The 57,671-nt window shown below is 44.4% G+C and carries 58 protein-coding genes (2 of these 58 cut by a window edge); 5 read left to right on the top strand and 53 right to left on the bottom strand.

From position 1 onward, the window contains the following. The 14 genes from fliO to K6Y21_RS08585 all read right to left on the bottom strand — a co-directional run. Window positions 1-402, bottom strand: the 5' portion of a protein-coding gene (fliO, locus tag K6Y21_RS08520; RefSeq protein WP_233071417.1) for a flagellar biosynthetic protein FliO. Its footprint begins 6 nt before the window's first position; 402 of the gene's 408 nt are visible here — the first part of the coding sequence; the start codon lies at window positions 400-402; its stop codon lies off the left edge, out of view. Then, the gene (gene fliN, locus K6Y21_RS08525; protein WP_233071418.1) at window positions 402-788 is read right to left on the bottom strand and encodes a flagellar motor switch protein FliN; all 387 of its coding nucleotides are present in this window, start codon (window positions 786-788) and stop codon (window positions 402-404) included. Before fliN ends, fliO begins: the two co-directional genes overlap by 1 nt. Continuing rightward, window positions 781-1,845 (bottom strand): flagellar motor switch protein FliM, encoded by a 1,065-nt coding sequence (fliM, locus tag K6Y21_RS08530; protein ID WP_233071419.1) that lies wholly within the window; start codon window positions 1,843-1,845, stop codon window positions 781-783. The genes fliN and fliM overlap by 8 nt, the downstream gene beginning before the upstream one ends. 26 nt (window positions 1,846-1,871) lie before the next feature. Beyond that, a complete protein-coding gene (gene fliL, locus K6Y21_RS08535; protein WP_233071420.1) occupies window positions 1,872-2,390 on the bottom strand; it encodes a flagellar basal body-associated protein FliL in 519 nt (172 codons plus the stop codon). A 71-nt stretch (window positions 2,391-2,461) separates the two neighbouring features. Continuing rightward, window positions 2,462-4,840, bottom strand: coding sequence for a flagellar hook-length control protein FliK (locus K6Y21_RS08540; RefSeq protein ID WP_233071421.1), 2,379 nt, complete (start codon window positions 4,838-4,840; stop codon window positions 2,462-2,464). A gap of 344 nt (window positions 4,841-5,184) precedes the next feature. After that, entirely contained in the window at window positions 5,185-5,634 is a 450-nt protein-coding gene (gene fliJ / locus K6Y21_RS08545; protein ID WP_233071422.1) for a flagellar export protein FliJ, read from the bottom strand. A gap of 30 nt (window positions 5,635-5,664) precedes the next feature. Continuing rightward, entirely contained in the window at window positions 5,665-7,014 is a 1,350-nt protein-coding gene (gene fliI / locus K6Y21_RS08550) for a flagellar protein export ATPase FliI (protein WP_233071423.1), read from the bottom strand. Beyond that, entirely contained in the window at window positions 7,001-7,975 is a 975-nt protein-coding gene (fliH, locus tag K6Y21_RS08555; protein WP_233071424.1) for a flagellar assembly protein FliH, read from the bottom strand. Before fliH ends, fliI begins: the two co-directional genes overlap by 14 nt. Beyond that, window positions 7,975-9,009 (bottom strand): flagellar motor switch protein FliG, encoded by a 1,035-nt coding sequence (gene fliG / locus K6Y21_RS08560; RefSeq protein ID WP_233071425.1) that lies wholly within the window; start codon window positions 9,007-9,009, stop codon window positions 7,975-7,977. Before fliG ends, fliH begins: the two co-directional genes overlap by 1 nt. After that, window positions 9,002-10,714: a flagellar basal-body MS-ring/collar protein FliF gene (gene fliF, locus K6Y21_RS08565; RefSeq protein ID WP_432757984.1), complete on the bottom strand. Its 1,713-nt coding sequence runs from the start codon at window positions 10,712-10,714 to the stop codon at window positions 9,002-9,004. Before fliF ends, fliG begins: the two co-directional genes overlap by 8 nt. 16 nt (window positions 10,715-10,730) lie before the next feature. Beyond that, window positions 10,731-11,054 (bottom strand): flagellar hook-basal body complex protein FliE, encoded by a 324-nt coding sequence (gene fliE / locus K6Y21_RS08570; RefSeq protein ID WP_233071426.1) that lies wholly within the window; start codon window positions 11,052-11,054, stop codon window positions 10,731-10,733. Between the two features lie 148 nt (window positions 11,055-11,202). Further along, window positions 11,203-12,549, bottom strand: coding sequence for a sigma-54-dependent transcriptional regulator (locus tag K6Y21_RS08575; protein WP_233071427.1), 1,347 nt, complete (start codon window positions 12,547-12,549; stop codon window positions 11,203-11,205). A gap of 4 nt (window positions 12,550-12,553) precedes the next feature. Further along, complete coding sequence (locus K6Y21_RS08580) at window positions 12,554-13,630, bottom strand: sensor histidine kinase (RefSeq protein ID WP_285229732.1); 1,077 nt, start codon at window positions 13,628-13,630, stop codon at window positions 12,554-12,556. Between the two features lie 110 nt (window positions 13,631-13,740). Then, window positions 13,741-15,213: a sigma-54 dependent transcriptional regulator gene (locus K6Y21_RS08585; RefSeq protein WP_233071428.1), complete on the bottom strand. Its 1,473-nt coding sequence runs from the start codon at window positions 15,211-15,213 to the stop codon at window positions 13,741-13,743. A gap of 206 nt (window positions 15,214-15,419) precedes the next feature. On the opposite strand from K6Y21_RS08585, the gene K6Y21_RS08590 reads away from it, so the two are divergent. The 5 genes from K6Y21_RS08590 to pseF all read left to right on the top strand — a co-directional run bounded on the left by K6Y21_RS08590 (window position 15,420) and on the right by pseF (window position 19,922). Continuing rightward, entirely contained in the window at window positions 15,420-16,730 is a 1,311-nt protein-coding gene (locus tag K6Y21_RS08590) for a motility associated factor glycosyltransferase family protein (protein WP_233071429.1), read from the top strand. Next, window positions 16,723-16,962: a hypothetical protein gene (locus tag K6Y21_RS08595; protein ID WP_233071430.1), complete on the top strand. Its 240-nt coding sequence runs from the start codon at window positions 16,723-16,725 to the stop codon at window positions 16,960-16,962. Before K6Y21_RS08590 ends, K6Y21_RS08595 begins: the two co-directional genes overlap by 8 nt. Before the next feature lie 116 nt (window positions 16,963-17,078). Continuing rightward, window positions 17,079-18,074 (top strand): UDP-N-acetylglucosamine 4,6-dehydratase (inverting), encoded by a 996-nt coding sequence (gene pseB / locus K6Y21_RS08600; RefSeq protein WP_233071431.1) that lies wholly within the window; start codon window positions 17,079-17,081, stop codon window positions 18,072-18,074. Beyond that, complete coding sequence (pseC, locus tag K6Y21_RS08605; protein WP_233071432.1) at window positions 18,068-19,216, top strand: UDP-4-amino-4,6-dideoxy-N-acetyl-beta-L-altrosamine transaminase; 1,149 nt, start codon at window positions 18,068-18,070, stop codon at window positions 19,214-19,216. The genes pseB and pseC overlap by 7 nt, the downstream gene beginning before the upstream one ends. Next, the gene (pseF, locus tag K6Y21_RS08610; RefSeq protein ID WP_233071559.1) at window positions 19,212-19,922 is read left to right on the top strand and encodes a pseudaminic acid cytidylyltransferase; all 711 of its coding nucleotides are present in this window, start codon (window positions 19,212-19,214) and stop codon (window positions 19,920-19,922) included. The genes pseC and pseF overlap by 5 nt, the downstream gene beginning before the upstream one ends. On the opposite strand, the gene K6Y21_RS08615 is transcribed toward pseF, so the two are convergent. From K6Y21_RS08615 to K6Y21_RS08805, 39 genes are all read right to left on the bottom strand, one after another. Continuing rightward, window positions 19,903-20,625: a WbqC family protein gene (locus K6Y21_RS08615; protein WP_233071433.1), complete on the bottom strand. Its 723-nt coding sequence runs from the start codon at window positions 20,623-20,625 to the stop codon at window positions 19,903-19,905. The two genes, pseF and K6Y21_RS08615, sit on opposite strands and share 20 nt — an antisense overlap. Next, window positions 20,622-21,815 carry an aminotransferase class I/II-fold pyridoxal phosphate-dependent enzyme gene (locus tag K6Y21_RS08620; protein WP_233071434.1) on the bottom strand — a complete coding sequence of 398 codons (1,194 nt, stop codon included), beginning with the start codon at window positions 21,813-21,815 and terminating at the stop codon, window positions 20,622-20,624. Before K6Y21_RS08620 ends, K6Y21_RS08615 begins: the two co-directional genes overlap by 4 nt. Next, on the bottom strand, window positions 21,808-23,001 hold the full coding sequence (locus tag K6Y21_RS08625; RefSeq protein ID WP_233071435.1) for a DegT/DnrJ/EryC1/StrS family aminotransferase: 1,194 nt from the start codon (window positions 22,999-23,001) through the stop codon (window positions 21,808-21,810). Before K6Y21_RS08625 ends, K6Y21_RS08620 begins: the two co-directional genes overlap by 8 nt. A gap of 1 nt (window position 23,002) precedes the next feature. Next, window positions 23,003-23,851 (bottom strand): sulfotransferase family protein, encoded by an 849-nt coding sequence (locus K6Y21_RS08630; RefSeq protein WP_233071436.1) that lies wholly within the window; start codon window positions 23,849-23,851, stop codon window positions 23,003-23,005. Window positions 23,852-23,922: 71 nt separating this feature from the next. After that, window positions 23,923-24,618: a class I SAM-dependent methyltransferase gene (locus K6Y21_RS08635; RefSeq protein WP_233071437.1), complete on the bottom strand. Its 696-nt coding sequence runs from the start codon at window positions 24,616-24,618 to the stop codon at window positions 23,923-23,925. A gap of 56 nt (window positions 24,619-24,674) precedes the next feature. Continuing rightward, window positions 24,675-26,444, bottom strand: a complete 1,770-nt coding sequence (locus K6Y21_RS08640) for a glycosyltransferase family 2 protein (protein ID WP_233071438.1) — start codon at window positions 26,442-26,444, stop codon at window positions 24,675-24,677. After that, window positions 26,441-27,550 (bottom strand): DegT/DnrJ/EryC1/StrS family aminotransferase, encoded by a 1,110-nt coding sequence (locus tag K6Y21_RS08645; RefSeq protein ID WP_233071439.1) that lies wholly within the window; start codon window positions 27,548-27,550, stop codon window positions 26,441-26,443. The genes K6Y21_RS08640 and K6Y21_RS08645 overlap by 4 nt, the downstream gene beginning before the upstream one ends. After that, window positions 27,547-28,071, bottom strand: coding sequence for a GNAT family N-acetyltransferase (locus tag K6Y21_RS08650; protein ID WP_233071440.1), 525 nt, complete (start codon window positions 28,069-28,071; stop codon window positions 27,547-27,549). Before K6Y21_RS08650 ends, K6Y21_RS08645 begins: the two co-directional genes overlap by 4 nt. Before the next feature lie 238 nt (window positions 28,072-28,309). Then, on the bottom strand, window positions 28,310-28,726 hold the full coding sequence (locus K6Y21_RS08655) for a sugar 3,4-ketoisomerase (protein ID WP_233071441.1): 417 nt from the start codon (window positions 28,724-28,726) through the stop codon (window positions 28,310-28,312). Continuing rightward, window positions 28,717-29,601 (bottom strand): glucose-1-phosphate thymidylyltransferase RfbA, encoded by an 885-nt coding sequence (gene rfbA / locus K6Y21_RS08660; RefSeq protein WP_233071442.1) that lies wholly within the window; start codon window positions 29,599-29,601, stop codon window positions 28,717-28,719. The genes K6Y21_RS08655 and rfbA overlap by 10 nt, the downstream gene beginning before the upstream one ends. Further along, entirely contained in the window at window positions 29,598-30,686 is a 1,089-nt protein-coding gene (gene rfbB, locus K6Y21_RS08665; protein WP_233071443.1) for a dTDP-glucose 4,6-dehydratase, read from the bottom strand. Before rfbB ends, rfbA begins: the two co-directional genes overlap by 4 nt. A 1-nt stretch (window position 30,687) precedes the next feature. Continuing rightward, window positions 30,688-32,253, bottom strand: a complete 1,566-nt coding sequence (locus tag K6Y21_RS08670) for a glycosyltransferase family 61 protein (protein ID WP_233071444.1) — start codon at window positions 32,251-32,253, stop codon at window positions 30,688-30,690. Between the two features lie 92 nt (window positions 32,254-32,345). Further along, entirely contained in the window at window positions 32,346-33,482 is a 1,137-nt protein-coding gene (locus K6Y21_RS08675) for an acyl-CoA reductase (RefSeq protein WP_233071445.1), read from the bottom strand. Next, window positions 33,475-34,554 carry a LuxE/PaaK family acyltransferase gene (locus K6Y21_RS08680; RefSeq protein ID WP_233071446.1) on the bottom strand — a complete coding sequence of 360 codons (1,080 nt, stop codon included), beginning with the start codon at window positions 34,552-34,554 and terminating at the stop codon, window positions 33,475-33,477. The genes K6Y21_RS08675 and K6Y21_RS08680 overlap by 8 nt, the downstream gene beginning before the upstream one ends. Next, complete coding sequence (locus tag K6Y21_RS08685) at window positions 34,551-35,921, bottom strand: AMP-binding protein (protein WP_233071447.1); 1,371 nt, start codon at window positions 35,919-35,921, stop codon at window positions 34,551-34,553. Before K6Y21_RS08685 ends, K6Y21_RS08680 begins: the two co-directional genes overlap by 4 nt. After that, entirely contained in the window at window positions 35,918-36,643 is a 726-nt protein-coding gene (locus K6Y21_RS08690) for an SDR family NAD(P)-dependent oxidoreductase (protein WP_233071448.1), read from the bottom strand. Before K6Y21_RS08690 ends, K6Y21_RS08685 begins: the two co-directional genes overlap by 4 nt. A 1-nt stretch (window position 36,644) precedes the next feature. Next, window positions 36,645-36,884, bottom strand: a complete 240-nt coding sequence (locus K6Y21_RS08695; RefSeq protein ID WP_233071449.1) for an acyl carrier protein — start codon at window positions 36,882-36,884, stop codon at window positions 36,645-36,647. After that, window positions 36,884-37,426, bottom strand: a complete 543-nt coding sequence (locus K6Y21_RS08700; protein ID WP_233071450.1) for a GNAT family N-acetyltransferase — start codon at window positions 37,424-37,426, stop codon at window positions 36,884-36,886. Before K6Y21_RS08700 ends, K6Y21_RS08695 begins: the two co-directional genes overlap by 1 nt. A gap of 101 nt (window positions 37,427-37,527) precedes the next feature. Continuing rightward, complete coding sequence (locus K6Y21_RS08705) at window positions 37,528-38,538, bottom strand: PseG/SpsG family protein (protein ID WP_233071451.1); 1,011 nt, start codon at window positions 38,536-38,538, stop codon at window positions 37,528-37,530. A gap of 28 nt (window positions 38,539-38,566) precedes the next feature. Next, complete coding sequence (gene pseI / locus K6Y21_RS08710) at window positions 38,567-39,592, bottom strand: pseudaminic acid synthase (RefSeq protein WP_233071452.1); 1,026 nt, start codon at window positions 39,590-39,592, stop codon at window positions 38,567-38,569. Between the two features lie 109 nt (window positions 39,593-39,701). Continuing rightward, window positions 39,702-41,759, bottom strand: a complete 2,058-nt coding sequence (locus K6Y21_RS08715) for a motility associated factor glycosyltransferase family protein (RefSeq protein WP_233071453.1) — start codon at window positions 41,757-41,759, stop codon at window positions 39,702-39,704. Window positions 41,760-41,763: 4 nt separating this feature from the next. Continuing rightward, on the bottom strand, window positions 41,764-42,087 hold the full coding sequence (locus K6Y21_RS08720; RefSeq protein WP_233071454.1) for a hypothetical protein: 324 nt from the start codon (window positions 42,085-42,087) through the stop codon (window positions 41,764-41,766). Next, window positions 42,087-42,512, bottom strand: a complete 426-nt coding sequence (fliS, locus tag K6Y21_RS08725) for a flagellar export chaperone FliS (RefSeq protein WP_233071455.1) — start codon at window positions 42,510-42,512, stop codon at window positions 42,087-42,089. The genes K6Y21_RS08720 and fliS overlap by 1 nt, the downstream gene beginning before the upstream one ends. 13 nt (window positions 42,513-42,525) lie before the next feature. Next, window positions 42,526-43,914 carry a flagellar filament capping protein FliD gene (gene fliD, locus K6Y21_RS08730; protein WP_233071456.1) on the bottom strand — a complete coding sequence of 463 codons (1,389 nt, stop codon included), beginning with the start codon at window positions 43,912-43,914 and terminating at the stop codon, window positions 42,526-42,528. A gap of 24 nt (window positions 43,915-43,938) precedes the next feature. Next, complete coding sequence (locus K6Y21_RS08735; RefSeq protein WP_233071457.1) at window positions 43,939-44,397, bottom strand: flagellar protein FlaG; 459 nt, start codon at window positions 44,395-44,397, stop codon at window positions 43,939-43,941. 67 nt (window positions 44,398-44,464) lie between these two features. Further along, a complete protein-coding gene (locus tag K6Y21_RS08740; RefSeq protein WP_233071458.1) occupies window positions 44,465-45,280 on the bottom strand; it encodes a flagellin N-terminal helical domain-containing protein in 816 nt (271 codons plus the stop codon). A gap of 249 nt (window positions 45,281-45,529) precedes the next feature. Next, on the bottom strand, window positions 45,530-46,348 hold the full coding sequence (locus K6Y21_RS08745; RefSeq protein ID WP_233071459.1) for a flagellin N-terminal helical domain-containing protein: 819 nt from the start codon (window positions 46,346-46,348) through the stop codon (window positions 45,530-45,532). A 58-nt stretch (window positions 46,349-46,406) separates the two neighbouring features. Further along, window positions 46,407-47,630, bottom strand: a complete 1,224-nt coding sequence (flgL, locus tag K6Y21_RS08750; RefSeq protein ID WP_233071460.1) for a flagellar hook-associated protein FlgL — start codon at window positions 47,628-47,630, stop codon at window positions 46,407-46,409. A gap of 6 nt (window positions 47,631-47,636) precedes the next feature. Beyond that, window positions 47,637-49,637, bottom strand: coding sequence for a flagellar hook-associated protein FlgK (gene flgK / locus K6Y21_RS08755; RefSeq protein WP_233071461.1), 2,001 nt, complete (start codon window positions 49,635-49,637; stop codon window positions 47,637-47,639). Between the two features lie 136 nt (window positions 49,638-49,773). Further along, on the bottom strand, window positions 49,774-50,832 hold the full coding sequence (flgJ, locus tag K6Y21_RS08760) for a flagellar assembly peptidoglycan hydrolase FlgJ (protein WP_233071462.1): 1,059 nt from the start codon (window positions 50,830-50,832) through the stop codon (window positions 49,774-49,776). Window positions 50,833-50,842: 10 nt separating this feature from the next. After that, entirely contained in the window at window positions 50,843-51,940 is a 1,098-nt protein-coding gene (locus tag K6Y21_RS08765; protein ID WP_233071463.1) for a flagellar basal body P-ring protein FlgI, read from the bottom strand. A gap of 15 nt (window positions 51,941-51,955) precedes the next feature. Next, on the bottom strand, window positions 51,956-52,645 hold the full coding sequence (gene flgH, locus K6Y21_RS08770; protein WP_233071464.1) for a flagellar basal body L-ring protein FlgH: 690 nt from the start codon (window positions 52,643-52,645) through the stop codon (window positions 51,956-51,958). Window positions 52,646-52,655: 10 nt separating this feature from the next. Further along, on the bottom strand, window positions 52,656-53,444 hold the full coding sequence (gene flgG / locus K6Y21_RS08775; RefSeq protein WP_233071465.1) for a flagellar basal-body rod protein FlgG: 789 nt from the start codon (window positions 53,442-53,444) through the stop codon (window positions 52,656-52,658). Window positions 53,445-53,470: 26 nt separating this feature from the next. Continuing rightward, window positions 53,471-54,217, bottom strand: coding sequence for a flagellar basal-body rod protein FlgF (flgF, locus tag K6Y21_RS08780; protein ID WP_233071466.1), 747 nt, complete (start codon window positions 54,215-54,217; stop codon window positions 53,471-53,473). Between the two features lie 137 nt (window positions 54,218-54,354). Then, window positions 54,355-55,698, bottom strand: coding sequence for a flagellar hook protein FlgE (flgE, locus tag K6Y21_RS08785; RefSeq protein WP_233071467.1), 1,344 nt, complete (start codon window positions 55,696-55,698; stop codon window positions 54,355-54,357). A 40-nt stretch (window positions 55,699-55,738) separates the two neighbouring features. After that, window positions 55,739-56,527, bottom strand: a complete 789-nt coding sequence (locus tag K6Y21_RS08790; RefSeq protein WP_233071468.1) for a flagellar hook assembly protein FlgD — start codon at window positions 56,525-56,527, stop codon at window positions 55,739-55,741. A gap of 10 nt (window positions 56,528-56,537) precedes the next feature. After that, window positions 56,538-56,960: a flagellar basal body rod protein FlgC gene (flgC, locus tag K6Y21_RS08795; protein ID WP_233071469.1), complete on the bottom strand. Its 423-nt coding sequence runs from the start codon at window positions 56,958-56,960 to the stop codon at window positions 56,538-56,540. Window positions 56,961-56,962: 2 nt separating this feature from the next. Continuing rightward, the gene (gene flgB / locus K6Y21_RS08800) at window positions 56,963-57,358 is read right to left on the bottom strand and encodes a flagellar basal body rod protein FlgB (RefSeq protein WP_233071470.1); all 396 of its coding nucleotides are present in this window, start codon (window positions 57,356-57,358) and stop codon (window positions 56,963-56,965) included. 211 nt (window positions 57,359-57,569) lie between these two features. After that, window positions 57,570-57,671, bottom strand: partial view of a CheR family methyltransferase gene (locus tag K6Y21_RS08805; protein ID WP_432757985.1) — the final stretch only. Its footprint extends 753 nt past the window's final position; 102 of the gene's 855 nt are visible here — the last part of the coding sequence; its start codon lies off the right edge, out of view; its stop codon occupies window positions 57,570-57,572.

Genomic DNA, 57,671 nt, shown 5'->3' on the forward strand with positions numbered 1-57,671 from the left:
GTTTTTTTCATCTTTTTTTATTACCTTGGCTAATTGCTCAGCAAATGCGCCCGCCAAAGGTACGGGCGGCTCTGTTGGCTCGGCTAAAGGTTGTTCCAATTTGTCAATCAAATTGATCTGCTGCGCCGTTGCGGCAAGTAAGTATTGTTGCTCACCCAGTTGCACAACCATGAGCTTTTCTTTTCTGCCAAGGGGGGTAGTTGCCACCACTTTAATGCCATTTTGGCCAAAATAGCGACTAAACTTGGTTTGATGAAACAGCCAAGCTAGGCCCACTATCAGCAGTAAAACAAACACCAATACCGACAACACAGAGACAAAGTCGAGATCGGGCGGGCGCTGCTCTGACGACCAAGCGGGCAAAGACATCAGTAGCGGGAATAAGGCAAATCCATACTTCATTATTTTAGTTTCTTTATCCGCTCGGTTTGGCTGATAACATCGGTCAAGCGGATCCCAAACTTATCATTGACCACGACCACTTCACCGTGCGCAATTAAGGTACCGTTAACTAACACATCAAGAGGTTCACCGGCCACGCGATCAAGCTCTACCACCGAACCTTGGTTTAATTGTAATAGGTTACGAATGCTAATATGGCTACGTCCCACCTCCATTGAGATAGTGACAGGTATGTCCATAATGGCGTCTAAACGGCGTTTTTCTTCCGATGAGATAGACGGGCCATCATCACTATCAAATTGCTCAAGCTCCGCAGGTTGTGCTGCACCTTCCGCCTCTTCTAGCGCGGCAGCCCACTCATCTGCCATTTGTTGATCATCACTCATCGATTTCATCCTCTAATACTTCTAAACTCGCGGCGTCATTATTGATGCGCTTACCTTGGCGGGTGACTAACTCTAATTCACTCTTAACCGAATCAGGGCGTTTCAGTTTCTCAGTGATCTTAACCGCATAATTGTCTTTAGTGCGCCCCATCTTACCGCGGTAAGTCGGTAAGTCTTCAATAAACACGGTCATGGCTTCTGGCATTTCAACCGGGATCACATCCCCCGCCTTTAATTCCATGATTTGACGTAAACTCAATTCAGTCTCAAGCAACCGGGTGCTGAGTTCAACGGGCACATCCATGATCTCGTCTTTTAGTGCCTTACTCCAACGGAAATCGGTGTCTTCTTTATCACTTTGTACCCCCGCATCCAATAATTCACGAATGGGCTCAAGCATGGAGTAAGGCATGGCGATGTGAAAATCCCCGCCGCCACCATCAAGTTCAATATGAAAGGAATTGACCACGATCACTTCTGTTGGGCTCACGATATTAGCCATGGCCGGGTTAACTTCAGAGTCGAGGTATTCAAATTCCGCATCCATTACCGGCGCCCAGGCATCATGGTAGTCTTCAAATACAATTTTAAGTAGCATTTGAATGATGCGGCGCTCCGTTGGTGTAAACTCCCGCCCTTCAATCTTGGCATGGTAGCGGCCATCTCCACCAAAAAAGTTCTCCACTAAGATAAAAACTAAGCGGGCTTCCATGGTAATCAAACCTGTGCCCTTGAGCGGGCGAAAACGCACCATGTTAAGGCTGGTTGGTACAAATAGAGTGTGTACATACTCGCCAAATTTAAGCATTTGCACACCATTAATGGAGACCTCAGCGGTTCGTCTCATCATGTTGAACAAACTGATCCTCAAATGGCGGGCAAAACGTTCATTAACCAACTCCAAGGTTGGCATCCTACCGCGAACAATACGATCTTGAGAGGAGAAGTCATAATGCACCGCATTGCTATTTTCAACGGGGGAGGATTCTTCTTCCTCAACATCGTCAACCCCGTGAAGTAGCGCATCAATTTCGTCTTGTGATAAAAGATCGCTCATTATTAATCCATTAACCCTTTAGTGGACTACTGTAAAACAAAGCCGGTAAATAGCACAGCCTCAACCACGGGGGCCGATGCCACTTCGTTCATTGCTTTTTGTACGGCTTGTAGTGACTTCTTGCGTATTTCTGTTTTGCCCACTTCCGTGCGCAATTCTTCCTCGGTCGCTGAGCTAAATACACTCAACAAGGTTCCTTCAATCAAAGGGATATGCGCTTTGGCATGGTTCTCATTTTCTGTCCCACGCACCATTAACTGCACTTTAATTTGCACTAACCGGTCGCGTACGTCTCCGGCAACATTAAACACAAATGGCCTTGGCATCCCCACATAAACAGCCCTTAGGGTAGACGTGTCCACTTGAGGCTTAGCCTCTGCCTCAGTTGTTTCGCTTTGCGCTGGCTCATCTGAGCCCATCAGGAAAAAGGCAGCACCGCCACCACCAGCAAGTAAAACCACAACTGCCACAATGATAATAATGAGCTTGCCTTTGCCGCCTTTGTTTTCGTTTAACTCTAAATTCTCATTTTCCGCTTCAGCCATGACATCATCCGTTAAAAAAATTAAAAGCTGGGTTAATTATTACATAACAATGGCTTTAGGCCATAGTCAGTCTATGCATAATAATCAATTGCTGAGCTTGACTGCACATAATTTGGCACCGCCCGTAACTCAACTTCATTAGCGTTGCTCACTTGTTGTTCGCCTTGGCCATTGCGATGATCCTGTTGATGCGATTGCGCCGTTTCCTTAGACCCTGACTGCTGTTGCCCAACCTGGCTTTCACCTAAGTTAATGCCTTGCTGATTCAACATCTCACGCAACCTTGGCATATGCTGTTCAACTAATTCTTTACTTTGCGCCTGAGTGGTTTGAACCTGGATGCTAAGCTGATCATTTTGCATCGATAATTTCACGTGCATGCTGCCTAACTCAGCGGGGTCTAATTTGATCTCTGCTTGAGTAATGCCTTTATTCATCATCATGGTAATACGCTCACGCAGCACACTGGGCGCTTCTTTTGCTGCCAGTTCAAACTTTTGACTTATTTCAAAAGCACTGGCTGGATTAGCTGGCGCAGTGGTGGCTTGGCTCATCCCAAAGGTTTGCGCTACCCCGCCTAGTACCTGACTAAATTGAGCACTAGCATTTGGGGGTTGATGGGCACTTTGAGCTTGTTGTGTGATTGGCGCAGGAATAGGCTGGGCCATCGGCTCTCGACTCATCCCTTGCCCTTTTATCGACGTTTGGGTTTGCTCTTTTACTGACGCTTCACGTGAAAATGACTCTTCTTGATGAGCTTGAGCAGCCATTTCCTTACCTTGTTGCTTTAATGCTGCCCGCGTATCAAGCTTGTCACCTAATATCGTCTCTTTCCCATTCACATCTTTATTCGGTGACAGGGTGTCAACTGAATTGTCTGGACTAGTCTTACTCTGGTTCTGGGCCAGTTCAGGTAAACTCGATCCCGCCCCTACTTGCTCCCTTTGCGGAGTTGCTTTTGTGACATTAAAGCCATTGGCAATGTCTGGGTTACCCACCGCGCCTTTCTCTTGCTGCATTGTGGCGGCTTTGTTTGACTCCGAAACAACCCCTGTCAACTTAGGGGAATCAACGTCAGACTGATTCTTGGCCTGACTTTTGGACTGAGTAATGACATCTAAGTCAGCTGTATTTTTAGCTGAAGCAGGATTACCTGATACAGGATTACCTGAAACAGGGTTACCTGAAGAGCCAGTTTGTTGTGTTTCACCTACTTGGCTCGATGGTTGAGATAGCTTTTGCTGCACATTATTGTGAGTGGATGAAAGAGGTGAACCCGTTTGCATGTCTGATTTTGTCTCTTTGCTCGTCAGGCTAGCAGCATGTTGACTTTTGTCACCGTCCACCACATTGGCGCGAGAGAGCTTGATATCTTTAGACTCGCCTTGCTCACTGGGCTCATGCTGAGCCGCCGTTGAATCATCCTTCATTGCAGAGGTGACCGGTGCCGCCGTGCCGTTAGCGCTGCCTTGCCCCTGCCGCTCAGGTGTCTTTAAGTCAATGGTTTGCTGTTCTTTTCCCGCTCCCCCTTGAGACACAGCGGACTCATTTTTAGCCTGATTTAGGTCTGACTTAAGTTCAAGCTTTGGTTCATGCTGTGACTCAGTGGCCACCGCTTTGGAGGCGAGTTGAACACGCACTTCATCTTCACTTACCTGTTCACCCTCTTGAGCCGCTACTTTAGTCAGCGCAGAAACAGGGGCAGTGTCAGCTTGATGACCTGCCTGCTCCGGTTTGGCTTGCTCAGACAGAACAGCCACTAACTTCGCACTGGATTCTGCTTCTTTTGTTCCTCCCATTGGATCGACTAACTTCTCAGCGGCCTGGGTCGCGCCCCCTTCACTCACTTGTTTTGCCAAGATTTGACTAATGGGATTAAGAGGCGTGTTCAATGACGCTGAAGCATGCTCGCTTAATTTATCCTTAGAGGTGAGCTTGCTATCATCAACAGACGCCCTTGATGGCTCCTGAAAGCCAGACGTTGCATGGGAGTTTATTGCTTCGGTGGCGCCAATGCCCGAATCCGACCTCGGCCTTACCTGCTGCTCTGCCGCTTGGATTTGCGCCAAAATATCGTGGCTAAGGGGCTTATTGTCCCCCTCTTTGCTTTTTGCCTTGCCCGGCTCTGTTGTGTCTCCTTGCGCCTCTTGTGCACTTTTTAAACCATGCTGTGGTGTGCGCTGTTTTTCTTGCGCTTGGCTGTCAGCTTTTTGACGACTCGCTTTTGATGCTTCAACGTCATCTTGCCAAGCCCGTTTGACCGCTTGCTCCTGCACATCCATTTGTTGGTGCTCTGATTTTTTATTTTTAGCCGCTTCGTAAGTTTTTTTGAATTCAAGAGACTTTTCTTGCGCAAGGTTTGATTCGGCGATCACGCCGACCGACTCTTGGGCCGAGGCATTCCCCGAAGACGTCGCCTGACTGACATTAATTGGCACTGATTGCATCATACTTACATCCGTATTCTTGGTGGCAAAAGATTGCCGAAATGACCCACATGCATTGCTTTACTACTTGCCATCATGCATAAAGCTCCTCTCGCTAAAGCCCATATAACTCGCTATATCGACATCATTGCAGCCTATCGCAATACCCCAGCGAAAGGCTTAAGTCATATTTCTAGGTAATACTTCTAGGCTACATTCCTGAGCTATATTTCTAAGCAATTTTCGTTCCAAAACTAGAATGGATAGACCCAGTGTTTGCATGAAATTCACAGAGGTTGAGGGGGCTTCCATTTAATAACGCGGTGAGCATTAAGATCCCCCCTCTTGGCAACAAGAGGGGTAAAAGACTAAAAAGATTGATTTTGCTTTTGGTAGAACTGAAAGTTGGCAAATTCATCGAGCATGTTTTGCTCCCTTTTATTCGCTATTTTCTGCGCCGCTTGAGCGCGTTTAGCGAGTAGGGTTTCCACGGCCTTACGTTTACTTTGCATCTCAATCCAATGCTTTTTTTTCAACTCAACCTGATGCATCACTTTAGGCAGGGCGGCTTGTTGCTGTAACATGGCCTCTTCTAGCTTCACGATAAACTTTTGATAGTAAGAGTAGCTGTCTGCGTATAAGCCTGATGAGCCCTTGTCGTGCATTTGCTTAACATATTGATTTCGGTAGTTTTGTAAATTAGCAAATTGTTGACGAAACGCCACCAGCTGCTGCTGTGCCTGCGCTAATTCTTGCACCGCTTGCTGCTCATGTTGCTTATGCTGATCTAAAACCAACAACAATGCTTTATCAGACATCCCCACCCCAATCTAGCTTACACGGGTTATTTACGCTCTTTGCCCGCCATTAACAAACTCTTGCGCCAATCCCGCTAATTGGCTCAAGCTATTTTCGTAATTAACGGATTCTTTCATGGGCTGCTGCAAGAAGTGATCCAACCTAGGCTTGATATTAATCGCTTGATCGATTCGCGGATCGCTACCGCGTGAATACGCACCTATGGTGATCAGGTCTTTGTTTTCTTGATACAAAGAATAAGCCTGCTTGATCGCGCGTGCCAGCATTTGATGTTCATCACTGGTGACCATAGGCATCACCCGGCTGATGGATTTAGCCACATCTATTGCGGGGAAATGCCCCGCGTCAGCCAGCTCACGTGATAACACGATATGCCCATCAAGTATTGCCCGAGCGGCATCGGCAATGGGATCTTGTAAATCATCGCCTTCGGTCAATACCGTAAAAAACGCCGTGATCCCACCTTGGCCTTGGCCCTGATTACCATTACCAGCACGTTCAACTAAAGCGGGTAACTTAGCAAACACAGAAGGAGGATAGCCCTTGGTTGCGGGCGGCTCACCAATAGCCAGCGCAATTTCACGCTGTGCTTGAGCAAAACGTGTTAAGGAATCCATAAGCAAAAGGACATTTAGCCCTTGGTCTCGAAAATACTCCGCCACGGTTAACGCCGTTTCGCAACCTTTTAAACGCATCAAAGGCGAAGCATCAGCAGGCGCGGCAACCACAACCGAACGCGCACGCCCTTCATCACCTAAGATATCATCAATAAACTCTTTTACTTCACGGCCACGCTCACCGATTAACCCCACCACAACCACATCGGCACTACTGCCGCGGGTCATCATGCCCAGCAGCACACTTTTACCCACCCCCGAGCCTGCAAACAGCCCCATACGTTGACCCTTACCCACAGTTATCATGGCATTGATCGCTCTCACACCAACATCCATGGGGTGGCGAATAGGCTCCCTAGCGAGAGGGTTGATCCGCGCTGAGCCAAATTTAACGTGATCGGGACTCATAATATCGCCAAGGCCATCAAGGGGCTTGCCAACACCATCAATAACCCGGCCTAGTAATTCCATTCCCACCGGAATGCCTTGGGCCTGAGTCATTGGGATCACCCGCGCCCCGGGTAACACGCCTGACAGACGTTCACTGGGCATAAGGTATAACTTGTCACCAGAAAAGCCCACCACTTCCGCTTCAATCAAACCGTCTAGGGTTTCCACTTGGCATAAGCTGCCCACAGGGGCGCTACAACCAATGGCTTCAAGTGTTAACCCGACAACACGTGTCAATTTACCGGCAGCGATGGGTTTAGGTACTAACTCATCAGTCACGTAGTTGGCTAAGCGTTGGCTAAGGTAAGTCATGATTATCTTTTGTTAAATCACCTGTTACATCATTGGCATGATCATCAGGCTCATCAGCCACATTGACAGCATTCTCTTCATTGGCTTCATCCCTTGCATCAAAGGGGCTAACATCGGGTGTCTGTGTAGGGTGTTCGGGTGGTTTGGGCACTTGCGCTGCAACCTGTTGCTCTGCAGCGGCACGGGCCTCATTCATATGCTGATTATTGGCCGCTAAAAATTGCTTAAGCACCTGATTAATTCGCATCTCAAGTGGGTAATCAACACTCGACAACTCGGTTTTAATTTGGCAGTCGCCGCGTTGTAAGCTAGGCTCAGCAATCAGCACCCAACCCCGCTTATCACATTCCTCTGCGCTATAAACTTGATTGATCATGTCTACGTCATCAGGGTGAAAGTGCAGGTGCATGGTTTGATTGGCGAAGGGCAACACGTCAATGGCTTGTTTTAGTGCCGTTAATACCACTTGGGGATTGGTGGTCACTTCGGTACGCACTATCTGTTGGCTAAGTTGCAACGCGAGTTGCACCAGTTGTAGCTCTACATCTTGAGTCAGTTGGCTAAGGGGGTTAGCTAACTGAGCCATCAGTTGTTGCCAACGCAGCGTTTGCTCATTAATTTGCTGCTCACCTTGAACGAGCCCCTGCTCGATCCCTTGCGCGAGGCCTTCTTCATGGCCTCGTTCATAGCCTTCGCTGTGGCCACGTTGCTCACCTTGGGCAAACCCCTCAGTTTGGCCTTGTTCAAAGCCTTCCTGATAAGCAGCTTGGCGGATCGCTTCTATTTCTTCTAAAGAGGGGGGTGCTGGTGGCGCCTGCTCTTCTTCTGCCTCAACTTCTGGTTGATGAAACCAGTTATGAGGCATATTGAGGGCATTGGTTGTCTCTTCATCGCTTTCAACGTCGACTTCAGGGATTTGCCAAAGTTCCGGCTTAGCATCATGATCTGATTGGGTTGCCATTATAGGAATTCATCTCCACCGCCACCACCAAGCATAATTTCGCCCGAGTCAGCAAGGCGGCGCGCAACCGATAGGATCTCTTTTTGCGCCGCTTCCACTTCACTAACACGTACTGGGCCCATGGCTTCGAGATCATCAGCCAACATTTCCGCCGCACGTTTCGACATATTGCGCATGATCTTATCCTTGAGCTGGTCATCTGCACCTTTTAGTGCCCGCTGCAAGATATCTTGCTGTACATCACGCAATAGCGCTTGGATACCCCTGTCATCAACATCAATAAGGTTATCAAATACGAACATCAGATCTTGAATTTGTTGACTCATCTCTTCATCAGACTCACGAATAGAGTCCATTAATGGGCCTTCTATGCTGGTATCTAGGTAGTTCATAATATTGGCAGCCGCTTTCAAGCCGCCCATTTTCGCAGCTTGTGCCCCTGCTTGACCCGCAAATTGTTTTTCCATGATCTCGTTAAGCTCTTGCAGCGCCGCGGGTTGTACTTCCTCAAGATTGGCGATACGCATCATCAAATCCAGTCTGACTCGCTCAGGGAACTGACTCATGATTTCTGCCGACTGCTCAGGCTCAAGGTATGACAAAACGATCGTTTGAATTTGTGGATGCTCATTTTGGATAATGCTGGCCACTTGGCGTGCGTCCATCCATTTCAATGAATCTAAGCCGCGAGCACCACTGCCCATGACAATTTGTTCAACAAGGTTACCCGCTTTATCTTCACCTAAGGCTTGGGTTAAGGCATTACGAACAAAGTCTTCACTGCCGATACCGATATTGGTGAATTTCTGGATGTCCTCGACAAATCCCCGGTGCACCGCTGTCACTTTTTCTTGTGAAAAGTCTTTCATTGATGCCATTGCCATCCCTAAGCGTTGCACTTGCTTCGGCTCAAGGTGGCGAAAAATTTGCGCAGCATCTTCTTCGGTCAAACTCAACATCAGGATGGCGGATTTTTCCAATCCGGTCAGAGAGGAAATATCAAACTTTTCGGGGTCTTTCTTTTCGTCAGGCATCTTCGTTTAACCAATCTTTAATTACTTGGGCTGAAAGATCAGGCTCATTGGCCACCAGAGCGCGCACCGCTTTCACGAGATCTTCATCTTTATGTAGATCAGGTAGGATGAATTGGCCATCTTTTATGCCAAAATCAAGCTCATCCGAATCGGCTGCCACCAATTTCAAATCATCATCGCCCGCTAACGAGCCCACTGCACCGCCCATTTCAAAGTCTTCTTTCTCCACTGAGTCTGGGTAAAGCAATTTCTTCAGCATAGGTCGAATAATGGCAAAGACCACAATGAGGATAACCAGCATTGAGCCACCAAAACGCAGCATTTGATAAAACTGATCCGATTGCCAAAATGCCGGCGCTTCAATATTGTCAAGTTCAGGACGATTAAACGGAACGGTCACCACTTCAAGCATATCACCGCGATTAACGTCAAAACCTAGGCCACCTTGCAATAGCCGACGAATACTGGCTAACTGCTCAGGCGTTCTGGGCGTACGTGTGACAGTGCCTTCTTCATTGGTTTGCGCTTGGTAATCAATGGCGACCGATACCGTCAAGCGTCGAACAAAGCCTGATTGCTGGCGAGTATGGCTGATAGTGGTATCTAGCTCATAATTTCGAGTAGCTTCTTTGTGACTTGAGCCCACCGCACCGCCTGCGCCTCCTTCCGTTGCATCTTCAGGAATCTCGGCGTCCATCGGCGGCTGATTGGTTAACGCGCCTGGTACCTCGGCGCCGTCGCCCCCCATGGTTGAATTTTCAACGGTCATTTCGCTGCGTAGTGCGGGTAGATCTGGATTATAGCGCTTCTGGGTTTGCTCCACCGCGGTAAAATCCATGGTGACATCCACTTCGGCAGTGTAGCTATCAAAACCGACCACAGGAATTAAGATGGAATCGATTTTGTTTTTGTATTCTTCTTCGCGCTTACGCTCTAGCTCAAACTCTTTACGGCTTTTGGCGGCGAGTGGGTCTTGACTACCGGAATTGAGCAATCGGCCGCGTTGGTCGGTCACCGTTACCCTTGAGGGCGCGAGGTTTTGTACCGCCGATGATACCATATCGACAATGGAGTCGACTTCTTCTTGAGTTAAACTATTGGCGCGACTCACGGTCACCACCACAGTAGCACTGGCTTTTTGCTCGCGCCGTGTGAACACATTTTCTTTCGGGATAGCCAATAATACCTGTGCCTTTTGCACGTTTTTCATGGCTTGAATCGCAAGGGCTAATTGACGTTCACGGCTGAGTTTTAAACGTTCGCTTTCAAGGCGTTGACTGACACCAAATCCCATGTCTTGTAACAGGATTTCATCGCCTTGCTCATCCACAGGGGCAACGCCACTGCGCGTCATGCGTAATTTGATTTTTTGATAGTCTTCGGCAATCACCAACACGGTGTTACCTTCAAGCTGATAAGGTATTTTTTCTTGGTCGAGAAAATCGAGAGTCGTAATCAGTTGCTCTGTCTGGAAGGTGCCTAAAGGGCGATAATCAGGTGCTTTACCCCAAAGCCACAGGATCACCACAATGGCAAGAACAATGGCTAAACCGATAATAATGGTGACTTGTCGCAGCACATCAACATTGCCGAGCACAGACAGGGCTGAGCTTTTTTGCTCCCCTTGCTCAAGTTGATCGCCTTGACTCATGGCGGTGCTGTTATTGCCAACCATTAAGTCGGTATTTGGGTTTGTATCAGCCACGTAAAATATCCTTAAACTACACCGGCATACTCATGATTTCTTTGTATGCTTCTACTACTTTATTGCGCACTTGTACGGTCGCTTCAAAAGCCACACCTGATTTGCTCGATGCAATCATTACATCCCCTAAGCTTACATCACGATCACCCATTTCAAAGCGATTACGTAACTCACTGGTATTTTGCTGTAAGCTATTTACGTTGTCGATAGCTTGTTTCAGAAGTTGTGAGAACTCCCCATGTGTCGTTGACGTTGCAGGCAACTGAGATTCAAGCCCTTTTGCTTGCAACGACAAGGTTTGCATTTCATTAAATAATATCGATGAATCGGTCACGTTCATTTTGGCCTCCAAATACTGTCAACATCTTGACTATCTCCCTGTCATCTTCGAGATAGCCTCATGATAATTTGAATAAAGCAATTTGTAGGCCAAAAATAAAAAAGGCGGAAAATCCGCCTTTTTTACTGTCTGTGATGACAACAATTATCTAAACAGTTAACCCAGACTCTTTCATTCTAGCCAGTTTGTATCTGAGTGTTCTTGGGCTTATTCCTAACTTTTCGGCCACGTCTTTACGTTTTCCCCCACAGGCTTTTAGCGCATCTAATATGATTTGGTGCTCTTGCTGTTTTAACTCATCGCCTAAGTTGTCTTCGGCGGTTGGTTGGGGTCGGCTAGTTTGTTCATTGCCGACAGTCACGACTTGACCTGCAGCAATCAGTTCATCTTCTAAGATCAAATGATCTAATTCAATGCGGCTACCGCTGGCCAAGATCAGCGCGCGTTGTACCACGTTTTCAAGTTCACGCACATTACCCGGCCAAGGATAGTTAATGAGACGCCCCTTAGCCTCATCAGACAAAATAAGTGTCTGCTCACTGTGGCGTGTAATCAAATGCTCAGCTAACGGAATGATGTCCCCAGGTCGTTGTTGCAATGGTAACCACTGCAACGGGAATACGTTGAGACGATAGTACAAATCTTCCCTAAATTTACCTTCACTAACGGCTTGTTTTAAATCGCGGTTACTGGTCGCTAACACCCGTACATCTAATTTCACTGTTTTGCGACCGCCAAGGCGCTCCACTTCTTTTTCTTGCAACACCCGCAGTAATTTAGATTGTAAACTCAATGCCATCTCGGTGATTTCATCAAGTAAAATGGTGCCTCCCTGCGCTTGCTCAAACTTACCAGGGCAAGCTTGAACTGCGCCCGTGAAAGCGCCTTTTTCGTAACCGAACAAGGTGGCCTCAAGCATATTTTCAGGAATGGCCGCACAGTTAATGGCTACAAAGGGCTGCTCGCTACGCGGTGACATATCATGAATATAGCGCGCCATGATTTCTTTACCCGCTCCGCTGGGGCCCGTCACCATCACGGAGGCATCACTTTTGGCTACTTTAGCTGCCAAATTAAGTAAGGCTTCGGTACTGGGATCGCCATAAACAGGTTTACCCGATTCGCACTTTTGCGCTGGCGCATAGCGGCTTACCTGATTAAGCAACACCTCTGGAGCAAAGGGTTTGGCCAAATAATCAATCGCCCCTTCGCGCATGGCTTTCACCGCATCATCTATGGTGGCATAAGCCGTCATGAGCAGCACAGGAACCTCAGGATACTTAGCTTTGATATTTTGCAATAAGGTTAAGCCCGACATGCCGCCCATTTGGATATCACTGATCACCAAATCAAAACGACGACGACTTAACGACATTAAGGCGGCTTCACCACTGTCCGCTTCGCTGCATTCGTAATTGGCCAGCATTAACGTATCAACCAAGGCTTCACGTAGGCCAGCATCATCTTCGACCACTAAAATCTGAGCTGTAGACATAAGGTTAACCTCCTACTACTTGCGCTGGCATTGGTGCCACGGCATGTAATGGTAAACATAAGGTAAAACAGCTGCCCTTACCCACGACTGAATTGACGTGCATTTCACCCTCATGGGCCTTAGCCACCGACTGCACCACGGCTAAGCCTAATCCCGTTCCTTGAGGTTTGGTGGTATAAAAGGGCTGCACTATCTCAGGTAAAAGCGCGGCTGGGATCCCAGGGCCATTATCCAGCACACTGATTTCAACTTGCGATTGTGTATTACACGTTGCTCGCAAGTGGATTTTCGCGCCATCACCACACGCTTGTAATGCATTATGGATCAAGTTACCAATGGCACTGGCAAGGGCATTTTTATTCGCTAATAAAAACAAATCAGGATCAGGTAGTGCAATGGTTAAACTGGCATTGGCCCGCTGCATCATGGCATCGCTGCCTTGTTTCACTTCTTGCAATAAGCTTTGCAATGACACTTCGGCAACCACCTGTTTTTCACCACTGCGGGCAAACAACAACATGTCCGTCACTTGCGTTTCTAAATCTTGGAGCCGACTCATTAATTTAGCTTGAAAGCTGGTGCGTGAAGTTTCAGGAAGATTCACGCTACCAAGATTAGCGGCATATAACATGGCCGCGGAAAGGGGCGTGCGGATCTGATGCGCCAAGGATGCAACCATATTACCCAGTGCCGATAAGCGCTTCATCTGCGCCATTTTATCTTGCAACTCACGGGTATGAGTCAGATCCGTTAATGAAATCAACTGACCAGAAAAGCCTTCCAAAGGAGAAATAGACAATTGGATTTTTTTGCCATTAGCAAGGGACACTTCATGACCATCATCGGCTTGAGGCGCAAAGGCACGGCGGATGATATTAAACCACAACTCCCCCACGAGCGGATCGCCAAGTAGCTCAATGGCCACAGGATTGGCTTGGGTCACTCGACCATTGTTATCCAATAAGATAACACCCGATGGCAGCAAGTCGAACACACTCGCGAGCGAGCAATGCTGCGCTCTTAGCATGGCTAATTCACCGGCAAATTGTTCTTTTTCTAATGGCAGCTCAGTCACAGTCATAGACACAGTCAAAACCCTGGCACTTAATAACACATACTGGATTTATGCTATATCCGTGCCAATTTTTAACTTCTTTTACTGCAATAGGTTAGCGGGTGTTTTTGTGAGAACTACTCTTTTGACGAGAGTCCGTACTTTTTCATTTTTTCCACTAAGGTGGTGCGGCGCATGCCCAATTGGTCCGCGGCTCTGGCCACCACCCCGCCTTGCTGGTCGAGCGCTTGGCGGATCATGTCTACCTCAAACTCGGCCAGCATGTCTTTTAAGTTAACGCCCTCTTCGGGTAACGCAGAGCCCGCCGGCGCGCTAAAGGCATCTTGCAGCGCGGCTTGTTCATCAACGTCATCACCGGCGTCTGTTGCCCCGTCGGGATTGGCATAATCGTCGTTAAATATACTCAGCAGCGCCTCGCGCTCAGCAAATTCACTGGGCAATTCCATGCTGTCATCTTCGGTTTCAAGATGGCGATATTTAGCTGGCAGCTCACCGACATCGACTATCTTATTGGGATGTAGAATTAATAAACGCTCGACTAGATTAGATAACTCGCGCACGTTGCCGGGCCAAGCATGTAGCATTAAAGATTCAATGGCACGCTGGGTGAAGCGTAACGTGGCATTGTGTAAGGTTTCATGGCGCGCTAACAACTCTTGCAGCAATAGCGGTACATCATCTTGGCGTTCACGAAGCGCCGGGGTTTCAATCGGGAACACGTTTAAGCGATAGAATAAATCTTCCCGAAACTTACCTTGGGCGATCATGTCTTCGAGCCCTTGATGGGTCGCAGCGATAACGCGTACATTGGCTTTGAGTGATTTAGCACCGCCAACTCGTTCAAAGGTACGCTCTTGCAACACCCGCAATAATTTCACTTGCATCGGCATCGGCATATCCCCGATTTCATCCAAGAATAAGGTGCCTCCTTCGGCCAGTTCAAAGCGCCCCTTACGCGCGGCAAAGGCGCCAGTAAACGCGCCTTTTTCATGGCCGAACAGTTCACTTTCTAAAAGATCAGGCGGGATCGCCCCACAGTTCACAGGCACAAATGGCCCGTCTTTGCGATCAGAGATTTCATGAACAGCGCGCGCCACCACTTCTTTACCCGTGCCAGATTCCCCTAAAATCAATACACTGGCCGCGGTACCCGCCACTTGTTCAATTAAATGACGAACTTCTTGAATAGCATCGCCCTTACCCACTAACATTTTTAACAGGTAGGAGTTTTGGCTCTGCTCTTTAAACTGACCAATCCGGCTTAGGTAAGACTGACATTGATGTAATAAACGCGTTAAATCATCATAGCTAAATGGCTGGCTCAATTGACCAAGATAATTAGGCGCATCCACTTCCAAGCTTGAACAAACGCCAATAAACGGCAGCTGAGGATGCTGTTTAACGATATCCAGTGCTTTTGAGGGAGGGACTTCACCAAGGAGTACCCCTTTATACTGCTGTTCAATCTGAACATCCGCAATATCTTCAAGCTGCTGCGCATCTTCACCGATAAAAGATAAAATCGTTTGTAACAAACGTTGATTTTCTTCGCTGCTGTCAATTATCAGCACAGATAGGGGATTGGCCATTCGCGTTCCTCAATAAGCAAAACCGCTGGAAAATTGACAAAAGGCGGTTTATTGACGCTCCTCATTCTAGAGGATCTTAGCCAGACTACAAGTAAAGAACAAAACGAGTGTCACAAATTTGACGCGCCCGATTCATTTTACTTGCCAATAAATTGATTTAGATAACATTCTATTACACACTCGTTTTTATTTCGTTGGAGTCGGCCGTGACCGCCTTGTTTAACAGCAACCTCAGCACTGTCAGCCGCCGTTGGCCTGATTTGGCCAAAAAAATAGTGGCGCAGGGCAACTGTACAGAACTGACAGTTGCCCCCCTAAATGCCCAATGCCAAACCTTGCTCGTTAACGAACGTCAATTAACCAGCGCCTACGACCGGATTAAAGAAGCGCGTGTACAATGTGAAGCCGTCCCGTCAACGGCCAAACAAGCTTTTGTCTACGGTACCGCTCTAGGTGATATTCAACATGAGTTACTCAAACGTAGCCAACTTGAAACACTTCACGTTTGTATCCTTAACTACGCCATTTTTGCTACTAGCCTAGCTCATCAAACCCATGCTTGGTTAGCCGATCCTCGCGTCACTTTGCATGATTGGAACAGCTTAACGGACGTATACATGCCATTTGTGGCATCGCCACCTGAGCTGGAGTTAGCCCAAACTGAGGCAGTAAAGTTACGAGACCGCTTACTGTTAGAGCTAGATCACGACTATGTTATTTCGATGCATAGCCAGAATAATGAAAAGGTGATGAAGGCCATCGCAGCTAATCGAGATATCGTCGCCCAAGATCAGGGAATTGAGACACTTGCTTACCCCTGTGCCAACAGAATCACGTTGATCATTGCCGCGGGGCCAAGTCTTGAGGAACATTACGATACACTAACTCAACTGTCTCAGTCTCGCTGTCACCCTATTCTCATCGCGGTGGATGTCACCATTCCAGTACTGAATAAGCTAAACATCACCCCAGATTTCGTCGTTTACATTGATGCAGATAATAAAAATCATTTCCAAACCTATGATCTCAGCCGATTTGAGCACACCACGCTGGTTTACTTTCCGCGCATGGCAAAAGCTAACTTACTGAGGTGGCCAGGACGGCGCTGCTGTGCTTACTCCGAAGCCGCTATTTATGATGCGATTCGTGATGACTACCCGCGAGCGAGTTTGTTCAGTGGCGGTAGTGTTATCCATCCCGCCGTGGATCTTGCCGTCAAGCTAGGAGCAACCAACATAGGCTTGTTAGGGGCTGACTTTGGATTTATTAAAGACAAAACCCATGCCATGTGGCAAAACAACCAATTGATGGCCACGGGCATGCACGCGGCCGAAGCCAGTGTTCTAAATGGTTTTGGCGAGCCTATCCCGACTCACAGTAACTTTCGCGGTTATTTGCGCGAGTTAGAGCGCTACATAGAGCAACATCCTGATGTAAGCTTCTTTAATACCAGTCGTTCCGGCGCCCATATAGATGGCGCCCCTGTAAAGAATTTAATGGAGGCGGTTGATGAGTGATATTTTTTTACAAACCGCCCACCTGATGCGCCAAGGCAAGGTAGCAGCCAGTAACCAATCACTTGGGCAATTATTTCGCTACTTATCCGAGCTAAGTCCGACTTTATCACAAGAGAAGCTACAACTATTGAATAAAATATTAGTCGTCATGGAGCAAGCAAAGCAGCTTCATGATTGGCTCTATTTAGCCGACATTATTGAATATGAACTGCCTCAACTGATGAATGAGTAATTCTGGCTTTATATTTGCTTACAAAAGAGCATGAGCGTTAATGAAATGGCTCAAGCATTAACAGATAACGCCTAGGCAGACCATAACAGAGCCTAGTTAACATATTTGGGTAATCTATGTTTAATGACAAAAGTATATTAATCACAGGCGGAACGGGATCTTTTGGCAAACGCTTTGTTGCAACCTTACTGAAAAAATATTCGCCTAAAAAAGTCATTATCTATTCGCGTGATGAGCTCAAACAATTTGAAATGCAACAAGAGTTTAACGCTCCTTGCATGCGCTACTTTATCGGTGATGTCAGAGACAGTGAGCGCTTAAATCGCGCGATGAATAAGGTTGACTATGTGGTTCACGCAGCGGCACTAAAGCAAGTTCCTGCTGCCGAATACAACCCAATGGAGTGCATTAAAACTAATATCAATGGCGCTGAAAACGTCATTAATGCAGCGCTGGATAACAATGTCAAAAAAGTCATTGCTCTTTCAACCGACAAGGCTGCCAATCCCGTTAACCTTTATGGGGCCACCAAACTGGCGTCCGATAAACTATTTGTAGCAGCCAATAACATGGCTGGCGGTCACGATACCTATTTTTCGGTGGTACGTTACGGTAATGTCGTTGGCTCACGCGGCTCTGTGGTTCCCTTTTTTCAAAAACTAATTGATAGCCAATCGGATCATTTACCCATCACCCACCCTGATATGACGCGCTTTTGGTTGACGCTAGACCAAGGCATTGATTTTGTAATTCAAAGTTTCTACCGCATGAAGGGGGGTGAGTTATTTGTGCCTAAAATCCCGTCGGTAAATATTACCGATTTAGCGCGTGCTATGGCACCCGAGCTTGAACAAAAAATTATTGGTATTCGCCCTGGCGAAAAACTGCACGAAGTCATGTGCCCAGCCGATGACTCATACCATACCTATGAATTTGACGATCATTTTGTGATTGCACCATCAATTACCTTTAACAGCCGATCCAATACGTTTGACAAAAACAACTTGAATGAACAAGGCCAACTGGTAGAGCCAGGATTTGAGTATAACTCAGCCAACAATGCTGATTTCTTATCAATCGAACAATTAGTTGAGCTCAATAACGTATGTTAACGATCCCTTACGGTAAACAACAAATCACCCAAGCAGATATTGATGCCGTCGTTGCCGTATTGACATCACCGAATCTAACCCAAGGACCAAAGGTAACCGAGTTTGAACAAGCGGTTGCCCAGTATTGTCAAGCTGCTCATGCCATTGCGGTGAACTCTGGCACATCTGCCTTACATATTGCCTGTTTGAGCCTAGGCCTTACTAATGACGATCGAGTCTGGACATCTCCGTTTAGTTTTGTTGCGTCAGCAAATTGTGCTCTTTATTGCGGCGCGACCATAGATTTTGTCGATGTCGAGCTTGCAAGTGGTAACATGGACATGAAGGCTTTGGCCACTAAGTTAGAGCAAGCTAAACAAAGCAATCAATTGCCAAAAATTGTGATCCCAGTGCATTACGCAGGCCACCCCTGCGATCTGGCTCGCTTACACCAATTATCACAACAATACGGCTTTAGCGTTATTGAAGATGCCAGCCATGCCTTAGGCGCAAGCTACCAAGGTAAACCTATTGGCCATGGCCAATACAGTGATATCACCATATTTAGCTTTCATCCGGTAAAAAATATTACCTCTGGCGAAGGAGGCATGGCCTTAACCCAATGCCCAAAAATAGCAAAAAAGCTGCGCATGTATTCAACCCACGGCATCACCAAAACCGACTGCATCAACGAAGTACCCGGTGACTGGTATTATGAGCAGCAATTACTTGGCTTTAATTACCGAATGACGGATATCCAAGCCGCATTAGGCTGCTCGCAACTAAAGCGCCTTGACCAATTTATGGAGCGCAGAAAAGCCATCGTCGAACGGTATCAGCAATGGTTACCTGATAACATAGGCCGGCTAATTGGCACAACTGAGGGAAAAAGTGCGCATCACTTGTTTCCTATTCAAATCGACGCTAACAAACGAAAACGTATTTTTGATGGCATGCGTAAAGCTGGCATTATAGTGCAGCTTCATTACATCAATATCGCTCGCCAGCCTTATTATCAAGCCTTGGGATTTGATCCTTTGGACTTCCCCAATACTGAGCAATTAAGTCAAACCTCTTTCTCGTTACCTTTGTTTGTGGATTTGTCTGAGGAACAACAAGATTTTGTTATTGCCACTCTTCTGGAGCTGTTAGCCGATGATTAATCTTTGCGTTATTCCCGCTCGAGGCGGTAGCAAACGAATCCCACAAAAGAACATTAAGTTGTTTTGCGGTAAGCCTATCATAGCCTACTCCATTGAAGTGGCTAAGGCCTCAGGGCTGTTCGATAAAATCATCGTATCAACCGATGATCAAGACATCGCTAAAGTAGCGATACAATATGGCGCCGAAGTGCCCTTTATGCGCCCTGCTGAGCTGTCTGATGACTATACGGGGACAACACCTGTGGTTGCTAATGCTATTCGTTTTATGGAGCAACAAGGTTACCAAATAGATAAAGTGTGCTGTATCTATGCCACCGCCCCGTTACTACAAGTAGACTACTTAAATCAAGGCTTTGCCAAACTCTCAGAGCCGGGGTGTGAGTTTTGTTTTTCAGCTACTACCTTTGATTTCCCAATCCAACGCGCCATTAGGCTATTGCCACAAGGCGGCGTTGAGCCTATGTTCCCCGAGCATATCGGCAGTCGTAGCCAAGATTTAGAAGAAGCCTTTCATGATGCAGGGCAATTTTACTGGGGCACAGCTGAGTGTTTCAAAGAAGGTCGCAGTGGGTTTACTTCATTGTCTCGAATGGTGTTACTCCCTCCCTATTTAGTGCAAGATTTGGATACACTAAGTGATTGGAGGATCCTTGAAGCGCTAAATAGCCTCTACGGTAAACACGCAATTAGCTCACAAAATCAATAACTGTATTGGTAAAAATCATTTCACGGACCTCAGCGACAGAGTTCCACATCAATACATCTAATATTGACAAACCAGCTTCAAATTCAAAGCCTTTAACTGCATAGGATGGGTTATTAAAATCTAAAAAACCTAGTTCAATAGAGCTAGCTTTAAAAGTTTCAGGGGAAAACAACGACCTTCCACTGCTTGGGTTTATGTAGCGAGAGGCACCGCACTGTTTACTAATCTCTAGTGCCCAATCACCGGCCTCCATTCGTTTAGGGAAAGACAAGTTCATCTTTGAGCAAACTTGATAATTAAATGGGATATCCAAATACTGACAGATCACCCTTAATATTTGCGTGTTTAAATTGACCAAAAAAGGCTCTGAGTTTTCCTCAAAACACAACTTTACTAGATCAATAACTTGATGGTAATTTGGCGCCAGCTTTCGATAATGAGACAACTTCCCAAGCAATTGGGCTTGAGTGGCCTCTAAATCTTTGAGTAAAACCTCTTGCGTTTTTATACCTAAATAGGCGTTTGCTACCGGGGCCGAAATATATTGCCAACTTTGCTTAGGATGCAAAATTCGATTTCGATTCATCCAGCTTTTTCGAGTATACTGGCTAATATCAAATACAACCCACTGATCACAGTGGGCAATTAATGAGAAATGACCTAGGTAGGGAAAGAAGTACGGTTGCATAATGCCGAGCTTCATTTTTCAATCCGTTTTACGACTTCAACAGCTTGTTGCTGAGCCATCTTAATAATCGCAGATATTCTTCTGGCTTTTTCGATATCAACAAAAGCGCCTACTGGTAATTGCATGCATGTCTCACTTAGCTTCTCTGTGACGGGCAAAGGGTTACCCTGCGTTAACCAGATAGGATGAAACTCGATAGTGCGATGAATCCCTGGGTAAAAATATTTCCTCGCTTTAATATTTTCAGCCACCAGAACTTCTTGCAATTGATCTCGACTCAATCCAAATGCTTGCTCGTCAATATTTACCACAACATATTGATAATTTGAACGAGTAACATTTGTTGGAGCAACAAGTTCCACTCCTGGTATGTTAGCCAACTCTTGATGATATACTGCAAAAATGTTTTCGTTATGTTGTCGGTTTTTCTCAAAATCTTGCAGATTGAGTAGCCCAATCGCAGCTTGAGCTTCAGACATTCTAGCATTTAAGACTCTTACAACCTCAACAGATTGAGCTGCAGCATAACTAGGGCGCATAGCCACTAAACGTGCGGCCAAATCATCATCATTGGTTGTGATACAACCTCCCTCTGCAGAGCTAATCATTTTGGTTGCGTGAAAAGAAAAAACTTCTAATCGGCCAAAACTTCCAAGCCTTTTACCATCAACTTCACAGCCTGCGCCGTGAGCTGAATCAAATAATAGATTGAGATTGTACTTATCACATACCGCTTCAAGTTCTTTAGGTTTACACGCCCCCCCCCACAAATTCACAGCTAAAACAGCACTAACTTCGGGATCAATCAATCCTTCTAGCTGAGTAATATCTAACTGATGAGTTGTGGGATCAACATCACAAAATACTGGCGTTAACCCTGCCCAACGGATGGCTTGGACTGTCGCGATAAAGGTAAATGATGGAACAATGACCTTCCCAGTTAGCTGCAAAGCTTCAAGAGACATCATCAAGCCAAATGTGCCATTGTGTACACAAATAGCATGTTTTACATTAAAAAAAGAGGCTAGCTTTTGCTCAAGCTCTGTCAACAATGGGCCATTGTTGTTGTAATACTGGCGTTCAAAAATCCCCCTCATTGCCTTTTCATAACGGCTCCAGTCAGGGAAATACAACTGACCAACATGAATTGGTTCAGCAAAACTCGCAGCTCCACCTAATATGGCCAAACCAATCTTTTCATTCATTGCATCTCTCCCTAAGAGCAGCATTGATTTCCCTGTGGTTTTCAGAAACAAATTCCAGAAAGTCAATAATTTGACCAATGTCTTCTAAGGACACCTGCTGACCACAAGGCAGATTAACGAAGCGCTGTGATAACCGCTCTGAAATAGGCAGCGCTGCAGGGATATGAGGAAAAAGCATTCTTTTTTTATGTAATGGCGGATCATAATAAACACGCGCAAGGATATTTTCCGCATTAAGGAGCTTGATTGTATCGCTACGAGATAGCGGCCAATCATCTTCTATTTCGGCTACTATATTTTTAAAGCCACAACGCTGGGCATCATCAAACTCCAACAACCTAATGCCGCTTATATATGAAAGCCTTTCTTGGTAGCACCTATACCTAGCCTCATTCAACCTCACTTGTTCATCAACATCATCAAGGCTTGCAAGTGCCATCGCTGCATGCATTTCATTTAATTTGGCATTAAAGCCACCGCATACACCTATGGTATCTAAACCTGTAATGCCAAAAGTTCGCTGCGCAGCTAAGGTCTCCATCAATGTGGAGTCGTTCGTGGTTAAATACCCCCCACCAAAACCATTAATCAATTTACAAGCATGTAAAGAAAAGCATTCCGCGGCACCAAAGCCCCCCACTCGACCTTGGGGAAGATCTTCATAAACGGATTCAACGGAATCAAATAACAAAGGAAGGTTATAGCGTAAAGAAAGATCTTCTAGCGCTTGCGCGTCAGCACAGTTTACTATCGGATGAGCAGCTAGAATTAATGCGGTTTGAGAAGTAATGCAATCCTCAACAGATTGTGCTGTCATTGCTAACGTATCTTCATCTACTTCACAAAATTTTGGGGTAAGTCCAGCCCAAGCACAAATATCAGTCATTCTTCGATAAGTTAATGAAGGCATGATAACTTCTGTCTTGCCTTCGAGTTTCAAGTATTTCATGGCAAGAGCTAACGCCCAAAAACCACTGGAAAAAACCAAGCAATGTTTGACCTGATGAAACTCAGCTAAGCGTTGCTCAAGCGCTTTAACATTAGGACCATTATTCGTGTATTGATGCTCATGATAGAATGCCTTTGAATATGTGAGAAACTTTTCAACATCCGGTGTCAATAAATTAGAAGTTGACTTAGGTACCTCAAAAAGGGAAGGCCCACCAAAGTAGGCAAGCTCACTCATACTATTTTTTCTTAACACATTCCAACTCCGCCGTTCGGGTTTTATCAAGAAAGCCTTCAAGTTCCGTACCAACAATCTCAGCATGAATACTATTCACAATATCTTTATCAAGTAGATGGCTCCAATGTATGACCTGCTCAGGCTTTTTGAATACAGAACGCTTGTTGTCATCATGTTTACTTTGTGAACTCGCGATAAATTCAGCTGTTGTTTGGGAAAAGCTCAGATTGCAAAACTTAAATAAATCTTTAATTTCTGATATTGGGTGGGATATAACCTCTTCGTAAGAGACTATTTTAAAGCGTGTTGGGAATTGCTCAGCCAACGCTAAAGCCTCACGGCTAACTTGAACCCAATCATCAAATCCCCAATACTCACCCACCCCATCTTTACGGCATTCACCCGAGCGCCACTGCTTCATAGGATCCTCTGCAGATGGAAACTCATAGGGATTAGTTAGCCAAGAAGCAATACTGGCTCGAGGATCCCTAATCATATGGATAACTTTAACATTCGAGTTTAATTCTAGTAGTCTTCTTGTTAATTGATGATGTCTGGTCGACTTAATCACTAGGTGTGATGGGTCTTCTGCCTTATGAAACTTTGGTACTAAACCATTTTTACGCAAATATTCTTGGTCAAGATATTCAGACTTTGTGGTAAATGTCTGTTCAAACAACCACTGCCATTCTTCTACACTGCTGTTCTCATTAAGCATATTTTTGAACTCATATGAAAACAACGGACAGAATTTGAGCCTTACATCCGAAGAAGACGCAAAAATTTGCGACATCCAAGTTGTTCCAGAACGCGGCATACCATTAAGCCAGATGACTTGCTTATTTAGCATATTAGAATCCAATTTTAATCAATTAACGCTATTGCTAAGGTTACAGTTTTAAAATTAAAAAAATATCTTAGCTAGCGTCGTGTAAGAGTAACATCAAATCGGTAATGGTGTGCATAATACTCAACAGGCATAACAGTGAAAGCGGCAACCCATCCTGTTCTATTTGCAAGTTCTTTAAAATCTGATTGGCTTCGCCAAATACCAATAGCTGATTCAGGTTTTAATTCGATTCCAATTTCATAAGAATCGGGAGAAAAAAAACACCCCATACGGTCTTTATCTGGAACATTACCGATAAACACTGACTGAATATTTTCAAATTTACTATTTAACAAAACCAGAAGCTTTTCAGCTGCATCATAATCAAGGTATGAAAATGAGCCGTAACACACAGCTTTTGTAAATAAATATTTATTTGGATGTTTTTCGCAAAAATCAACAACGTCATCAAGTTGATACTCAAATTCAGGTAGGCGTTCGAAATATCTTTTTGCAACAGCAATTAAAACAGGAGAAAAATCAACACCTAAACCTGATTTACAATGAGAAAAGAAACGATCTGTAAGAGCACCATTACCACAACACAAATCCAAAAGCACATCGTCTTTATTTAAACACAACCCCTTCTCGACTGCATTAACGATCATTTCTATCTGTTGTTCCGAAACAGCTTTGCCATTAACGGTTCTTTTTACTTGCCCCCAAAAATCATCCTGCTTACAATTTTTAGGGTACTCTTTATAGAAACTGAATTTATCGTTTGACAAGGCTACACCATTCTTAAAAAATTAGTAATGCACTCATTTATTAAAATAAATAAATATTAATTTACCGGGCCAGGAATTATATTCCAAAAAAACTTCATCATTTTTCTTAGCGGTTGAAGTAAAACCAAAATTTTCGAACTAATTGGCGTTAACCTTTGTATTCCAATTTTAACTTTTCTCTGTGCCGCATTTTGCTCTGTTCTTGATAGAGATGACCACACCCCCTGTCCTGTGTAACGATAACAATTCATAACTCTTTCTAAGCGATGAATTTCTCCTCCCCGACTTAGCATCGCAAAAGCCAACATTACATCTCCATGAGCATATCCTCTCTCAAAATCAGGAGGAAGAAAAAAGCCTTTAGTATCCCGCCACACATTCCTCCACAAGAGACTGGAAGTGTGTGTGTATAAGTTCAACTTTTTTGGATTGATAATTAGATCAAACCGATTCCAACGTAATGCATCAGCAGCAATAATGCTTTCCCTCTGGGTGACGGGATCTAGCTGAATAGTATCACAACAGCAAGCTAATACTTTGGGATCATAGTCCAAATAAGTAGTCTGCAAATAGACTTTTTGCATATCAAGCCAATAGTCGTCTCCTGCAAGAAACGACCAGTATCGCCCCTTCACATCAGGGCGATGATAAAGGTAAGATTTTTTTCCCGAACCTTGATTAGTAGGACTAGTGTAAACCGTCATTCTATCTGAAAATTTTTGCTTATACAGATCCAATATATAACCACTATCATCTGTTGATGCATCATTAAAACAATAACTATGAATGCGATAGGGTGATAATTGCAGCAGTGCGCTATCTAAACTCTCAGCCAGCGTGGATTGATGGTTATACACCGCAGTGACCACACTGACATCTTCATCTCCCGCGAACAAGCCAGCTAGATCATCTGGCCAATTTGGAGAGTGTTCAAAAGCTTCCAATAAACCTCTATGACGGTAGTCAACTAATGATTTTTTGGCACTATTTGTCTGCCAATCATCGTAAAGAAAGTTAAGATAATCATCGAGCGCTTGAGGCGCGTTAAAGCTAAAATCACCAAAGGTGTGAGTAATAATGCAATTGTGAAAGTGGTTTGGTGAATAAAAAATACCTCGACTGGGTAAATCCACGGTTTTGTCTTGTTGACAAACATTTCCACGAAAAACAAAAGTAAACCGTCGACCATTGTTGCATTTTGGTGTAGCTTCCATAATTAAAGCGATAGGTGCATCCGAGTTCTTTTTCATTAAATTCAGCGAACAATCAAGTTGCAACTCATATCGATTAATTAACAATAAGAGTTTTTCTTTTAATGGTTCTATTTGTTTATATGGCAGAGAAAAGGAGAGAACAGAATCTTTAGCATCAAAGTTTTTGTTTACCCTTAAAGATAACAACGTGTCAAAATCAGCCATAATATCAAAGCTGGCGAGTTCATCTGCAATAAAAACATCATTGAACAGCCTTACCGCAATCTCAAAAGTATCCTTATGGACAAATGGTTTAAGTTGCTTAGTTATTTGGTTTTTTGGAACTACAATTTTATCCGACTCTATGTTTAACTCTTCTAGTAACTGCTCCCTTACTTCATTCACCCATGAAGTAGTAATGAGTATTTCATCATAATCATAGTTACTCAATTGTTGTGGTGAAATCACAGGCAAACTCAAATATTCCTTACCATGCAGTGCTGAATTATTATCTATCACCGCTATAAATTCACGCTGTGCTTGTTCTGTATTAAAAATGCTTTCTGCTAGCGGCCCTGCACCGAACAACAAAGTCCTTACTTTTCCGTCAACAGAGATTTTGTTTAGTGTCATGTCCTTACCTCAAATTCATTCACAGCAGTAATTACAGCTCTGACATCTCCCAAAGACATAATTGGAGAAATTGGCAATGAAAGGACCTCTTTATGTAAGCTTTCAGTAATAGGGAAATTCAAGTTAGAAATCTCAGGATAAGCTGCTTGCTTATGTGGTGGGATGGGATAATGAATCAAACTTTGTATGCCTTGCTGCTCTAACCAAGACTGTAAATTATCTCGATGACTTGTCCGCACAACAAATAAATGCCAAACATGTTGGTCACCATAAAATATGGGTAACTGTACTTCTGGATGCGTAATACCTTCAATGTAGGCTTTGGCAACCATACGGCGATGTTCAATTTCAGCTTTTAAATAGGGTAGCTTCACACGCAACATAGCTGCTTGGATTTCATCTAAGCGACTATTGATACCTTGATACAAATTTTCGTATTTCTTATGTGAACCATAATTACGCAGGGCTTTAATGGTTTTCGCTAAATCTTTATCATGTGTGGTAACAGCACCACCATCACCTAACGCACCAAGGTTTTTCCCAGGGTAAAAGCTAAAGCCAGCCGCATCTCCCCATGAGCCAGCCATGTTACTATCAATCTTGGCCCCGTGAGCTTGTGCGCAATCTTCTAATACAAGTAAGTTGTGATGTTTTGCAATTTTCATTAGCTCAGGCATTGGTGAAATGAGACCATAAAGGTGTACCGCCAATATTGCCTTCGATTTAGGTGTAATAGCCGATTCCACACCAGCAATAGAGAGATTGTATGTATTGATGTCTGGTTCAACGAGAACCGGAGTTAAACGGTTCGCTGTGATAGCCAAAATACTTGCAATATAAGTATTTGCAGGAACAATAACCTCATCACCTTCAGCAAGCTTTCCCATCTCTTTCCAAGCACGAAGGATGAGAATTAGTGCATCCAAGCCATTTGCAACACCGATGGCATATTTAGCGCCACAATAATCTGCAAATTCATTTTCAAAATGACTTAGCTCATCACCCATAACATACCAGCCAGAATCAATAACTCGGGCACAAGCTTGCTTTAATTCATCACTATACTGTTCGTTAATACGCTTAATATTAAGAAATTCGATCGTCATAATTTCTCAAATATTTTTTTGCATTTAATGATCATCTTATTTACATCCTCTGGATATATCACATATAAGTTATCAAGTTCTGTTTCACCTACCTGCTTCGCTCCAAACTTTTCATGAAAACTACAAACTGCATAATTCTCTTTTCTGACATCAAAGTGACTTTTAGCACAACCTAGTTCTTTAAAACCAAATTCATAAACCAACAAGGCACTTTCAATTGAAGCATATCGAGTTTTATCTTGATTTAATATCCAACTCCCCCAGCAGAACGAACCTTCTCTAAAGTCATACAATCTAACCGTGCCACACCTAGTTCCATCGAGTCTTTCTATGATGAAATAAAACTGCTCTTTGAGCTCTTCTTTTTCTTTATATTCTCTAATCCACAATTTTTGTGCATCAACATTCGTATCAGATTTGGAAAGGTGCTTGTTGTATTTTTTGTTACTTCGGAGTTCAGATATAAACTCTGCGTCATCTTCTTGAACAAGGCGGAGCTGAATCGTTTTACTTACAAGCATTCTACACCTCATTTAAAGTTTCATATAATTACGGATATAGTCCAGTTCATCGTTCTATTCTCTATCAGAATAAAATCATCAGAGTCATGGGATACTTTACGCCATCTAAGGAATTTGAGTCATTTAATACTCGTAGAAGATATGTTTACTTGTAGTGGTCAATTAAAACTTACCACCGCGAACAATCTTTTAAGTACTCAGCCTCACCCTTTTTGGCAATCATGTTCACCTTATTGGCTCATGCTTTGTTAGCAAGCGATAAAAACTCATCATAATTTCTAATGTAATCGGATTCGTCATAATGCTCACTAGCAAGTACTAATAAAACACAATCATCACTGAAATCATGCATTTCCCGCCAAACCATACTTTCTATTAATATACCACCTGTGCATGTATCTAAATAAAATTCTTGACGTTCAACGCCATCATCTAGCACGAATCGACATGAGCCCTTTACACAAATAGCTACTTGCTTAAGAGCTTTGTGAGCATGATAACCACGAGAAACATTTTCTTTGGTGGCAAAAATATAATAAACCCGCTGAATATCAAATGGGACGTCTTGATTAGACTCCAATGCAATTAGTGAACCTCGTTCATCGCCACGTACAGGGAAGTTTATATACTTGGCAAGTTGATTAATCATTGCCATTCTCTCTCTTTATCAGACAATAACTCCTCTAAGTATTGACCATAGGTATTTTTACCCATTTTCTGTGCGGCTAGTTTTACTTCTACCGCAGTGATCCAACCATTACGCCAAGCAATTTCTTCCAAGCAAGCAATTTTAAATCCTTGTCGAGCTTCAATGGTTGAAACGAAATTAGAAGCCTCTAATAAACTTTCATGCGTGCCACTGTCTAGCCATGCAGATCCTCGACCAAGTAACTCAACGTTGAGTAATCCTTTATCTAAATAAACTTGGTTAATTGCTGTTATTTCTAGCTCTCCTCGATTAGAGGGTAAAACATGTTTAGCAATTTCGATCACATCATTGTCATAGAAATACAAACCGGTCACTGCAAAATGTGATTTTGGCTCGCTTGGTTTCTCTTCAATAGAAAGCGCTAACTGATGGCTATCAAACTCAATCACACCAAAGCGTTCGGGATCTTGAACTTTGTATCCAAATATAGTGGCACCATGAGTTTGCTTAGCGGCATGGCGAAGTTTAGGAGAGAAGCCTTGTCCCCAGAATAAGTTGTCCCCCAAAATCAAACAAACCGTATCATCACCGATAAACGATTCACCAATAATAAATGCCTGAGCTATCCCCTCAGGATGAGGCTGAACGGCATAATTCAACTCTATACCAAATTGTTTTCCATCACCTAATAAACGCTTGAAACTAACTTGATCTTCTGGTGTTGTGATTATCAAAATTTCTCGGATACCCGCCAGCATCAGAACGGAAAGTGGATAGTAGATCATAGGCTTGTCGTAAACCGGAAGCAGCTGCTTGGACACCCCTAACGTCGTAGGGTAAAGGCGCGATCCTGTTCCGCCGGCAAGGATAATACCTTTCATACGCTCACCTTTTCACTATACTGCTTGGCATGAGATAGATAGGCACCGGTTTGAATATTTTCAATCCAGCTGCGGTGATTTAAGTACCATTGAACTGTTTTTCTAAGGCCTGTTCCGAAAGATTCATCAGGCGTCCATTCAAGTGCTTTATCTATTTTACTTGCATCGATAGCATAGCGACGATCATGCCCTAACCTATCATCAACATGAGTAATTAAATCTTGATACGACGTAGCTTTAGGTACTAACTCATCGAGTAAACCACATATATTTTTCACTACATCGATATTTTTTATTTCATTGTGACCACCAATATTGTATGTTTCACCAACATCGCCAGTCATTAACACCGTCAATAACGCCTTTGCGTGATCTTCCACATATAACCAATCTCGAATTTGATCGCCCTTGCCGTATATTGGCAGTGGCTTATTATCTAAAGCATTCATGATTATTAATGGAATTAATTTTTCTGGAAATTGGTAAGGGCCATAATTATTGGAACAGTTTGTAATCATCGTTGGCAAGCCATAGGTTTTACGCCATGCTCTGACCAAGTGGTCACTCGACGCTTTAGAGGCTGAATAAGGGCTACTTGGATTATAAGCACTTGACTCGGTGAAAAGTGGTAAGCTTGCGCCAATTTTAATATCACTCGGATGAGGCAAGTCACCATAAACTTCATCGGTAGAAACATGTAATAAGCGAAACCTTTGTCTCTTCATATCATCTAACTCAGACCAATATTTTCGAACGACTTCGAGTAAAGTATAGGTGCCGATGATATTGGTTTCGATAAACGTAGCAGGCCCAGTAATAGAACGATCGACATGACTTTCTGCGGCAAGGTGCATAACCGCATCGGGTTGGTATTGTGTAAATACTCTTTTTAATTCAATAGCATTACATACATCGACATATTCAAAATGGTATCGGTAATGATGCGAGATAGATTCAAGTGACTCTAAGTTACCCGCATAAGTAAGCTTATCAAGGTTGATAACCGTATGACTTGTATTTTCTAATAAGTATCTAACAACGGCTGAACCAATAAAACCAGCCCCGCCTGTAACCAGTATTTTCATATCACTCACTTAACTCATTACCACTTTTATTTAATTTAACTTTTTCTAACCACAAAGCAATTTTACTTAATTCGATTGTATAATGTTGGTAATACAACCTTCTCGAATCTTGTGTCATACCATCATAAAAAATATAATTAAGTTCAACACCAACTATTTTTGCAAGTTGAGAGTAGCAGGGAAAATCACCAATTTCTTTAGCCATCCAACACAGGGCTTTTGTGCCCTTTTTGGCAAAAATAACATTTGTCCATGCAGCCCCGGTGGGGCCAACTATATATTCTGCATTGGCTATATAAGAGATTTGCTGCTCGATTGTTAGATCTTCCATGTAGACTTCTTCAAAGCCATATTTGCATAGAAAACTAAACACATCTTTCTGGTTGTACTGCCTTAACACTGGCTTTCTTGCTAAGAATATTCGCTTTGGAGTTACAGTTTTTTCTATTTCTTCAACTAACTTAAATCCACTTTTTCTTAAATATAAGATTGATTCCTCACGATAGAAACAATCCCTTGGCAACCATTTTCTACGATGATATTTCGCGTTAACAACGATATTATTTGGCTGTGACATGACTAACAATTGTTCGATTTGATACTGTTTCCCCTCGCCCATAAGTATAAGCTTCCGGCCACACATAGCATTGACAAACTTTTCAACTGCAGACATGTTCTTATATGCTGAAGAAATGAGTATAGGATACGACTGATATTTTTTTGGTAACTGTTCAACATATTGAAGTTGAGTTAACACCTCAATGAGCCAATGATAATAATTTTTTTCATTGCCACCGGATATTAATATACCTTTAGATAATGCCTCACTATAACCACGTCTAACCAGTGAATTTTTATTACCGCAAAAAAATACGTTGCCACCGGCATAATCAGCCATATCATCGGTAGAGCTTTTTATCCTTTCAATGACGACTCTGCCATCCGACAAAATAATTGAACGAGTTGATGAGCGTACACAAGCATTCTCAAAAGAATACAGATTGACATCGGGGAGTGTTATTTTCTCTTTTAGACAATAATCATCCAAATGAGTTGGGCCAAAAGCAAAGTCTTCGCGCTTTCCTGCGAATTGATGAACACGATACTCCTCCAACATATCAAGCCAAAGATGCTTTACTAATGATAAATTACTATTTCTATAAGTTAACCAAAATAGCCAGTTTGAAATGCAAGGGTAACCACCGCAGATGATTTCATCCCTTATAAGTGAAAAACGTTTTTTGACATCAGCGAATAACGAGTTTTCAACACTACCAATATCAAAGAAGTTAACGATTTTTTCTTCGTCAATTTTTAGTGATTGAGTGAGCTGAATAAATATCTCTTTATAATAATCACTCGCTATGATTATTTTTTCAAAATCTATTGATAACGCTTGCTCTGGAGCATAAACAAGCCGGCCAAAGATTTTTTTGCCTTGTTTATCATTGTTATTATCGATAAAGCCAATAACATCAAACTTGCTTTGGTGTTCCTTGAAGAAGTTTACCCCACCAGCTCCAGTACCAAATATAAATACCTTGGGCTTTTTCTTTATGCTAATCATGACCTCATTCCCGTAGTGGGCTAGCTAAATGCATGCGACTCTTCATTAGAGAATAAGCGGAAAGCATTCGATACAAAAAAATGAAGCACATATCAAGCCAAGTTTTCCATACTAGAGAATTCTGTTAATAAATTCATACCATCCCATTGATGAGAAAACAGTAGGGCCTGACCCAGAGAGACAAAGCGTAATGCCTTGGTTGGCTTTACATAGTCGTGAGACACAAACGAGCTCATAGTTTGAAAGTTAATAGGAAGTAAATTATCTAACTCAGCAAGAGATGAGATTGAGAACTCGTAAAAAACACCTTGCCCTGGATGCCTTGGATATGAAGTTAAATTATCAGCAAGTTCTAGACATAAAAAAGGATCTGTGATCCTACCTTGTACTGCAATTTTTTGGGAGGCGAACTCTTGTATGAATGAACAACGCTCGGTTAGTATAAAATCAAAGTTGACACCTTTATCATCAAATATTTTTGCCACTTCACACCAAAAAAGCTGTTTTGCAGTCTCTACCTCAACGCTATTACCCAACCAAAATATCAACTTAGGTGATGAACACCCTTGCTGATTAAACCAATACACATCATTATAAAAGTTGTGCACCAAGGACTTTATGTCATCAAGCTCTAGGATAGCTTTCGCATCCAATAACGCGCCAGAAATTTTGTTGCCAAAGCTGACTTCGTGAGCATGGGCAGGCAACGGGATGCGTTGGATCCGCTCGATGGTTTCATCACCGCCCCAGATGATCCTTAAATCACACAAGCTGCTGAGCTCTGCGGTCAACTGGCTGCTATTGGGATATTCTACAAATATATTAGCCGCCGCAATGGTTTGATAAGCAGGTTGCGCTAGCGTTTCCTTGATAATACGTTCAAGTAAAAATGCCACTTCACCACGACGTTGGCTTAGCCTGACGACATTTTGATTGCCACATAGCAAAGACAAAGCCCATGAGTAAACAAATTGGGTATCCACATTCGCAGGGGTGATATGAAATGCTAACCCGCAAGCTTTGGCATTGCATGGCAAGTCTTTTGCCATTTGCATCACTTGTGCACGGCGCAGCCAAAAGCCTAAGCTCATTACCTCTGGCTTATCGCGCTGGTGTAATAAACGCTGGCTGAGGGTTTGCAAAAACTCGACCACTAAAGGGGAAAACGGGGCTAGCGTCGGCTGAGCTTTAAAAGCGATTGCCTGTTTTAAGATAGCGGCGTCAGTCATGGCTCACCTCTTGGTAGGTATCACTACAGCCTCGGTTTTCCGACTTTTTGATCCGCCCGAGCACTTCAAAATAGCGCCCTTTTCTGCCACAGGGACAAGTGTCTTCACCTAATATGCGCCCTAAATCCTCGGTTAAAATGCTATGACCGGGATAGCTGTGAGGTAATACCGATAACACTTGGATAATGCCTTGTTGGCCAAAGTCGTTAATCACAGAAAGATCTTGTTCGCTACGTAAAATAATGTCGGCGCAATTGGGAGCATGTAAGTGGCCGTGTTCGCATTCAACAAAGATGGAGCCGGTTTGCTCCACCATGCCATAAAAATTGTGTACCTTGGCGTGGCCAAATAACTGCTGCATAGCTTGATTAAACTGTGTTCTATCAACCGCTAAATGAGCCAGTTTTTTCCAGCCTCCGCCATGAAAAACAATAGCATCAAGTGGCGGCAAGGTTTTGCCACTGGCGTGAATGGCTTGGTAAAAGTATTGCCAGATCATAAAGGTAAAGCCAAATATAAGGACTGGTTGGCCTTGGTACTTAGTAAAGAATTGCTCCAGCTGCTGCCAATTAATTGACATATCAGGGTTCAAAGCATAATGATGATCGCGGCCTAATAATGCAAACCCTTGCACCCCAGCACCGCGCGCCGAAAAGCCACTGCGGTCGGCAATCAAGTTACTCGGCTCAATGAACAGCATAGGCAAACGCTGTTTACCGCTAAAGTACTGCATGATCTTAACTAAAGATTTAGCTTGCAGTTTCGCGGTATCGGCATCGAGATAAATTTTCGCCACCTTGGCAGAGGTCGTACCCGATGACGTTAAGGTTTTAATGATCTGCGATTTAGGCGCTGACACTAAATCTAATTCTTTAAACAACTGAGCACTTAAAAACGGTACTTTCTCTAAAGAGCTATTTGTTGGCACTAAGCCTAAGGTATCAATAATATTTTTATACAGCTGACATTTCTGATAATGAAATTCGGTTAACTGATTAAGCTGCGCTAACAAAATCGCGTTTTTTTGCTCCTTCGTCTGACTATAAATTGCATCAAAATCAAGCTCAATCATGCTCGGTTCACTTTGCTATTTAACAACAAGGTTTGATAATCTATTTTGCCATTGCTAAGCAAAGGCAAGTCGCTAATTTGTGTCACCTGAACCAAACTCGGGTGGATAGCAAAGGTTAAGCGCAAAAACTGTTTTATCTCTTGTTGGCTTACATCACCCACACTCACCACCAGCAGGTTTTCATCCTCGCCCAAAGCCACCAAGGTTGGATAGCAGCCTTGTTGCAGCCTCTGCTCTAACTCATCCAGACTAAAACGCACACCTTGTAATTTAATGATACGTTTAATTCGGCCGCTAATAACAAAATCACCGTCATCATCCAAATAAGCGAGATCGCCCGTATGCAGTTGCTTTATTGCGGGGAAATCACTCAACTGAGAAACACAGCTTGCATAGCCCAGCATCACATTGTCACCTTGATAAACCAGCTCGCCTTGTTGTTTGGTTGCGGTTATTAGCTCACCGCTTTCATTGAGTAAACTTAACTTGCCACCTGGGATCGCTTGGCCTATGCAACCCAATTTCGTGCCCGCTTTGGTCGGATGTAAATAGGCTATGCGCGCCGTCGCTTCGGTTTGGCCATACATAATAAAAAAGCGTTTTTGGCTTTGTTTGGCCCAAGTTGCAAAGTGGCTAGCTAATGAATCACTTAAACGTCCCCCCGCTTGGGTTAGCGTGGTCAGGTGTGGTAAGTCCATCTGCTCTAATCTTAGCCGAGCGAGCATTTGATATTGTGCGGGAACCGCCGCCAGATGAGATATGTGCTGCTCTTTCATTAACGCCCAAAAACCTTTGTTCATCACCGACTCGCTGGTTAACACCGTTTTTGCCCCCGCGAACAAATGGGAATGCAACACAGATAAACCGTAAGAGTAATGCAAGGGCAAGCTAGTGATCGCGCGATCTGCTGGCGATATCTCTAAGTATTCAATAATGGACTGGGCATTACTGATAATATTTTGTAGTGATAAACAAACGTATTTTACCGTCCCCGTTGAGCCGGAGGTAGCAAGCATCAAAGCGAGTTCATCGGCTAAGGTGTGGCTGAATTCACTTTGTAATGCCAGCTCTGTCGCACTTGAATACCAATAGTTGGCTTGAAAATGTCCAACCGTCGCCGCTTTTTGTCCATGAGCTTGTTTGGCATCAAGTAATAACGCAACATGGCCAGCATCAAGGCAAGCAAGATACATCAAGGTAGCCGCTAACGAGTTATCCATTTCAATGGCAATCAGCTGGCGGGGCTTGCCTTGCAGCGGCAAAAGACAATGAGCAAAATATTCGGCCAGCTCACTGAATGTCAGCTGCTGCTCATTATCAATCAAGGCAATACCTGAGTGATGCAAATAAGGAGCAAGATAGTTCATAGGCTCCAACCACCATCGATAGTGATCACTTGCCCAGTGATATATTGGCTTTCATCACTGGCCAGAAAGAGCGCCAATTGCGCGACTTCTTGAGGCAAACCCAAACGCTGCATAGGGATTTCGGCTAAGGTTTGCGCCAGAGCCTGCTCAGATAAGTTATCCAGTAACGAGGTGTCTATGCTCCCCGGTGCTATGGCGTTAACCCGCACTTTTTGACCTGCCAGCTCCAGGGCAAGATTTTTGGTTAGGGCTTCACCCCCTGCCTTACTCGCGCTGTAAACCGCTTGGCCTAAAGTGGCTTTTTGCGCCAGCACAGAGCTGACATTGATAATGCTACCGCCTTTTTTACTCATCAACCGAGCGGCAAATTGGCAAAGGGGAAATAAAGAAAATAGATTAGTGGTGAAGCTTTGCTGCAGATCCTCGCCTTTGATAAAGCCAAACCCCTTTGGCTCCATCATGCCCGCATTGTTAATCAGCACATCGAGACCGCCTTGTTTTTGCAGCCAAGCAAAAAACGGTTTTATATCTTGGGTTTGGGTAATATCCAGCGGATACGTTTCTAGCCTATCTAAGCACTTAGCCAGCTGTTCAAGTTTATCTTTGCTACGCGCCACCGCGATGACCCTAGCGCCTTCCCTTAGCATCAGCTCAGCCATGGCTGCGCCTATGCCTCGACTGGCCCCTATGATAACAACGGTTTTATTAACAAGGCGCTGCATCTTAGAAATCGATATCGTAACGCGCTAAAATTTCACGAGCCTTGGCTACCGAGCTCATGTCGATAATATCATCGGTATCGAGCATGATCTCAAACTCGGCCTCAAGCTGAGCTATCAGCACCATGTGCGCGGTTGAATCCCACTGCGGGATGGTGTTGTATTGCAATGAATCAACCACCAGCTCAGGCGCTATAGTTAACGCTTCACTGAATAAATGTATTAGTTTTTCGTTATTTGTCATTATCTAATAAACCGTGTTAATTTCGCTTTGCTGATCTCATAGTCAGCGAGCGCCAACATCATGGAGACCTGCTCATTATCTTGATTATCTATTACATAGCCCAACTGCTGATTGAAATTTAAAGCCGCCTGATTACTGGGTAACACAGTGGCGATCAGCTGCTTCGCCTTGAGTTCATCAAAACAATAATCCGTTAAGGCCAATGCCACACAAAAAGCAAGAAACGTGCCCCGATATTTTTTATCGCCTAGGTACAACCCCGTTTCTAAGGTTTGCTCTGCTTGTCGCAATGATTGCTTGGTCGGCGATTTGATATTGGCATAGCCAACCAGTTGCCCTTTGTATTCCAGCGCAAAATGTTGCTGTGTGTCCAATTGCCCTAAGCCTTTGAACCAAGCCAGCTGCTGTTGTGTGGTGATGATTTGCTGATCTAGCATTTGGCTACGAATATCGTCTTGATTGCGCCATTGTCGCAAGGTTTCGATATCGTCTTCTGTGATGGCGCGAAGCACCACCTTGTATGCTGAGATTGCTTGTTTCATAACCAGCTAATTCATTGATTTATCTATGCTAGCTATTGTGAGTGGTTTTCACTTATTTGTGAAGGTAAGGGAGCTTGCAATTTGCGCTAGCGCTAACGTTTTTAACTTTTAGCCGCCAAAATTTGTTCAATAAGCAAGGTTGCAACGCGCTTGGCGCCCAATCCATCAACAGCATCAGTGGCAACTTGGCTAAGTTGGCGCAGTTTTGCGGGATGCGATAATGTGCTATCTAGCCAAGATTGTAACTTGAGTGGATCGATTTGCTTTGCATCTTCCACCAGCTGAAAATCAAGCCAACCTTGCTCTTTACCTTGCTCTACGGCAGGCAATTGGTTAGGTGCAACAGCATAGGCAAAACAAGGAATTCCCGCTTTGGCCAGCTCAAATAAAGAGCCCCCCGCCGCAGTGATAGCAAAGTGACATTGCTGCATTCGCTGCGCCATATTCTCGACATTTTGAAAATACTGCACCTTATGCTGCTGACACCAATTGATTATTTCATCGGCATTGGCTACCGCTGGACCTATGATCACATCTAACAGCGGACCATAACCCCAAGCATGTAATAACTGACAAACAGGTAAGGTTAGACTGGCAACGTCGCTCGCCCCCATCATCACCAGCATACGTTCACGAGCGGCGATATCAGCAAACGGAGTTAAACAAAATTGCTGTCTTAATATCGCAAATGAAGAGCCAAGTAACTTAACCCCGACAAAATCTGGATAGGCTTTACCAGCAACGGGGTTCGTTAATATGCTTGCACTTAGAGGGCCACGGTTATCTTCATCATCGAGCAATAAACTCACCGACACTTGGTGATAAGCAGCTATCTGTTGCGCCGTTAATTGATAACTGTCTAAGATAACCCCATCGAATTGCTTGGCGCTTTCAATTGCCAGTGCTTCATTAGCAATAGCTTCGTTAGCAAATGGGATAACAGAATAAGATGCTAATAAACCTTTGGCTTTTTGGCAAAGTTGCCCCGTGAAGTAAATATTGACGCCTTGTTGCTCAAGGGCTTGCGCCAGTGCAAGACAGCGTATCAAGTGGCCAAAGCCAATCTCGGGATACGCATCTAGGCGAATTAAGATCTTGATTGAATTGGGCATGATTCGCTAAATCTATCCTGCGATATGGCTAAACCAATAGAGGCCAATCAAGTGGTGTGCCCGGCACAAGATCTTGCGCAGCAACGCGGCCAAGCACTTGCTGCCAATGCTTTGGCGCCAAGCCTAAGCCGGGACGCACGATGCGCACATTTTCTTCATTAAGGGTTTCGCCTTGCTTGATGGGCTTTGCCACATAAATAGAGCGGCGGTAACGTTTTGCCGCCTCTTCTTTTGCCGTGCCGCCATAGGTGACTTGACCTAAGGCATCCAGCGCCCGCTGGCTTTCTGCCACTAGCATAGCAAGTTCATTGGGCTCTAAGGAAAATTCGGCATCCACGCCACCTTGACTGCGATCGAGCACGAAGTGTTTTTCGATGATCCTAGCACCAAGAGCAACCGATGCCAGCGCAGCGCCTATACCTTGAGTATGATCCGACAGCCCCACTTGGCAAGCGAAAGCTTGCTGCATATGTGGGATGGTCAATAAGTTAGTGTCAGTGGGCGCGGCAGGATAAGTGCTGGTGCACTTTAACAAGGCGATTTCGCCTGCGCCATGAGCTCGAAGGCAGGTAACGGCTTCGTCTATTTCAGCAAGGCTTGCCATCCCCGTGGATAAAATAACCGGTTTACCTGTAGCAGCTACCTTCTTTAACAATGGGATATCTGTATTTTCAAAAGAAGCAATCTTGTAACAAGGTACATTTAGCGATTCAAGAAAATCAACGGCAGTGCTATCAAATGGAGAGCTAAAAGCCAGCATGCCGAGTTCATTGGCTCTATCAAACAATGCTTTATGCCACTCCCATGGGGTTGACGCTTTACCATACAAATCAAACAACGACTCGCCGGCCCAAAGGCTATCTTGCTCTTGAATGACAAACTCACCTTGGCGCAAGTCTAACGTCATGGTCTGGGCGGTATAGGTTTGTAATTTGATCGCATGGGCCCCCGCTTGCGCGGCCGCCTCTACCATTTGCATTGCAAGGTCAAAGTCTTGATTGTGATTGCCTGACAATTCGGCAATAACAAACAGGTCTTGGTTAAAAAAAGGCACAAATACTCCTGACGAAAAATTCTGATTCACGACTTTTTGGTTTATGTCGTAGCAAAAAGCCCCACAATAATGGGGGGCATAAGCCACAGAATAGCAACTCAATGCTATGTTATTTAGTTTTTAGGAATTGGAAAGGAAATTTAGTTTTGTCGGGCACGAGCAGCTGCTCTGAAAACTTCTGTTTCATCCCCTCTAAATAATCACGTAAAATCGCTAAACCTTCTTGATGAACAGCAAGCGTTTTCTCAACATCTACCTGGCTTTGTAATAATCTACTGAGTACCGTGTGAGTATATAACAAGCTACCTCTGACCATATCTTTCAAGAATAAACTGTTAATTTCTCCACCGCTTTCAGCAAATACATATTGCTGATATAAATTAGTGATCGCTTCTTGACGCGTAGTAAGAGGACGCAATGTGAACGCGATTAGTTGGTCTATATAATGGCAAAAATCTAGCTCAACCAGCTTTTCTTTAAACATAGTGGCAAAGGCCGATGCATCAAATTGATAGTATTCTAAGGTTGAGTTTATCACCTTTCCTTTATCAAGCTCTGTTCCAGATAACACAAGCTCATGGGGCTCTAATGGTTTTGCTCCTTCAATGAGGGCACCATCACTTAAATTAAAACAATTTAAGCTCACATTATCTGCAATCACGCGCTCTAGCGCTTTTAAAGAAAAACCAAAAATGTAGCTACTTCGTACCGTTCCGCCAAAATTTCCTTTGACCTCGATTTTATCCTGGCTTTTTTGGTGGAATACCTTCCGGTCCTCACCATTTTCATAATATACACTGTCAATGCTGTGGTGCTGACCATTTGGGAATCCTAGATCAATACCGATAAAATAGATGTTTTTAAATCCAAGTGCTTCAACGATACATAAAGCAGTATTGGCAACGGTTGGATTGCAATAAAGAATTCCTTTCATTTTCTTGGCCTCCTCACTCATGGAATAAGTGAGAGAGGTGGGTGGCTCATTCAGTTTGAGTCCCATTATTTTTCGATCAAATAATGCAAATGCTTCAGGGCTCACTGTATTCATTGACAAAAGCACCATTTCTTTAAGCACTTTTGGATCAACGGTGAGCAATCGTTCCGTTACCTGCCATGTCCGTTCTTGCTCAACATGCATATCGGGAACTATGCCATTTTTAAGCAAGCTGTCGATAGCTGTTCCGCAACTGATTACAATTGCCTTACTTTGCTGTGCTTTGATTAGGGCGATATTTTTATCTAAAGAGGGGCCATTACCACAGAGAAAAACGGGAATGTTAGCATTATTCTGAAATGCCGGCTTATCCTCAATAACAGGAATATCCTTGAGGTTATAGTAGTGATGGGCGGTTGCAATAAGACCATCATCAAAAAAACCAAAGCCAAATGCAAGTTCATAGGATCGTTGCTTATAGACTTCACACGCTTTGTTTATTACATCGCTATCGTAATGCTTATATAAGTAGCTTTTACCTATATCGTAACCACCTTTGTATGTCAGTTCTTTAGTAAGATCAGCAAAGAAAGCTTGCTCATTCGCACCTAAGCAAAAATGTAAAGAGCTGCCCATTTCATCGAGTTTTTCTAAAATCGACTTCCAATCTATCAGATGTAAAGAAGCATAAAAAAAGTCGTGATTAGGTTCGTATATATAAAGTCGATTAACCTGATGGTTGCTGATTAGATTTTCTAAATAAAAGCCGGTACCGAGGCCAAAACAAATCATTAAGCCAAGTGACTCAGGAAAAAAGCTTTCTGCAAACTCCAGTTCTCTATTTTGTAATTCAACTAACTTATTCAGATACTCATAATGTAAGAAGCCGGACGTTTGAAATGATTTGTTAACTAGCATATTACTGCTGTCAGGTTGGCGTTTGTATAACTCAAAATCAAAAAGGCAGCTGCGATAAGCATCGCCACCAAAGGTTAAAACATCTGACCCTTTTTGCACCAAATCAACACTTGCTTCAGTGGCGACTAGTTCAAAGCTTTCCGGTTCATAATACTTAAAGGCTTGCGCAATATCTGGAATATAGTCTTCAAAAGCGCTGATGTTGATGGCAAATTGGGTTTGATAATCTTTATGGTGATAAGGTAACTGGGAGACGGCTTGTAAAATATCCTGTTTTATCGTTTCTATTTTAGAAGCTGCAGGTAAATCACTCATTAAATCACCTAAATCTTTTTATATTAGTATATTGATTAACAGCCTTATGGCCCTTTCGAAAAGATTGCTGTATCTCTTTTAGTCGCTGCTGCTCTATTTTCATAGCGCTGACGCTTTTTTCATCTAGTGTCATTAACATCGTAAGAAAATCGGCAACCTCCGCCTCATGCTTAGTCCCATTAGAGCATTGCCAAAGCTGCTTAATTAACACCAAACGCTGTGCTAAAAGAGGAGCAAGATCGTCTAAGCTCTCAAATTCATCATTAAGATTTCGTTGACGAACACGAGTTGATAGATCTTCAATCTGGGCTTTAAGCTCATCTATCATTATGAGGTTTTAGCCATATTGGTGCGCATAGCTTGGGCTTTTAATTTGTCTTCCTGCGAAATGGCTTCCCATGCCTCTTTTATTGGTGTCATAAGGCCTATAACTTCATCAATACTCGCAATGGTTTCCTCGCTGGATGCCTCAGCTAAACGTCTCACCATATAATCATATAGTTGATAAAAGTTTTCTCCAATTTCAGGGTTGACTTTCAAATCAATCCCATCTTGCAGACCGCCAATAATGCCAATCGCTTTGTTGAAAGCTTTCGCCTTAGCCTCATAATCTTTGCGCTCAAAACTTCCTTTAGCTACAGCAAGTGTGTCTATCAAACCTTGCATAAGCATCAAGATAACACGATGGGGATCCGCAGCCACTAAAGAGGATTCTTTACTAACTGTTTGGTATTTTCTTAGATTTGCACGCATCACTTACTCCAGATTAATCTTTTTTCTCAACTGGCTTTAACACACTTTGGATGTAAGAAGAAGTCGCATTATATTGAGCTATGGTCACATCTAAAGCCGTATACCTTTGGCGTAACGTAGCTTCGTAGTTTTCCATATATCGATCTAAAGATTCGCGATCGCTATCAACTTTTTTTAATGACTCTTTCAATGCTGCTTCTCGTTCAGTCACAACACCATCACTAGCTAAGTATGTTTCAGTATAATCATTTAATTGCTTGGCAATACCATCTGCACCTGCAAATATCTTGCCAACATCTTCAAGATTGTTTTTGATCGCGTTTTCTAGTCGCTCAGCCCCACTAGGCTGGCCATTTTTACCAATACTACTAATTTCTAGCTTGCCTTCAGCATTCATCGTGATACCCATGTCATACAGCATCGACATAGCACCTGACGTATCTGAAACTTGAGACCCTGTGATGGATCTTAATTGCGACTCGTAACTGCGTACACTCGAGTCAAACGCTAGAGGACCACTAACCGGGTTTGAAAGTGAAGAAAGGGTTGACTGCAACTCGTTATATCCATCAACAAAATCATTCACTAGTTTAGTCACATTTTCAGTATCAACGCCTACCGTTAAGGTAAGGGGTTGCCCTGCATCAGTCAAATTATTGACGTTTAATTCAATGCCATTAATTGCATTTGTGAAGGTATTGCTAGCAGACGAAACCGTTTGGCCATCGATAGAAATCATCGCATCTTTTGCCGTTTTTGCTGTCGCCATTGAAGTAGAGATTGCATCTAAGCTAGTGTTGTCATTACTGACTGTCAAGGTGTTACCGTCACCAGTCACTTCAGAGGTGTAGGTCAATATTGGTCCATTATCTGAGTTTATAATGTTAGCTTTTACGCCAAAGTTCCCTTCTGCACTGTTAATTTTACTTTGAATATCTTCAAGTGTATCTGTCGCCTCTATTGCTACCTCAAAAGTGTCACTTCCCGCACCAAATGACAGTTTTCCTGAGCCGACCGTATCTGTTGAAGATGAAAACGCCCCAGCAGCACTGTCAAGTCGCGAGCCTTGTGCTAATTGAGAAACCTCAATATTGAAAGTACCACCAGTCACGACACCGGCAGTCGATGCAGACAATATATTACTGGTGTCACCAGAGCTGCCTTGGTAGGAGTAAGTAGATTTATTCTGATAAAATGTCGTTGGGTCTGAAAGCTTTTCTAGTACTGTTTGAAATTTTGATAACGAGGCTTTTAAGGTACCAACCCCAGAAAGCTCTGCGGTATAATCAAGCTCGCGAGTATTTATAGAGGACTCTCGAGTTGATCTTTCCGCTTTAACGAAGGTTGAAATAATACTTTCTAAATCAAGACCGGAGCCAACTCCAGCGATGGGCGTAGCCATAAGCCACCTCCGATTAATTCATTGTCATACTTCACTATCAAGAAATATGCCAACTTTATCTGTTAATTCTTTCTCTAACTCCATGATCTTATTTGCAATCCTTAGCAGCTCTTCACTAGGAAATTGTTTAACTAGCTCTTTATTCTTAGTATCCATGACTTTAATTATCGTTCTATCAGTAGAGGCATCCAGAGAAAAACTAACGCCACGTTGATTCTTGTCCAAATACTCTTGTACTAAGCTAATCGCCTCTTCAACAGTAGGAGGCTCTTTTTTTTGGTTAACGTTGCCTTGAGTTTCAACTCCACTGTCTTTTGCTGCTTTTCTTGCTTCAGCGCTAACACTCAAGCGATCAGCATTTTCATTCGTTGAGGATTGAGTGGCGGCTGCAGGTAAATCATCCTTCACCCCAAGGCTTGAAGAATAAGCTTGTGGCAATGTTTCTTTATTATAGTTGCTGGATACTAATTCTGTCGTTTTCATCAGTAACCTCCAAAAACAGTTAAGCGCCTAGTCCATAGGCGCTTATGATAGCTTACCCTATTTTTGATTAACCAATCAAAGATAGTGCAATTTGAGGCTGCTGGTTAGCTTGCGCTAACATTGAACTAGCAGCTTGTTGCATTACCGTGTTTCGTGCCATTGCAGCAGATTCAGCTGCAAAGTCAGCATCCATGATACGGGATTTAGATGCTGCCACGTTCTCTGAAATATTGGTTAAGTTACGAATAGTTGACGAGAAACGGTTTTGCTTGGCACCTAAGTCTGCACGTGTGTCGTTTAATGTCGCCAGCGCCGCATCGAGCTCTCCAACCGCTGTTTGCGCATTAGCCGCTGTAGAAATACCGGTTGAGACCGCTAACCCTGTGGTATTCATTGCCGTTGAAACTGAAATTTCAATTGTTTGGTTTGCATCTGCTCCCACTTGGAAAGCAGCAGTGTAAGTGCCATCCAGTAATGTTACACCACCAAATGTGGTGTCTGATGCTACACGGTCAATTTCGGTTTTTAGCTCTGAGTATTCTTTGTTCAATGCTGCACGGTCAGCAGTGGTGTTCGAACCGTTTGCAGATTGTAGTGCCAATACACGCATACGTTGTAACATGTTAGTGGTTTCGTCTAGCGCGCCTTCAGCAGTTTGCGCAAGAGAAATACCATCGTTAGCGTTACGTGCGCCTTGATTTAGACCATTAACCTGCGCTTGTAAACGAGAGCCGATTTGTAAGCCCGCCGCATCATCTGCTGCACTGTTTACACGTAGGCCAGAAGATAAACGTTGAAACGACTTAGATAGGCCGTCTGTAGCGTTAGTTAGGTTACGTTGTGAGTTTAGAGACTGAACGTTAGTATTTACGTATAAAGCCATGGTATTTCTCCTTTAAAGCTATGATATCCAGGGTCAGCATTTTGATTAGATGCCACAGCCCCTTTTGTATTATTTGCACCTTAATTTCCGTGCTCATAATATGTATCGGCTAGGAGAAAAAAACCTTGAACATTTTTTTTGAAAATATTGCAAACCAAATTTAAGCAAATGTTTTTTCAAGGATAAAAAGATAGAGACATGGGGAAATAGAAAGGGAAAAGCCCCAAAAATGGGGCTGAGGATCGCTCCTCACCCATTTAGAAGTGATAATGCAATTTGTGGCTGCTGATTAGCTTGAGAAAGCATGGTACTCGCAGCTTGCTGCATTACCGTATTGCGTGCCATATTTGCCGATTCAGCTGCAAAGTCCGCATCCATGATTCGTGATTTAGACGCAGATACATTTTCAGATATGTTAGTTAAGTTGCGAATGGTTGATGAAAAACGGTTTTGTTTCGCACCTAAATCAGCCCTAACATCATTTACCGTTGCCAACGCTGCATCCAATTCAGAAATGGATGCCTGTGCGCCCGAAGCGGTGGTGACATCAGCAGTTAATCCCAATCCGGTTGATCCCATTGAGACATTAATCTCAAGCTGAATGGTTTGGTTAGCATCTGCCCCTACTTGGAAAGCAGCCGAGTAGGTACCGTCCAACAAATTTACACCACCAAAAGTGGTATCAGTAGCGACGCGATCTATTTCAACTTGCAGTTCTTGATATTCTTTATTTAGGGCTGCACGGTCAGCGGTGGTGTTTGAGCCATTTGCCGATTGCAAGGCTAGAACACGCATACGTTGAAGCATGTTTGTGGTTTCGTTAAGCGCACCTTCGGCTGTCTGAGCAAGTGAGATACCGTCGTTGGCATTACGAGCGCCCTGGTTCAAACCATTAACCTGCGTTTGTAAGCGGGTACCGATTTGTAAACCTGCTGCATCATCTGCCGCGCTATTTACACGTAAACCTGATGATAGACGCGTAAATGAAGTGCTTAATTCATTCGTCGCTTGAGTAAGATTACGTTGCGAATTAAGGGACGCAACGTTGGTATTTACATATAGTGCCATTTTTTTATCTCCATAATTGCTAACACTTTGAACACTGCAACATGCATGCCAAAAACATTTAGATGTATTCAAAAAGTGACAAGTTAGTCACCTTATTAAAGGTTGAGTAAGCGACTTGCATCGCCATCTCTTGCTGAGCTAGCTTTGCAGACGCCTCTGCATAGTCCGTTTCAGATAGCCTCGCTCTTGCCTCTTGGTTCAATATGTCAAACGATGAGTTTGATGCTTCAACCCGTTTCATTGTGTTAATCCTTGAGCCAATTTCGCCTATGACACCTAGCACTGAATCAGCCGTATTTTTAAGACCCACTGCCACATCTTTTAGAATGGGCTGGAGGTCTCCTTGGCTCAGGGTAGGATCAAGCAATGCGGTTTTAAAATCTTCCAAATGATTGAGTACATTTTCATTTGAGGGGGCATCAAGATCTATCTGTGCTGTCGTACCCGCTGCACCATCAAGTGTTATTGCCATACCGGCAAACTCAATTGCCTCCCCCGGCACATAATTGCCAGTTACCGGAGGCGATAGCGGCAAACCGCCCGCATCACGAATTTCATAAGTGTCTGGTGTGCCGGCCGTGGTGATAATGTTGAGTTGACTGGATGCTGGGTTGGCAAAGTCATAATTGGCTTTGTGGTAATTATCGAATTGCTCTTGAGCCGTGATATCAACGGTCATATTCCCTGCCGATGGCACCCCACTGGCGGTATAACGCGCTGGCACTTTTTCAAAAATATTTAATCCAGAGTCCCCTTGTTGCACAAATACACTGGGTGAAATCTGGATTTGATTGGTCAGGCCATCACCTTGGAACACATAACGGCCGGTGGCGGGATCTTTGGCAAAGGATTGCGTGCTGGACTGACTACCTGAAAAGATAAAGTCACCACTGGCGTTGCGCGCATTCATTAAGTCATAAATTTCGTTTTGTAAGCCTTCTACCTCGGTCGCAATAGATGCCCGCTCTTGGCTCGAAAGAGTACCGTTGTTAACCGAAATGGCTAAAGTACGCGCTCTATCAATGGCAATTTGAATCTTATCCAGTGTCGATTCTTCGACACTTAATGCACCTGTCACTAAGGTGGAATTTTTTAAGTATTGTTTATTTGACTCTATCACCTCAGATAATCGGTTGGTTTTGGCAAACCCCGTCGGATCTTCTGATGCCAACTGATAACGCTGGCCACTGGTGAGTTGGTTTTGAGTTTTAACAATATTGGCCGTGCTGCTGGCCATGTTGGCCGTGCTGGCATTAAAAATCTGATTAGTTGAGATACGCATTGGTTACTACCTCACCGAATTTAATAAGGTATCGAACGTGCTACGAGCCGCGCTCACTATTTGTGCTGCAGCGCTGTAAGACTGTTGAAACTTAAGCAAATTTGACGCTTCTTCATCGAGGTTGACACCCGATACACTCTCGTGCCAATTGGTACTCTGGTCTAACTTAGCCTGAGAAGCTTGCGCGGCGACGATCGCATTGCCCGTACGCTCACCTATGCTGGATTGCATGCGCGAGAAACCTTCATGAAACGTCATTAAATTGTCGCCAGTGGCTATGACGTTTTTACGCATCAAGCTTTGGTTTTGTAAATCAGCCATTTTTAGACCGTTACTGTTATCAGCAAAGCCATTATTGTTAAATGCGATGGAAAACGTTTCGCCGTGCAGTGGTACGCCCGCAACACTGATTTCATACCCGGGATCAGCAATGGCCGGCGTTGCATTGGCCAATAAATTTTCTCCGGTTCCCGGCGGGCTGGTCACACTCCCCAATAAATTTGGCGGCGAGTTGCCGTCGTATATTTCATAAACCGTATTGCCTGAAGAAGTATTGATCACGACTTGTTGTGGCGCCGCAGGGAGTAACCCAGTGCCTGCAACCGTATCAAAAGCGTAGGTGTCGGTGGCAGTGATCCCTTCTAGCTCAATTTTGGCTTTACTGGTATTGGTTGCGCTGGCATCAACACGGATCGGCGAAGCCAGTGCCAACTCTTCTGGACGAACCATGCTAATGTCAATTAAGTCTGCGGCATCCAAAGTGGGTTGAATTAAAAACTTGTCTCCGGCGACATAGGGCGGCGGATCAAAGTCAAACTTCAAGCCATGACTTTCAATCTCAATGTTAGGAAAGGTTCCCGTGATCTCCGACGCTGGAATTTGCGTGCGTTGGTTATTCTCTAAGGCATACACTTCAAAAGTATTCGCCCCCGTCATGATCACTTCGTAATCACCCGCGGTGACCGAGCTGCCAAAGCCCGCTAAAAAGCTACTGGTTATCCCTTTTGCTGGATCGGAATTATTGGCGTAGTTATGTGACGTAGTGATGGGCAACTTAAAAATATCACCACCAATATTGCCGTCGAGATCCATGCCCAATCGGTTTTGGGTGTTAAACGCATCGGTAATGGCAACGGCCAACTGCCCCATGCTGTTTCGCACCTTGCTAATTTCATCATCACGAAAATCAAATAAGGCCCCAAGCTTGCCGCCCGCGGTGGTGCCATTAATGCCCACACTGACCCCCGCAATGCTGTACTGCAGATCACTTTTTCTGCCGTCTGGATTACCAGGCACAAGACTGAACTGTGAATACTCGATACCAGTGACCAAAGGATCGCCATTGCGTAACATCACTTGCACCGAGCCACTCTCGCCATCAATCACGGTGATATCGACTTTTTCCGCTAATAACCGCACGGCTTCGTCACGATGATCTAGCAAGGCTCCAGAAGCACCGCCAGGTAAGTTATTGGCTTGCATAACTTCTTTGTTAAGCTCTCCCAAGTTTCTGACTAACGCATTAATTTCAGAGACTTCAGTGCCAATTTCATTGTTAACGGTTTTTTGTTGTTCACTGTAGTTTTTCGCCAGCATGTTGTACGTGCTAACTAGGGCTTTTAGCTCCCCGAGCATGAGCTGGCGAGTATCAAGAGACGTAGGATCATCGTTAGCGGTATGAACCGATTGAAAGGTTGCATCAAATGCACTGCCTAAATTATTGGCTTTATCGCTCATCATGGCATCAGTGCGCTGCAGTTCGAAGCTCATGGCTTGAGCGTAGGCATTAACGCTGGTATCACGGCGCATTTCAGCTTGAGCAAACTGATCAAGAACGCGGCGATCAACCACACGCGCCACACCCGCGTTAAATTGCTCTGACACCGCAATATTGCGTTGACGGGTATAGCCTTCCGTATTTATGTTTGAAATGTTATTACCTGTGGTCGCCAGCATGCGCTGAAACGCATTAATGCCGGATGTACCAATTTGTAATAAATCTGCCATAACAACCTCAATCTTCTATTGCTGGCGAAGGGAGTGTCGGATTCCCCTCACTGCTCGCTGACTATTGAAGTTAATGCACGAAGTGTGCCAAAAATTTATTCAACACAAGACGACCCATTACAGGCAGTTAGCTGATTTAAATATGTGACTCTACCCGTTTTAGTACGCTCATGACTTTGTCAGCGTAGCGCGGGTCGGTGGCATAACCGGCTTTTTGCAGTTGGCGCATAAACCGCTCAGGATCCGCAGTGGTTTTTAAGGCATGCTGATAGCGGGGGTTTTGTTGTAGGAAGTTGACGTAATCGGAAAAACTCTGTTCAAAATCTTGATAGACACGAAATCTGGCTCGCTCAGTCACCGCAACACCATCGTAATACTCTAGGGTATCCTTATTCGTGTGCGCCCCCTGCCAACGTCTGTCCGCCTTGATATTAAACAAATTGAAGCTGGAATCTTGATTGGTGGTTTGAATGACTTTTTTACCCCAACCCGTTTCGAGTGCCGCTTGCGCGACTAAAATGGCAGGATTAACACCGAGGGTTTTTGCCGCTTTTTTAGCGAACGGCATTAAAGATTGTACAAACGAAGCTGGGCCGTCAAATTGCACAGCTTTACTTTGTATTCGCTTACTTAAATCCGCCTCAGATAGCGCAGCATTAAGGGCCGCGCTCGTGCCTGCTTGGCTTTCATTAGCCAGCTCTGCCACGCGAGGTTTAGGAAAGCTGCGTCTAAGGGGGACACTAAAGGTGGTGGTCTGCCCTACTTGGTCAGTTATTTGACGCTCAGACTCGGGTTGTTGGCCAGCAAAAGTCTGCAGCATATCCAGGCCACTGGGCATCTTCAAGGGGCTCCCCTCTTCACGACGACTATGACCATAAGTAGGGTCTAGCTGGCGGGTTAACACCTCAGCTAGCCCCATGGTACCCGATTGACTCAACTCTAAAGAGAGTTGCTGATCTTGCATTTGGCGATAAAACTTAGTGTGGCGATTATTAAATGGGCTATCCGTCTCAAACGCTTCGTTTGCTTCGCGCATACTCTTTATCAGCATCCCTGTAAACATAGCCTCAAATTGTTTGGCTACAGCTGAGAGGGTCCCTTTCTCGTCTTTTTGCGCAGCTTCACGCAACGAGTTCAGGCTTTGCACATCATAATATGCACTGGCTTGTAAATGAGTTGGCAATGACTTATCCATGATCTCACCACTAAATAATAATTAGCTCACCTTGTAGCGCACCCGCTTGTTTTAGCGCTTCTAGAATCGCCATTAAATCACCCGGTGCTAGGCCTACTTGGTTAACTGCTCTGACCAATTGATCTAAGCTGACGCCTGGATCAAACTTAAACATGCGACTGTCTTCTTGGGTAATGTTAATCGTACTGTTGTCAGTCACGACGGTATCACCACCAGCCAATGCATTAGGCTGCGAAACCGTTTGTGCTTCGGCAATGGTCACTGAAATACCACCATGGGTAATGGCCGTCGGCAGTAATTTCACATCTTTACCAACAACGATGGTCCCGGTTCTTGAGTTAACAATCACTTTGGCGTTTTCAGATGCTGGCTCAAAATCAAGGTTTTCCAAGGTCGCTAAATAAGACACCCGCTGCGATATATCCCTTGGCGCATAAACCCGAACCGAGGTCGCATCCATTGGCTTTGCAGTATTTGGGCCAACCAGCTCATTAATACGATCTGCCATGCGTTTCGCGGTGCTAAAGTCAGGACGATTAAGGTTAAAGGTGAGGTAGTCACCTTGGCCAAAAGGTGATGCAATCGCCCGCTCCACAATAGCGCCATTGGATATGCGCCCTACGGTTGGCGTATTAATAACCACTTTCGAGCCATCGGCCCCTTCTGCACCTAAACCGCCCACGACTAGGCTGCCTTGTGCTAATGCGTAAACGTTACCGTCTACCCCCTTTAAAAAGGTTTGCAGCAATTCCCCGCCGCGCAAACTTTTAGCTTCACCGATAGCAGACACAGTGACGTCAATTTTTTGACCAGGCTTAGTAAACGCAGGCAGCTCAGCCGTGATAGCAACGGGAGCCACATTCTTGATCTTGAGCTTCACGCCCGCAGGCACATTAATGCCAAAATTACGCAACATGGTGGCAAAAGACTGCTCTGAAAACGCACTGCTCTTCTCACCTGTGCCGGGTAACCCCACCACAAGGCCGTACCCCACTAGCTGGTTTGAGCGCACACCTTCAACAGAAGACACATCTTTAATTCGGACACTGTGCGCACTAATGCTAAATAACAAAGCGCTGCAAGTAATCAAAGCAAGTAAGCGTTTCATAATGCGGTCCTTAGTTTAAAGTGGCCAGTATGGGCCATTAAAGAATTTGGTTAACCAACCTTGGCGCTGTGTATTAGCAAAGTCGCCAGTGCCACCATATTGAATGCGGGCATTAGCAATGCGCATCGATGATACTGTGTTGTCGCTGGACACATCTTGTGCGCGCACTATCCCAGTTAAGCGAATAAATTCATCACCGTTATTGAGCATCAGCCATTTTTCACCGCGCACGACCAAGTTACCATTGCTCAGTACATCGACCACGCTGACCGAAATATTGCCGTTCAGACTGTTGCTTTGGTCCGCTTGACCTTGACCACTAAAGTCACTGGTTTGTGCAAGTCCTAACTCAATCGGGTTGCCACCAATTTTCGCGACACCGCCAGGAATGGTGACCTGATCCAAATTAAAGTTATTGCTTTTATCCAAATCAGACTTGGCTTTCTTTTTCGCCGATGTTTTCTCTTCTAGGTAAACGGTAATAATATCGCCAACCCGGTGAGCCTTAATATCGGAGTACAAGTTATTGGCATATTGTTCTTGGAAAAGTGACCCCGTTTGTACCACTTGAGTTTCAGGATCAGGTGGGATCACGGGCGCGAAAGCGGGATCATTCTTAACCGGATCCGTGGGTAGCGATGTACAAGCGGCAAGGGACAAAATGGCCAATGACAAACTTACTTGTTTAAATGCGTACTTATTCATAATCATCTCCTTACAGCTGCTGACTCACGAACGACAACATTTCATCAACGGACTTAATCACCTTAGAGTTCATTTCATAGACGCGTTGACTCTCAATTAAATTAACCAGCTCTTCGGTTACGTTGACATTAGACGTTTCCAGGGCGCCTTGAACCAAGGAGCCAATACCATCATTACCTGGCACGCCTTGTAATGGCGCACCACTTGAGCCTGTTTCTAAGTATAAATTTTGCCCGATGGGCTCAAGGCCTGAAGGGTTAACAAAGTCCGACAGGTTTAACTGACCTATCACTTGTGCTTCTGCTTGCCCTGGCACTTGCACCGACACCTCACCGTCTTGTGAAATAGTGATGGATTGTGCATCTTGAGGGACCTGAATTTCTGGCTGTAATGGGTAGCCTGCACCTGGGGTCACTATGGTGCCCTCATCGTTCAGCATAAACTGCCCATTACGCGTGTAGGATGTGGTGCCATCTGGCATCAAAATTTCAAAAAAGCCACGGCCATCGATCATGATATCCAAGGAGTTATCCGTTGTTAGGATATTGCCTTGATCAAAGTTTTTCTGTGTCGCAACCACTTTTGAGCCTGAGCCAACCATCAACCCAGAAGGTAAACGCGTATCTTGTGAAGAGCGGCCACCCGGCTGATTAATGGTCTGATAAAGCAGGTCTTCAAAAATCGCTCTGCTTTTCTTAAACCCGACCGTGCTTGCGTTTGCTAAGTTATTGGATATGGTGGCAACATTAACTTGTTGCGAATCCAGTCCTGTTTTACTTATCCATAGAGCGGGATGCATAAGCGCCTCCGTTAAATTATCTGCGATTAAATGATGCGAAGCAGGCTATCTGACGCGCGGTCAATATCTTCTGCGGTTTTCATCATTTTGATTTGCATTTCAAATTGACGCTGTAACGTCATCATATGCGTCATCTCTGAAGCCGCGTTCACATTGGAGCCCTCTAAAGCACCTTGAACCAGCTCTACCCCAAAAGCGGCCGCTTCTGGCTGTCCGTCTGTGCGGCGAAAATAGCCATCTTCACCACGCATCAAATTTTTGACATCTGGGTTCACCGTTTTAATGGTGGCAAGCTCTTCCATTGCGTTAGGCGGCGCACCCTCCGGACGAATTTCAACCATGCCATCACGGCTGATTTCAATCTTCTCAACGGGCAAAGGAAAAATAATGGGCGTGCCATTGATGCCCAGCACCGAGTTCCCTTTCATGTCCTTAAGCTCACCAGTCACATCGATAGTTAACTTGCCATTGCGGGTAAACATTTCTTCACCAGATGGACTTTGCACGGCAATCCAACCTTGACCATCGACGGCTAAATCCAAGTTGTTACCGGTGCGTTGCAACGGACCTGCTTCAAAATTCTGCGACGCTGTTTCGGTTAACGAGAACACCCGAGTGGGCAAACCCGGGCCAAACGCTTGCATTGATCGCGCTTGCTCTAGATCCGATTTAAACCCAGTTGTATTCACGTTAGCCAAGTTGTTACCACGAACCGCAATTCCGTTCATGTTTTCTTTGGCGCCCGACATGGCGATATAGAGTAAATTGTCCATTTGCGTACCTTAGTCAATTCTCCGGCAGTTCGCCGATAACCGATTTCATAAGGGATATGATGCAACCATAATGCCAACTTTTAGAAGAGCAAAAAAAGGCCGCAAGATGCGGCCTAAAGGAGAGCGAATACTGAATGTTATCGGATCTGTAAGATCGTCTGTTGTAAGGTACTGTTGACTTCCAAGGCGCGGGAGTTGGCTTGGAAGTTACGTTGGGCACTGATCAAGTCGACCAGCTCCCCCGACAAGTTAACGTTAGATTGCTCGATGGCCGAAGAGTTAATTTTACCAAAGGTACCATTGTTACCTTCACCGGCAATGGGCTCACCTGAGTTTTGCGTCGCTTGCCAAGAGGTGTCACCAATTTGCGCTAAACCTTGTGTGTTATTAAATTTGGCAACGGCTACCTTACCCATGTATACCGTTGAGCCATTACTGAACGTGGCTTTCACCAATCCATCAGACGCGATATCAATCCCTGTCAATTTACCGACGGTGGCACCGTTTTGTGATAAAGCAGAAACTTCAAATGGCGCACCGTATTGAGTTGGGTTGTTAAAGTTAAACGTCAAGGTTTGCGTTGGATCGGCACCATTAGTTGAACCAAGGGCCACCGTGGTAATCGGAGATGGCGTTGGGTTGGTTGCCGGCGCAGTGGCTGGCGCAAGCTGACCATCGGTACCAAATACCATGCGAGCCGAGTTTGGAATGGTTGGGTTTGGGTTACCGACACCTGGTGTATTTGCCGTACCACCCGCAATATCCACAGGAGCGCCATCTACATAGGTTAATACGTCCCATGAGTTTTCAGCAATCACAGGTGGCCCCACAGGATCGGGAATACGTTTCACGAAATAAGTTTGCGCCACATGGGGCTCACCTAGCGAGTCATAAACCGTGACGGATGTTGACGAAGTATAGGTATCAGGATTAGTCGGATCAAAATCGGCAATATCATGCTCACTGCCACCTGAGGGTAAGTTGAACGACATATCAATTTGGTCTGTTTTTGTCGGAGAGCCAACACTGGTACTGATTTGCAGTGGGCGAGTGGCAGCCATACTGACCGAAGAGGGATTACCTAATTGATCCACAGGGTAAGCCTGCAAGTATTGACCACTGGCATTCACGACATAATTATCCGCGTTAAGGTTAAACGCCCCTGCACGAGTGTAGTTTCGCGTTAGGGTGACCGTGTCTTCAGCGGTAACAAAGAAGCCTTCACCCGTAATAGCAAGGTCTAATGCGTTTTGTGTAAATTGCAAGCTCCCCTGATGAAACTGCTGGGCGACTTGCGCTGTTTTCACACCGTTACCCGAGTTGGTTTTAGCGTTAGAGAAAATCGATGTGGCATAGACATCGGCAAATTCTGCTCGCGACTCTTTAAAACCAAACGTGTTGACGTTAGCTATGTTATTAGCGGTAACATCAAGATCTTTTTGTGCCGCATTAATGCCGCTCAAAGCAATATTAAAAGACATAACTACTCTCCTATTTCAATCTTATTGTGGCAAGCTAAGCTTAAATGCCCATTTGCGCTCTAAGGCGCGCTGCTGCTTGCTCAACCGTGTCACCCGAGTCTGTATCCGGTGTTTCTGGTTTCGTTACTGGTTTAGATGTTCCCACTTGAGAAACCTCAAGCACATCGCCTAACAACACGCTGCCAATACCCTGCAAGTTTAATACCACACCGTTTTTACCGCCGGCTAAGCTAACGCTTTCAACATGGCCGTAATTCGCTGTCGGTAAATCAACGCTTTCGCCATTGACTCTGGCATTGGCTTTCACTTTGTAATTGCCGGGCGGCATCATTTCGCCGGCTTCATTGGTGCCATCCCAGCTGTATCTAACATTACCGGCCGGCTGATCATTCATGCGAATCACCTTGACCAAGTTACCCTTGTCATCTTCCACACGAATGGTCAGGTTTTGCATAGGCTGGCCTGAAATGGCGACCCCTTCGAGGGATTTGCCTTCAGCAAGGTGGCCTTGATCGGTCGGTACTAAGACATTGCGCCCCACTAACCCTGACGCCTGTAACGCTTGCGTCGAGCTCATGATGGTATTCATGTCCTCAAACTGTTTACCCATATCGGCAATGCCTTCAGCGGTAGTAAATGAGGCCATTTGCGCCACCATTTGAGCATTATCAACCGGTTTAAAGGGGTCCTGATAAGCTAGCTGCTGGGATAGCAAAGAAAAGAAATCTTCTTGATCTAGCGATTTTTTATTGGCTTCGGCCGCCTTTTCGGAAATGCTTTTTTCTTCCCAGTAAAGTCCATTGGCCGAGACATTATTAACCGTACTCATTTAATGCCTCCTACTGGCTTTTGCCCAACTGCAATGTTTTGGATAGCATTTGCTTTGCCGCATCCGCTATCTGCACATTGGTTTGGTAAGAGCGCGAGGCGCTCATCATATTGGCCATTTCTTCAACGACATTGACGTTAGAACGATAGATAAAGCCATTATCATCCGCCATGGGATGCTCGGGCATATACTCTTTCGTCAATGGCGCTTCACTTTCTACCACACCAAGTACCTTAACTTTTACATTGGCACTTTGTTGGCCTTGGGCCTTACTCAGCTCTGCCGCAAAGACCGGATGGCGAGCGCGGTATGTTTTATCCACGCTACTACTGACACTGTTGGCGTTCGCTAGATTACTGGCGGTGGTGTTAAGCCTGACAGATTGTGCGCTCATCCCTGATGCAGAGACGTCTAATACTCTGAATAAGCTCATAATTATTGTCCTTTAATCGCTTTCTTAAGGGAGGCAATTTTACTGTTTAAAAAGCTCAAACTGGCCTGGTATTCCATCGAGTTTTGCATAAACAAGTTACGCTCTACCTGCACTTCGACCGTATTGCCATCACCGGTATCAGGTTGGGTGGGAGTACGGAATTTGATCCCCGGCTGCATGTTACTTTGCATCGAGAAATGACGCATATTGGTTTTATCTAAAGAGAACCCACCACCTGATTTAGCCGCAGCAAGGGCATCGGCAAAATTAATGTCTCTTGCTTTGTAATTTGGTGTATCAGCATTGGCGATATTGCTGGCTAGCATTTCAGAGCGCCGTGCACGTATGCCTAATGTGTGCTGATGGATACCCAATGCATTGTCAAAATTTATGGCCATAAGTCCTCCTGCCTATCTGATAAATACAAAGCAAACAGCATGCCAAAAATACGTTTTAGAAGCAGCAAAATAGGAAAAGCAAACAAACCACACTAAACCACTGAATATAAATAAAAAAGTAAGGAACCTTTACATTTTCAATGGGGTAATAACGCACAAGGAGGAAAGGGAAGATAGAAAAAAAGCGGCAACTTGCCGCTTTTCAAGGAGGCTAGCGACGTGCCGCAGGCGCTTTAAGTTTATAGACAATGCCGGGGTTACAGCGGATCATATCGTAACGATCCGTTAAACCTGTTAGCGACTCAGATGCCCC

The organism is Motilimonas eburnea, assembly GCF_021295345.1.
Classification (GTDB): Bacteria; Pseudomonadota; Gammaproteobacteria; order Enterobacterales; family CBDFNC01; genus Motilimonas; species Motilimonas eburnea.

Excerpts from the sequence above, each read along its gene's own strand:
- fliN (WP_233071418.1), bottom strand. The coding sequence starts at position 788 with ATGAGTGATGATCAACAAATGGCAGATGAGTGGGCTGCCGCGCTAGAA.
- fliM (WP_233071419.1), bottom strand. The coding sequence starts at position 1,845 with ATGAGCGATCTTTTATCACAAGACGAAATTGATGCGCTACTTCACGGG.
- fliL (WP_233071420.1), bottom strand. The coding sequence starts at position 2,390 with ATGGCTGAAGCGGAAAATGAGAATTTAGAGTTAAACGAAAACAAAGGC.
- K6Y21_RS08540 (WP_233071421.1), bottom strand. The coding sequence starts at position 4,840 with ATGATGCAATCAGTGCCAATTAATGTCAGTCAGGCGACGTCTTCGGGG.
- fliJ (WP_233071422.1), bottom strand. The coding sequence starts at position 5,634 with ATGTCTGATAAAGCATTGTTGTTGGTTTTAGATCAGCATAAGCAACAT.
- fliI (WP_233071423.1), bottom strand. The coding sequence starts at position 7,014 with ATGACTTACCTTAGCCAACGCTTAGCCAACTACGTGACTGATGAGTTA.
- fliH (WP_233071424.1), bottom strand. The coding sequence starts at position 7,975 with ATGGCAACCCAATCAGATCATGATGCTAAGCCGGAACTTTGGCAAATC.
- fliG (WP_233071425.1), bottom strand. The coding sequence starts at position 9,009 with ATGCCTGACGAAAAGAAAGACCCCGAAAAGTTTGATATTTCCTCTCTG.
- fliE (WP_233071426.1), bottom strand. The coding sequence starts at position 11,054 with ATGAACGTGACCGATTCATCGATATTATTTAATGAAATGCAAACCTTG.
- K6Y21_RS08575 (WP_233071427.1), bottom strand. The coding sequence starts at position 12,549 with ATGTCTACAGCTCAGATTTTAGTGGTCGAAGATGATGCTGGCCTACGT.
- K6Y21_RS08580 (WP_285229732.1), bottom strand. The coding sequence starts at position 13,630 with ATGACTGTGACTGAGCTGCCATTAGAAAAAGAACAATTTGCCGGTGAA.
- K6Y21_RS08585 (WP_233071428.1), bottom strand. The coding sequence starts at position 15,213 with ATGGCCAATCCCCTATCTGTGCTGATAATTGACAGCAGCGAAGAAAAT.
- K6Y21_RS08595 (WP_233071430.1), top strand. The coding sequence starts at position 16,723 with ATGAGTGATATTTTTTTACAAACCGCCCACCTGATGCGCCAAGGCAAG.
- pseB (WP_233071431.1), top strand. The coding sequence starts at position 17,079 with ATGTTTAATGACAAAAGTATATTAATCACAGGCGGAACGGGATCTTTT.
- pseC (WP_233071432.1), top strand. The coding sequence starts at position 18,068 with ATGTTAACGATCCCTTACGGTAAACAACAAATCACCCAAGCAGATATT.
- K6Y21_RS08615 (WP_233071433.1), bottom strand. The coding sequence starts at position 20,625 with ATGAAGCTCGGCATTATGCAACCGTACTTCTTTCCCTACCTAGGTCAT.
- K6Y21_RS08620 (WP_233071434.1), bottom strand. The coding sequence starts at position 21,815 with ATGAATGAAAAGATTGGTTTGGCCATATTAGGTGGAGCTGCGAGTTTT.
- K6Y21_RS08625 (WP_233071435.1), bottom strand. The coding sequence starts at position 23,001 with ATGAGTGAGCTTGCCTACTTTGGTGGGCCTTCCCTTTTTGAGGTACCT.
- K6Y21_RS08630 (WP_233071436.1), bottom strand. The coding sequence starts at position 23,851 with ATGCTAAATAAGCAAGTCATCTGGCTTAATGGTATGCCGCGTTCTGGA.
- K6Y21_RS08640 (WP_233071438.1), bottom strand. The coding sequence starts at position 26,444 with ATGACACTAAACAAAATCTCTGTTGACGGAAAAGTAAGGACTTTGTTG.
- K6Y21_RS08645 (WP_233071439.1), bottom strand. The coding sequence starts at position 27,550 with ATGACGATCGAATTTCTTAATATTAAGCGTATTAACGAACAGTATAGT.
- K6Y21_RS08650 (WP_233071440.1), bottom strand. The coding sequence starts at position 28,071 with ATGCTTGTAAGTAAAACGATTCAGCTCCGCCTTGTTCAAGAAGATGAC.
- K6Y21_RS08655 (WP_233071441.1), bottom strand. The coding sequence starts at position 28,726 with ATGGCAATGATTAATCAACTTGCCAAGTATATAAACTTCCCTGTACGT.
- rfbA (WP_233071442.1), bottom strand. The coding sequence starts at position 29,601 with ATGAAAGGTATTATCCTTGCCGGCGGAACAGGATCGCGCCTTTACCCT.
- rfbB (WP_233071443.1), bottom strand. The coding sequence starts at position 30,686 with ATGAAAATACTGGTTACAGGCGGGGCTGGTTTTATTGGTTCAGCCGTT.
- K6Y21_RS08670 (WP_233071444.1), bottom strand. The coding sequence starts at position 32,253 with ATGATTAGCATAAAGAAAAAGCCCAAGGTATTTATATTTGGTACTGGA.
- K6Y21_RS08675 (WP_233071445.1), bottom strand. The coding sequence starts at position 33,482 with ATGACTGACGCCGCTATCTTAAAACAGGCAATCGCTTTTAAAGCTCAG.
- K6Y21_RS08680 (WP_233071446.1), bottom strand. The coding sequence starts at position 34,554 with ATGATTGAGCTTGATTTTGATGCAATTTATAGTCAGACGAAGGAGCAA.
- K6Y21_RS08685 (WP_233071447.1), bottom strand. The coding sequence starts at position 35,921 with ATGAACTATCTTGCTCCTTATTTGCATCACTCAGGTATTGCCTTGATT.
- K6Y21_RS08690 (WP_233071448.1), bottom strand. The coding sequence starts at position 36,643 with ATGCAGCGCCTTGTTAATAAAACCGTTGTTATCATAGGGGCCAGTCGA.
- K6Y21_RS08695 (WP_233071449.1), bottom strand. The coding sequence starts at position 36,884 with ATGACAAATAACGAAAAACTAATACATTTATTCAGTGAAGCGTTAACT.
- K6Y21_RS08700 (WP_233071450.1), bottom strand. The coding sequence starts at position 37,426 with ATGAAACAAGCAATCTCAGCATACAAGGTGGTGCTTCGCGCCATCACA.
- K6Y21_RS08705 (WP_233071451.1), bottom strand. The coding sequence starts at position 38,538 with ATGCCCAATTCAATCAAGATCTTAATTCGCCTAGATGCGTATCCCGAG.
- K6Y21_RS08715 (WP_233071453.1), bottom strand. The coding sequence starts at position 41,759 with ATGAGTGATTTACCTGCAGCTTCTAAAATAGAAACGATAAAACAGGAT.
- K6Y21_RS08720 (WP_233071454.1), bottom strand. The coding sequence starts at position 42,087 with ATGATAGATGAGCTTAAAGCCCAGATTGAAGATCTATCAACTCGTGTT.
- fliS (WP_233071455.1), bottom strand. The coding sequence starts at position 42,512 with ATGCGTGCAAATCTAAGAAAATACCAAACAGTTAGTAAAGAATCCTCT.
- fliD (WP_233071456.1), bottom strand. The coding sequence starts at position 43,914 with ATGGCTACGCCCATCGCTGGAGTTGGCTCCGGTCTTGATTTAGAAAGT.
- K6Y21_RS08735 (WP_233071457.1), bottom strand. The coding sequence starts at position 44,397 with ATGAAAACGACAGAATTAGTATCCAGCAACTATAATAAAGAAACATTG.
- K6Y21_RS08740 (WP_233071458.1), bottom strand. The coding sequence starts at position 45,280 with ATGGCTTTATACGTAAATACTAACGTTCAGTCTCTAAACTCACAACGT.
- K6Y21_RS08745 (WP_233071459.1), bottom strand. The coding sequence starts at position 46,348 with ATGGCACTATATGTAAATACCAACGTTGCGTCCCTTAATTCGCAACGT.
- flgL (WP_233071460.1), bottom strand. The coding sequence starts at position 47,630 with ATGCGTATCTCAACTAATCAGATTTTTAATGCCAGCACGGCCAACATG.
- flgK (WP_233071461.1), bottom strand. The coding sequence starts at position 49,637 with ATGGCAGATTTATTACAAATTGGTACATCCGGCATTAATGCGTTTCAG.
- flgJ (WP_233071462.1), bottom strand. The coding sequence starts at position 50,832 with ATGGATAAGTCATTGCCAACTCATTTACAAGCCAGTGCATATTATGAT.
- K6Y21_RS08765 (WP_233071463.1), bottom strand. The coding sequence starts at position 51,940 with ATGAAACGCTTACTTGCTTTGATTACTTGCAGCGCTTTGTTATTTAGC.
- flgH (WP_233071464.1), bottom strand. The coding sequence starts at position 52,645 with ATGAATAAGTACGCATTTAAACAAGTAAGTTTGTCATTGGCCATTTTG.
- flgG (WP_233071465.1), bottom strand. The coding sequence starts at position 53,444 with ATGCATCCCGCTCTATGGATAAGTAAAACAGGACTGGATTCGCAACAA.
- flgF (WP_233071466.1), bottom strand. The coding sequence starts at position 54,217 with ATGGACAATTTACTCTATATCGCCATGTCGGGCGCCAAAGAAAACATG.
- flgE (WP_233071467.1), bottom strand. The coding sequence starts at position 55,698 with ATGTCTTTTAATATTGCTTTGAGCGGCATTAATGCGGCACAAAAAGAT.
- K6Y21_RS08790 (WP_233071468.1), bottom strand. The coding sequence starts at position 56,527 with ATGAGTACGGTTAATAATGTCTCGGCCAATGGACTTTACTGGGAAGAA.
- flgC (WP_233071469.1), bottom strand. The coding sequence starts at position 56,960 with ATGAGCTTATTCAGAGTATTAGACGTCTCTGCATCAGGGATGAGCGCA.
- flgB (WP_233071470.1), bottom strand. The coding sequence starts at position 57,358 with ATGGCCATAAATTTTGACAATGCATTGGGTATCCATCAGCACACATTA.